Source organism: Streptomyces sp. NPDC054975, assembly GCF_053609105.1.
Genome location: NZ_JBSGWV010000056.1, coordinates 1 through 40,615 on the forward strand (window position 1 = coordinate 1; position 40,615 = coordinate 40,615).

Sequence of the window (40,615 nt, forward strand, 5' to 3'; positions counted from 1 at the left end):
GGAGCGTGAACGCCTTGAACGCGAGGCTGAACAGCGCCGCGAAGCCGAGCGTCTCAAGCGTGAAGCCGACGCCCGCCGAGAGCGGGAGGCGGCGGCGGAGCGGGCCGCTCGTGAACGGGCCGCGCTGCTCTCGGGCGGGCCGGTGGACGAGAAGCTGACCGAGGACCGCGCCCGCGACGTCGTGCAGGCAGCGTTCATTGAGGGCCTTCCGGTGCGGGCGGCTGTGGAGCTGTGCGGCTGGTCGGTCGGCTGGGTCTCCACCCGCTACCAGGAGCACCGCGAAGCCGCCGCCGGGCGGATGCTCGAAGGCGCCACGTCGTGAGCGCGCTGCCGGTCTACCGGTGGCGCCTCGCCCCGGATGGGCTCGCCACCCGACGGCAGCTCCGGGCGCTTGGCCTGCGGCCGGGCGGACAGGACGTCGTCGCCCAGGTCGAACGCCCCCGGCGCCGCCGAGGGCCGCTGGTCGCCTACCTGTACCGGATCGACCGCGCCCAGCCCGTGCGGCCCATGACCCCGCGTCGGACTGCCGCCCTGGCGAAGGCCAACGCCGCGCGCCGCTGGTGCCCGGCCTGCCGACGCGACGCCGGATACGTGATCCCGGCCGCACTCGGCACGTGCACCCCGTGCGCGTACCCCGAACCGATCAGCACGCCTGACGCACCCGAGCACTGGAAGGAGGAACTGCCATGTCCGGGATCGACTGGGACGAGGAGTTCACCCGCATGAATCCCAAGGCCCCTGAGGCCCCCGAGAAACTCAGCACGCCGTCCAAGGTCTCGGCCAAGATCGGCGGTGTCCGCCGCAACCCGGCCGCTCTCGCCGTGTGCGGCACAATCGCCGTCCTCGCGGTGTGCGGCACGGTGGTGGCCGTCACCAGCATGCAGGGCGAGCAGGCCGCCCAGGAGCGTGCGCGGGCCAAGGAACAGGCTGCGAACGCCCTGGTCGAGGCAGAGGCCGACGAGAAGCGGGCGCAGACCGAGGAAGCCGCCGCCAAGACCCTGTACGAGCGGGAGATGGCCGTCTACCTGGAGTGCATGAAGGTCCGGGCGAAAGCGGTGGCCAAGGCCGCCTCCTACGACGTCGCGGAGATCCCCGCGTGCGACGCCCCGACCCTCGGCGGCGCAGCCCCCAAGCAGCAGGAAGCCTCCGGGTCCGGCGGCGGGTTCACGTCCAGCCCGTGGCTGTGGGTGGCTCTTGTCGGCGGCGGGGGGCTCCTCGCCTACAAGAAGCTCTCCACGCCCTCCGGTTCGAGTGCGGTCGCCCCCGCGAACAACAAGGGATTCACCTTCGAGAAGGGTGCATGAGAATGACGCTCCAGTTTTTCGCCCTGGCCCTGTTCTGCTGGGCTCTGTTCTTCACCTTCAAGAAGACCAAGGGAAAGCAGATGGCGATCTGCCTGATGCTGATCGTCTCCGGGATCTTCCTGCCGTACACGCCGTTCAGCGACCCGGTCCGCAGCACGCTGGAGTCGGTCTTCAGCACGGCGAACGACACGGTCAGCAACATCGGAGCCTCACGCTAAGCGAGCGCCCGTACCGGTTACCGGTTACCGGTTACAGGACCCAGACGGCCCCCCGCTCCGGGCTGAGCGGCCCGAACCGCCGTTCGCAGGTGCTGTAACCGGTAACCGGTAACCCCCGACAACTACACAGTGTTACGGAAGGAGGCTCGTGGATCTCCTCATCCTGCTCGCCATCACGTACCTCATCGGCGTGGACAACACCCACGGCAAATACGAGCAGGCGGGCATCAAGAAACCCCCGCCGAAACCGAAAACGAAATGGCAGCCGACCAAGGCTCCGGACACCTTCCGAAACTCCTCCTACAACGCCGCAGCGAAAGCGCATTACGGGCTGCTCGCGGGTGCTCACTGGGCCGGAGGGCTGCGTGACGGGTGGCGTTCCGCCTACCTGAAGAAGCCGGGCCGTAAGCCTTCCGGTTCGCCCTCCGCCGCACCTCCTCCGGGGCCCTCCGCGCCCACCCCGGGACCCACCGTCCCGCCGAGGCCCACCACACCCCCGCAGCCCCCCACGCCGCCGACCGCTCCGCCGCCGTCGGCCGCCGCTCCTCCCACACCTGCGCCGGGGCCGACCGTCCCGCCGCCCGGCACTGTCCCCCCGCCCCCGGCCGTCACTCTCCCCGAGCAGTTCAGGAAGGACCCCGCGATGCAGCCCAACCCGCCCATCCCGCACTCCGCGACCGTCGACGACAAGGGCATCCATGTCACGACCGCTGCGGGCAAGTCCCGTACCTACAGCGGCGGTGAGGTCATGACCCTCACGCAGGTCATCGACCTCGCCGAGGGAGCGGCCACCCTGTGCCAGTCCAGCACCGAGGCCTGCCTGGAACTCGTGGACGAGTCCGCTCAGCTGGCTGCGGACTGCGACGTGCTGATCGCTGAGATCACGGAGAAGGGCGTCGGCGAGAACCTGATCGGCAAGTGCGAGCAGCTCAAGGAGCAGCTCGACCTCCAGGCCGCCGCCGCGAAGAAGCTCCACGAGCAGATCCAGGGCGGTGAGGAGGCGTGCCGGACCGCGTCCGCGAACGCGGAGGTCCGCCACGGCCAGATCTTCCGGGCCGTGGCGGACTCCCCGCTGACCAAGCCCGCCGAACGCGACTTCTACAACGCCCGATAGCAGAGGAGCAGCCCCCGTATGACTGCCACCGAATCGCTCAGGGACGCCGCGACGTATGCGGCCCTGCGGACCAAGCTCGCCTGGCTCACCCATGAGGTCCACACCCACGCCGAGACCGTCACCCAGCTCACCACCACCGTGGACGAGACGGCGGAACAGATGCAGGACGCCTCCGAAACGATGAAGGCGCTGGCCGTCGATGCCGCCACGACCGCCGAGTTCGCCGACGCCGCCCTCGTGATGAGCGGGGCCAGGGAAGCGGCGGGCGCCTACACCGCTGCGGCGGACAGCGCGGCGGCAGCCGCCGACGACGCCAAGAGCACCGTCGAGTCCGACCACGGCGGCATCGCCGACGCCGTGGACACCTCGCCCGTCGACATGGCCGAGGCCGCCTTCTACACCCAGCAGTAAGGAGAGCAGGATCATGGGGCCGACCCGAGCACAGTTCATCCAGTACGCGCCCGCCGCCCTCGCTCTGGCATCCACCACCGTCGGCCCCTGGTCCGCTCTCGCTGCCGCAGCGGCCGGAGCGGGGGCGTGGGCCATCAACGCCTCCGCTCCCGCGCTGCGCTCCCTGATCGCCTGCGGCATCACCACCAGCGGATGCGGCATCGCCGCCCACCAAGTGCTCGCGTCCGGTATGGACCCGCTGTTCGCCCTCGGGCTTGCCGTACCGGCCGGGGCAGCTGTCCTCGCCCACCACCGCAACACCGCCGACCAGCTCCCCGCGCTCCCCGTCATGACTGCGGCGGCGGGTCAGACCTCCCAGGCGCAGCTCATCACCGCCTGGTGGGCGGAGTTCATCTCCGGGCCGACCCAGACCGAGGGCCGCAAGCTCATCCAGCCCGGGGCCGACCTCGCGCACCTCGCCATCGATGCCGGGGACGACAACGTGTCGTTCACCGGGATCATCACCCTGCCCCAGGGCCAGCAGGTCCGGGTCAAGGCCGCCGACATCGCTGCCGTCTACCAGATCCCCGTCTCCCAGGTGGAGTTGGGCGACCCCAAGCACTACGCGCCGAACGCCCTGCCCGTCACCGTCCACCTCAAGAAGCCGTCGGCGGCACCCGAGATCGCGGCCGGTACCCCGACGACTCCCGAGGAGCTGTGGGCCGCACACGTCGCCATCCCGGAAGGAGCGATGCCCGGCACCACCCTGGCCCTCACCCGCTACGACGGGCCCCTGGACTGGGAAGGGATCGCCACCCGCGACCGCAAGGCCATCGGCACCGTCAACATCCAGGACCTCGCGGGCAATCTCGACCTGGAGACCATTCAGATCGCTCTCGCCCCGACCGACAAGCCCTCGCAGATGGGCGTGCGCGTGATGAAGGAACACGCGCTCATGCACGGCACGATGCTCTCGGCGGTCGTGGACGAACTGGCCATGGACGCGCGCGGATACATCCGCCTGGGCACCTACATCGACGCCCGCCCCGCCCTGGTCCCCCTGGCCCAGCCCGGCTCCGGCGCCCGCCACCTCTACCTCGTCGGCGGGTCACGGTCGGGCAAGTCCGGGATCCTGGAACAGATCCTGCTCTCCGCCCACCGCTCCCGCATCGGCGTGATCCTGGCCTCCCCGCAGGCCGGAACCATCGCCGGAGCCTCCCTGGCCGCCTACTGCGGCGACGGCCTGGACGAAGCAATGGGCGCCCTGCGCCTCGCCTACGCGCTGATGCTCGACCGCGAAGCCCGCTACCGGTCCCCGGCCTTCCCCTTCACCGACCCACTGATCCTGGCCGTCATCGACGAAGCGCACATGCTGCTGTCGGTCTCCTCGCCCTACCACGCGGAGGCCAAAGCGATCGTCGAGCAGCTCACCCGCCGGTCCCTGAAGCGGGGTATCGGGGTCGTCCTGGCAACGCAGACCCCGCTGGCCGAAGACCTCGGTAACTCAACCGTCATCCGCTCCCAGCTTCTGATCGGCGGAGGCGCGGTGTTCCTGCGCTGCGCCAAAGGACAGGGCTCCCTGGTCGGCGCGAACGCCGTCGAAGGGGCGGAGGGCATCGACCTGTCGAGGATCCCCTCCTCGTGGCCCGGCCAGTACGCCAAGGTCGCCGAACGGGACATGAGCGGCCTGAACACCGAAGCCGCAGCCGAGCCCGAGGACGGCACCTTCGGCCTCGGCTACCTCCTCACCCCCGGCTCCCAAGCCGTCCAGTTCCGCTCCCTGCACCTCGACGTCCCGCCCGCCACCCTCACCCGAGGCCTGCCCCCGGTCGCTGTCGAGGACTGCGACGCCTGGCGCCACCAGGAGGCGATCACACGCACACCGATGGTCGACCAGCGCGGCAAGAACCTCATCGGCAGCCTCGCCGACCTCCTCGCTGCGGCCCAGAAGAAACCGACCGCACTGCAACAGCAGCGGCCCGAGACCGGCCCCGCCAGCCCGGCCGGGCCTCCGGACGGACAGGAGCTGATCAAGCCACGAATCCTCGAACTCCTCCGCGACGAATCCATCCCCATGACCGCCGAAACCATCGCCCGAAAGCTCGGCACCACCGCCAGGAACGTCAAACCGCGCCTGTCCGAACTGAAGAAGCGCGACGAGATCACCAACGAAAACGGCCTGTGGAGGGCAGCATGACCACCCGCACCCAAAGCGACTTCACCCCCATCGACCACGACCTGTATGCGAGGGCGTTCCAGCTTCTCGACCCCGCCCCGGAACCCGTCGCCCCCGCGGCTCCGGCCGCGCCCTCACCGGGCCCCGTCATCCCCACCGCCCCGCCCGTGCACCGGCCCGGCCCGGTCGAGAAGACCCTCACCGACGCGCTCGCCTTCCTCGACACCCACGGCTGGGCCAGGTACAGCCTCATCCACGCCGACGGCGCCCGCTGCTCCATCGGCGCCCTACGAGCAGCCGCAGGAGCCCGCAACGCCGCCTACCGCGACGCCGGAAACCTCCTCCTGGACGAAGCCCGCCGCCAGCACGGAAAGCGGTGGGAGTCGATCCCATCCTGGAACGACACCCACACCGGCGCACAGGTACGCAGCGTCTGGGAGGCCGCCATCCGGCACGCACACCACCACAACCTCTGAGCCTGGAGCCAACCCCCTTGTCGTTCTCGTTCACCGACCCCCGGCCGAACAACGACCGCGCCTTCTCCTTCACCGAGCCGGACCCGGAAGACCTGGAAAAGCAGCTCCAGACGATCGCCGACATGGCCCACGAAATCCTCCGCCTCGTCGCCGAGGTCCGCAGACAGATCAGCAACTGAGCACCGCGCCCGGCAAACACAAAGAGGGCGGCCCCGTCTCGCCAAAGTCCGGGCCGCCCTCATCCACACCTAGTCAACAGACCTGTGGAGGACTCCAGCATGACCCAACCCACACCCTCCGCGCAGCTCCGCGCGGCCCTCGACCTCGCCCAGCGGGGCATTCCCGTGCTGCCGTTACGCGCAGGCAAGGGCCCCATGGGCAACTGCCGCGCCTGCCAGAAGAACGCCTGCGGCGGACGGCCGAACATGAAGACCCCCGGCAGCTGCCAGTGCGCGGCGCCCTGCCACGCCTGGGCCGCCGCCACCACCGACCCACACGTTCTCACCTCCGCCGCCTGGGCCCCGGCCTGGCGCCAGGCTGCCGCCGTCGCCTACCACCCCGGCGGTGCGGGGCTCACGGTCGTCGACCTAGACAACACCAACGCGATCGCCTGGGCCCGGCAGAACCTGCCCACAACGCGGATCGTGCCCAGCACTCGCGGGCAGCACTGGATCTACCAGGGCACGATGCAGTCCGCCAACGCCGTACGGCCCGGCGTGGACATCAAGTCGACCATGTCCTACGCCCGCTGGCTCGGCACCGGCGATGGCACCCTGGCACCGCTTCCGGCGTACGTTCGCAACCTGATCGTCCGGGCGCCCTCTGCCGTCCGTCCGGTGCCGTGCACGGTGTCCGCTCCTGCCGGAGGCGGGCAGTGCCCCCACCGCTCGCCCGCCTTCCTGGAGCGCGGCATCGCCATGGCCGAACAGCGCGTCACCGAGGCCACCAATGCGATCCACACCACCGTGTTCCGGACGTTCCTCGCGGTGCTGTCCGCCCACGGCAGGTGCGGCTGCCTCACCGAAACGCACGTCGCTCGGCTGTTCACCGCCGCCCAGGCCAAGGGCGAATCGCCCCGGCACTGCGCGGACGCGTGGGCCAACGCCCGTACGAGCTTGGGACTGTGACCATGGCCGACGACGAGAAGAACCCCGCCCGCGAGGTCATCACCGACTACGCACAAGCCAACTTCCGGTACTTCCGCACCGCCGACGGCACCGTCTACGCACAGAAGAACGGCCACCCCGTCGCCCGCCCCATTCGCTCCCAGGGCATCACCGGCAGCCACCGCCAGGAACTCATGGTCGGGCTGTTCCGTGACGGTCTAGGCGTCTTCAACGGCACCGCCTTGAAGGAGGCACTCGACTTGATCGAAGCGCTCGCGCTCTCCGAGGACGTACAGACCACGCACATCCGGGTCGCCCCGGGATTCGGCGGAGCGACCTGGCTGGACCTGGGCCGCGACGACGGCAAGTCCGTCCGTATCCACCCCACCGGCTGGAAAGTCCTCACCCCCGACCCCCGCGAGGTCTGCTGGCGACGCACCCAGCTCACCGGCGAACTACCCCTGCCCGCCGAGAAGACGGACGGCAAGGGCATCGACCTCCTGATGCGGCTGTGCAACTTCGCCAGCGCCCAGGGCGAGAGCCTGGCCCTGGCGTGGCTGATCGGCTGCCTGGGGCCGTCCGTGCCAGTCCCCGCCCCGTTCCTCACCGGCCCCCAAGGCGCGGGCAAGTCCACCGCCGGACGGATGCTTGTCCGCATCATCGAAGGAATGGGCGGGGACCTTCGCCGGGCGCCGAAGGACGAAGAGAACCTGATCACGGCCGTGGCCGCCGGATGGATCACAGCCCTGGACAACCTCTCCCACCTGGGACCGGACCTGTCCGACCTCATGTGCTGCATCGTCACCGGAGCCGAGACCGTCAAACGCGCCCTGTTCAGCGACGGTGACGTCTACCTCTCGCGCTACCGCCGCCCGATGCTGCTCACCGGCATCGACGTCGGCGTCATCCGCCCCGACCTCGCCGAACGACTTCTTCCGCTGCGCCTCGAACGGCCCAAGGTGCGGCGCACGGAAGCGGAACTGTGGGCGGAGTACGAGGAAGCCCTGCCAGTCATCCTCGGCTCCCTGCTCGACCTCACCGTCACAGTCCGCGCCACCCAGGCAGACATCCCCACCGACCTGCGCATGGCCGACTTCGCGCACCTGTGCGCGCAGCTCGACGCGGCCACCAGCCTCGGAGCCCTGGACGCATACCGGGCCAGCCTCGACGACCTCAACGACGACGTCATCGAAGGCGACCTACTCGCCCAGACCGTCCTCAAGCACGCCGCCGGACTCGCCCCGGGAGCCGAGATGCGGATGACGTCCTCGGAGTGGCTCCACGCCCTCACCGGCCTCTACAACGGCGAAGAATGCCGTCCCGTGCCCAAGGGATGGCCCACCACCGGCAAAGTGCTTTCCGACCGCCTCAAGCGCCTCCAGCCCACCCTCGCCGCCCGGGGCGTCCTCATCGACTGGGGCCGCACCGGAGCCGCCCGTTACATCGAAGTGACCCGACCCGCCACCCCGGCCCCGGAGCAGCCGGACCCGATGTTCTGACCCGCGACGCCCCCTTGGCGACCGAACAGGCAAGAGGAGCACCCCGGGCCAAGCAGAGGGGTGCTCCTCTTGTTGTTCGGCGGCTCGCCGCCGCCTGAAGGACGTGCCGCGTAGCGGCTCCTTCTTCACTTTCTGAGGCACGCACAACTACAGACCCCCCTCTTTTTTCCTAAGAAGGAAGAACTGCGTCACCTGCGTCACGACACCCCCGCACTCGCCCCGTGACCTGCGGATACGGCGATGACGCAGACGCCAATCTCTGCGTCATCTTGCGTCACCTGCGTCATCGCATGACGTAGGCCGTGACGCGCCGATGACGCACGCTGCTGCCCCTGCGTCACGCAAATCCGCAGGTCAGGCGCGCGAAAGACGCAGATGACGCAATGACGCAGAAATTCCAACCTCCGACAGGTGCGACCCGACAGGGGCCGTGCCCAATCCCGCTGCTGACCCAGTGACAGGAGAGCCACAGTGCCGACCGCACTCCAGCCCACGCCCCTCCTGCTGACCGTCCCGGAAACCATGGCCTTACTGAAGGTCAGTCGGCACTCCGTCTACAACCTGATCCGCTCCAAGCGACTCCCCAGCATCACCATTGGCCGCTCCCGCCGCATTCCCGCTGACGCGGTGCACCGTCTCATCGACACCGAACTGGAGGCCGCCGCCTGATGGCAGGCAGGAAGAACCCCAACGGCGCTGGCAGCATCTGGCAGCGCAAGGACGGCAGATGGGAGGCCCGGGTGTACGTACCGCAGCCGGACGGCACCCGCGCCCGAAAGACTGTCTACGGCAAGACCTGGGAAGAGTGCGACTCCAAGCGTCAGGAGCTTGTCCTGCGTGACAGACAGGGCGTCCCGACCCCCACACGATCGGCCCGCCTTTCGGAGTGGCTGCCGTACTGGCTTGAGCAGCACGTCGAACCCCGGCGCAAACTCAGCACCTACGACAAGTACGAGGCGCACGTACGTCTCCATCTGCTCCCGCTGCTGGGCACACGCAGCCTGGAGTCACTCAGCGCGGCCGATGTACGCCGCTTCCTCACCCGCGTACAGAAGGAGAAAACGGCGGCCACGGCCAAGGAGGCACACCGCGTCCTGCGAACCGCGCTTTCGGGAGCGGTGCGGGATGAGCTGATCACGCGGAACGTCGCGTCGCTGGTCGAGCCTCCGAGGGCCAAGCAGCGGGAAATCCGCCCGTGGACGCTGGAGGAGACGCTGAAGTTCCTGGAGGCCGCGAGGGGCGAGTCGCTCTACGCGGCCTTCGTTCTAGCCATCGCGATGGGGCTCCGTCGGGGAGAGTTGGTTGGGTTGAGGTGGTCGGATCTCGACCTAGAGAACCGGGTGCTACACGTTCGGCAGCAGACCCAGCGCCGTCGAGGAAAGCTCTACCAGGACGATCCCAAGAGCCGACGTCGGCGGGTTATCCCGTTGCCTGCACTGTGCATCGCTCCTCTCCGATGGCACCGGCTCAAGCAGCGCGAGATGTTCGCGGCGACCGGCGTCACCTGGTCGGAGGACGGTCCCGTCTTCGCGACCAGGAACGGCCGGACGGTGGAGCCGAGGAACGTCTACCGAGCGTTCACCCGCGTCGCGGCCGACGCAGGACTCCGTGTGGTCCGGCTGCATGATGCCCGGCACGGGTGCGCCACCTTGTTGACCGCCGCAGGGGTCGCCCCCCGGGTGATCATGGAGATCCTCGGTCACAGTCAGATCAGCATCACCATGGAGGTCTACACACACGTTGTGGACGACACGAAGCGGGAAGCGATCAGTCACATGGATCGGATGCTGAGGCGCCAACGTCCGGGTGCCTGACCCGGTTGCCGTCAGTTGGTGCAGTCAAACGGCCCGGAGCATGATCGCTCCGGGCCGTTTTGCCTGGTGCCCCCGGCAGGATTCGAACCTGCGACACCCGCTTTAGGAGAGCGGTGCTCTATCCCCTGAGCTACGAAGGCCGGTGGTGATCAGCCGGTGAGGCCGTTCGCCGCCGCCAGTGTAGCGGGTGGCGTGGGCGGCGTACTGGTGGAGGGGAGGGGTGGTGGGGGTGGTTGCTGTGATTGTTGGGGTGGCCGGCCACGCTCGTGGGCGGGTATCTGGCGGCAGCATCAGGACATGGACATTAATCAGTCACTCGATCGGCTGGATATGTACTAGGTGGGGGATTTCCCTGGCCTTGAGTTGCGACTTGCGTCGTTGATGGAATCCCGGTTTCCTCTTTCTTTACTCAGCGCTGCCTCGTCATGCGCTTTCTATTCACTGTCAGTGATCCGAGGGCTGGATACTGTCGCAAATCGGGCGGAAGTGGGGGGTGGAGGTCCCCGGAATGGGGGATTCCCTGTTCTTGATCTTTATCGAATTGGGTTCCGGGGGTGGTGGTACTCGCAGGTCATCGGCGTGTGTTCGGTATTCCGTTTCAAGCTCCGGATGTGCAAAATCGCGCCTCGGTGCCCTCTGTATTTCCAGAAGCGTTGACAGGGGGAGTTCCGGACTGTTGTATGACTGCCATCAAGGGGGCGCGATGGCAAATGGGCGCCGGTCGGAGGGCTCAACTCCGCAGATGCGTTGATTCAATCTTTTGCCATCTCCAGTTGGGGGAGATGTTTTGAGCAAAATCAAGCACACGCTTCCGATAGCTGCCGCAGCCATTGTGCTGACGGCTGGGGGCATCGCCGGCCCGGGCTTCATACAGGCCGAGTTGGCGGGCGCGAGCGCGACGACCACGACCACGACCACGACCACGACCGAGGATCCCTCGACCACCGAGGCTCCGGCGGAGACCGAAACCGGGGCGGCGGGCGTGGACAAGCGGACGGTCGCGAAGACGCCCGATCAGTTGCTGCAGCTACTCGGGGAGAGGATCAAGGCCAAGGACGTCGACGGGATCATCGCACTGCACGAGCCCGAGGCGGCGATCGTCAACTGGGACGGGTCGATCATCCGGGGGCACAAGGAGATCCGGGCGTTCTACATCGACTGGTTCAAGTCCGACCCGGTGCTCACCGTCAACCCACGTCAGACCGTCCTTGCGGGCGGAAAGCGCACCGGGGACGGAAAGGTGCGCAACCGCTCGGCGGCCATCATGGGCGACTACAGCCTGGAGCAGAACGCGGCCGACGGCACCCGCGAGCGCTTCACCGGCAACTTCTGCGACACCGTGCAGGAGCAGCCCAACGGAACGTGGCTGTACATCCAGGACAACCCGTACCCGCCGCACGGTGGGCCGGCGCCGACGGCCGCCCACCACTGACCCGACCGCCTCTGCGGGCGGTCTCGGCTTCTTTTGCTCAGTCGGCCGGCCGGTGAAAAACCCGTGCAGAACGGGACTGTGATCCGCCGTGCCGAAATTCAAGCATTCCGAGGAAAGTCCTGCCACCCATGCGATTTCACCGTCGTCATGGGTGGCCGGCCATCGGTCATTTCATGCGCGGACAGCCATGTGCCGACACGTCGGAGGTTTTGAGCAACTTGAACGTCACCTCGCTCGAAGTTTTACAGGCCCCGGTTGCGCAGCAGCAGCCTCAGTGGGGAGGCTCGGCGGAGATCCGGGAGGTTCAGGAGGTCCGGGACGCGCTGGCCGCCCTCCCTCCGCTCGTGGAGGCCGAGTCGCTGGGCAGGCTTCGCGGGCTGCTCGCCGAAGTCGCCGCCGGGCAGGCGCAGGTGATACAGGCGGGTGACTGCGCGGAGGATCCCGCGGAATGCACCGCCGGCGACGTGGAGCTCAAGGCGGGACTCATCAGCCTGCTCGCCGGCGTCATGAGCGAGATCACTCGTCAGCCGGTCGTGCGGGTGGGCCGGATCGCAGGTCAGTACGCCAAACCCCGGTCCATGAACACCGAGTTGGCCGACGGCGTCGAGATCCCGGTGTACCGAGGGCACATGGTGAACGGCCCGGAGCCGGAGCCGGGCGCACGACGGCCCGACCCTCTCCGGCTGCTGGCGGGGTACCGGGCGGCGAGCCAGGTCATGGCCCACCTCTGTCCGACGCCCCAGGCGCGCGTCGACCCTGCCGTGTGGACCAGCCACGAGGCGCTGCTGCTCGACTACGAGATCCCCATGCTGCGCCCCGACCGGAAGGGCCGGGTCGCGCTCACGTCCACGCACTGGCCGTGGATCGGCGAGCGGACCCGCCAGCTCGAGGGAGCCCACGTCGCGCTGTTGGCGGATGTGGTGAACCCGGTCGCGTGCAAGGTCGGGCCGCGTATGACGGTCGCCGAGCTGCTCGGGTTGTGCGAGCGGCTCGACCCGGAGAAGGAGCCGGGCCGGCTCACCTTGATCGCCCGGATGGGCGCCGACGCGACCATGGATCTGCTGCCGCCGTTGGTCCGGGCCGTGCGCGCCGCAGGACACCCGGTGATCTGGCTGGTCGACCCCATGCACGCCAACACCGTGACCACCGCCGAGGGCCGCAAGACGCGAGTCGTGGAGACGATCGTCCGTGAGGTCACGGCCTTCCAGGCCGCCCTCCGCACAGCCGGCGGAACACCGGGCGGGATGCATCTGGAGACCACCCCCGACGCGGTGACCGAATGCGCCGACGCCACGGACGGCACCGACCGGGTCGGGGAGAAGTACACGACGTTGTGCGACCCGCGGCTCAACCCACGCCAGGCGGTAGCGGTCGTGTCGGCCTGGCAACCGCCGGCGCCGGCGCCGGAGGCCCAGGCGCAACCGGGTACCCACGCGCAGGCGGAGGCCCAAGCCCAGGTGCAACCGGGTACGCAGGCGCAGACCATGACCGACCGAGCCGAGGGAGAACCGTGCCGGGCATAGCCCCGATCTCCGCCTATCCACTGCCCACGGCGGCTGAACTGCCCCTCAGCACGGCCCAGTGGAAACCCGACGCAGACCGTGCGGCCCTGCTCCTGCACGACATGCAGCGTTACTTCCTCGCGCCGTTTCCCCCGGCTGTACGCGAGCCGTTGGTGCGCCACTGCGCGCTGCTGCGGGAGCGCTGCGTCGCACTCGGGGTCCCGGTGTTCTACACCGCGCAGCCCGGCGGCATGACGGACGAGGAACGCGGCCTGCTGAAGGACTTCTGGGGTCCGGGCATGAGGGTGGACCCTGTCGACCGCCAGATCGTCACCGAACTCGCGCCCCGGCCGGCGGACCAGGTGCTCACCAAGTGGCGCTACAGCGCGTTCTTCCGCTCGGACCTGCTGGCGCGGCTGCGCGCCCAGGGCCGGGATCAGCTGATCGTCTGCGGGGTGTACGGGCACGTGGGTGTCCTGGCGACGGCCCTTGAGGCGTTCACCAACGACATCCAGACGTTCCTGGTCGCCGACGCCGTCGGTGACTTCTCCGCCGAGTACCACCGGCTGGCCCTCGACTACGCGGCCGCCCGCTGCGCGGTGGTCACCACCACCGAGGAGGTCTTCCGATGAACGCGACGCACTTGCTCGCGCACGTGCTGGGCCCCAACCCGGGGGCCTTCGCCCTGCTGCACCGCCCCGAGACCCTGGGCCCGGACCGCGTGGAGATCCTGCTGGGCCAGGTCACTACCCCCGCCCGGCTCGCCGACATCCCGCTCGCAGCCGACCAACCGCCCGCCGCCATCCCTCGGGCCGCCGGCCTACCGCCCGCCACCGACCTCCCACTGTCCGACCGGAGTCGGCGGCCCGGCGAGGCCCGGCACGAGACGCTGGTCCTGGTGCCTCACCAGCAGATCGCCGAGCGCGGTTTCGCCGCCGCCGCGGACGGCTCACCGCTGCTCGCGATGTCGGTGACCGACCAGGGGCGGATCACCACGTCCGAGGCGCTGAGATCCCTGCCGGACGAGCCGATCGCCCTGACCGGCGGGTGTTTCGACACCGACGACGAGGCCTACGCCGACACGGTCCGCGCGGTGCTCGACAACGAGATCGGCACCGGAGAAGGCTCGAACTTCGTCATCAAGCGCTCGTTCGTCACCACCATCACCGGCTACTCGACGCGCAGCGCACTGAGCCTGTTCCGTCGGCTGCTCACCCGGGAGAGCGGCGCCTACTGGACCTTCCTCGTGCACACCGGCACGCGCACCTTCGTCGGCGCCACACCGGAGCGCCACGTCAGCCTGCGCGACGGCGTCGCGGCGATGACCCCGATCAGCGGCACCTACCGCTACCCGCCCACCGGACCGGTCCTGTCGGAGGTCATGGAGTTCCTCACCGACGGCAAGGAGACCGACGAGCTGTACATGGTCCTGGACGAGGAACTGAAGATGATGGCCCGGGTCTGCCGGGGCGGCGGCCGCGTGCGGGGACCGTTCCTGCGGGAGATGGCCTGGCTCGCGCACACCGAGTACGTCATCGAGGGGCGCAGCGACCTCGACCCCCGGGACATCCTGCGGGAGACGATGTTCGCCCCCACGGTGACCGGGAGCCCGCTCGAGAACGCCTGCCGGGTACTGGCCCGCTACGAGCCGCGCGGCCGCGGGTACTACGGGGGCGTCGCGGCCCTCATCGGCCGCGACGCCGACGGCGCGCGCACCCTGGACTCGGCCATCCTCATCCGTACCGCCGACATCCGGCCCTCGGACGTCGACGGCAGCGGCCACGTGGAGGTCGGGGTGGGCGCGACCCTGGTCCGGCACTCCGACCCCGACGCCGAGGTCGCCGAGACCCGCACCAAGGCCGCGGGCGTGCTCTCGGCGCTCGGTGCCAAGGAGCGGCTCGCCGAGCACCCGCTGATCCAGGAGGCGCTGGGGAGACGTAACGAGACGATCGCCGGCTTCTGGCTCGGTGACGCCGAGTCGCCCGCACAACCCCACCCGGTGCTGGACGGCCGTAAGGCGCTGATCGTCGACGCCGAGGACACCTTCAGCTCGATGCTGGCCCACCAGCTGCGCGCCATCGGGCTGACCGTGGAGCTCGCCGGCTTCGACGCCGCCCACCAATTCGACGACCACGATCTCGTCGTCATGGGCCCCGGGCCCGGCGACCCGCGCGACACCGACCATCCCCGGATGGCCCATCTCACCTCGGCCATCGAGGAGTTGCTGGCGCGGCGCATCCCCTTCCTGGCCGTGTGCCTGAGCCATCAGCTGCTGTGCCGGCACCTCGGTCTCGAGCTGAGACGCCGGGAGGTGCCGAACCAGGGCACCCAGCGCGAGATCGACCTGTTCGGCTCACGGGAGCGCGTGGGCTTCTACAACTCCTTCGTGGCCCGCGCGCGGGCCCGGCAGCTGGAGTTCCCCGGCGTCGGCGAGGTGAAGGTCAGCCTCGACGCCGGCACGGGCGAGGTGCACGCCCTGCGCGGGCCGCACTTCGGCTCGGTCCAGTTCCACCTCGAATCCGTGCTCACCCAGGACAGCGAGCGCGTCCTGGCCGAGCTGCTCGTACCGCTGATGGAGAAAGCGGAGGTACTGAACGTATGAAGGCCACCTTCTCCTGGTGGGACCTCTCCGGGTCCGACCAGACCATCGACTCCCTCCGCGACTACCTGCGTGAGGAGGGCGTGGATCCGTGGACCGAGATCCACGGGCTGCGGTTGAAGTTCTGGATCTCCGACCGCGGGACCAACCGCTGGGGCGCGGTGATGCTGTGGGATTCCGCGGCCGACCTGACGGCACCGATGCCGCCCAACCGGGCCACCGAACTCATCGGCTACCCGCCGACCGAGCGGATGTCGACCGACATCGAGGCCATCGTCGAAGGCCTCCACTCGGGCCAACTGGCCGAGCGAGGCCTGGCCTTCGAGCCGATGAGGGAGGCGTCGTGAGCGCATCGCCCCCACCGCGGGCGGCCGAGGAGTTCTCCACCCCGCCCGCCGAGCCGATGAAGCTGCTCCAGGCCTGGTTCGACAGTGCGGTCGCGGACGCCGTCCGCGAGCCGGGCGCGCTCGCGCTCGCCTCCGCCGACGCCCGCGGCCAGGCCTCCAACCGGATCGTGCAGGTGCTCGCGGTGCGCGACACGGGTCTGGTGTTCGCCAGCCACGCCGACAGCCGGAAGGGCCGGGACCTGGCCGAGACGGGCTGGGCGTCGGGGGTCTTCTACTGGCGCGAGGCAGGCCGCCAGGTCATCGTGAGCGGCCCGACCGGCCCGTTGCCCGACGAGGAGTCCGACGCCCTGTGGGCCGCCCGGCCGGCCGGCGCGCACCCGATGTCGGTGCTGTCGCATCAGAGCGCGCCACTGCTGGACGAGGACGCGTTGCGGGAGCAGGCCAGGGAGCTGGCGCGGGCCGGCGCGGCGCTGCCGCGCCCGGACCGCTGGCTCGGCTATCTGCTGGAGCCGGCGTCGGTCGAGTTCTGGCAGGCCGACCAGGAGGACCGCTTGCACCGGAGGCTGTGCTACCAGCGCGACGGTTCCGGCTGGCGTACGGGCCGGCTCCAACCCTGACCCTGCTCCGGACCATGGACCCGAGAGAAAGAAAGGCACGTCGATGTGTGGAATTACGGGCTGGGTCTCCTTCGACCGGGATCTGACTCAGCAGCGCACGCAGCTGGACGCGATGACGGAGACCATGGCCTGCCGGGGACCGGACGCCTCAGGCGTCCGGCTCGACCGGCACGCGGCGCTCGGTCACCGAAGGCTCGCGGTCATCGACCTCGAAGGTGGCGTCCAGCCCATGGTGGTGCCCACCGACGACGGCCCGGTGGCGATCACGTACAGCGGTGAGGTGTACAACTACACCGAGCTGCGGAGTGAGTTACGGCGTCGGGGTCATCGTTTCGAGACCCGCAGCGACACCGAGGTGGTGCTCCACGGCTACCTGGAGTGGGGCGAGGCGGTCGCCGAACACCTCAACGGCATGTTCGCCTTCGCCGTCTGGGACTCCCGGGCCGAGAAGCTCGTGATGATCCGCGACCGGATGGGCGTCAAGCCGCTCTACTTCTCCAGCACCGACGACGGCGTGCTGTTCGGCTCCGAGCCGAAGGCGATCCTCGCCAACCCGCTGGCGGACCGGGCGGTCGACCTCGCCGGACTGCGGGAGCTGGTCAGCTTCACCCAGACCCCGGGGAGCGCGGTGTGGTGCGGGATGCGCGAGGTGGTCCCCGGTGGCGTCGTCACCGTCGACCGCTCCGGCCTGCGGGAGCGTCGCTACTGGACGCTGCCCACCCGTCCGCACACCGATGACCGGAAGACCACCGTCGCCACCGTGCGCGACCTGCTGGAGGACATCGTCAGCCGTCAGCTGGTCTCCGACGTGCCGCGCTGCACCCTGCTCTCCGGCGGTCTGGACTCCAGCGTGATCACCGCACTGGCCGCCGCCAAGCTCGGCCGGCCCGGGGAGCACGGCGAGGCCGGCGAGAAGGTGCGCAGCTTCGCGGTGGACTTCGTCGGGCGGGAGGACGACTTCGTCGCCGACGAGCTGCGGGGGACGACGGACGCCCCCTACGCGCGTGAGGTGGCCGCCCACGTCGGCTCGCAGCACGAGTCCATCGTGCTCGACCACGCCGCGATCGCCGACCCGGGGGTGCGCCGGGCCGTCATCACCGCGCGGGACAGTCCGCTCAGCCTCGGCGACATGGACGCCTCGCTCTACCTGCTGTTCCAGGCCATCCGTCAGCAGTCCACGGTCGCCCTGTCCGGGGAGTCCGCCGACGAGGTCTTCGGCGGGTACCGGTGGTTCCACCAGCCGGAGGTCCAGGCCGCGCAGACCTTCCCCTGGATGGCGGTCTTCGTCAGCGGCGCGCGGGCCCAGGTGTCCGACCGGTTCAACGCCGACATCACCGCCGCCCTCGACCTGCCCACGTACATTCGGGACCGCTATTCCGAGGCGGTCGGCGAGGTCGAGCGGGCCGAGGGGGAGAGCAACCACGAGATGCGGATGCGGGTGATGTGCCACCTGCACCTGACGCGCTTCGTCCGGATGCTCCTGGAGCGCAAGGACCGGATCAGCATGGCCGTCGGGCTCGAGGTCCGGGTCCCGTTCTGCGACCACCGGCTCGTGGAGTACGTCTACAACACCCCGTGGTCGATGAAGACTTTCGACGGCAGGGAGAAGAGCCTGCTCCGTGCCGCGACCGCCGACCTGCTCCCCGAGTCGGTGCTGAACCGGGTGAAGGCTCCCTACCCCGCCACCCTGGACCCGCACTACACGGCCTCGCTGCTGCAGCAGTCCAAGGAACTGCTCTCGACCGACGACCCGGTCTTCGACCTGGTCGACCGCAGCTGGCTGGAGGACATCACCCGGCAGGACTCGGGCACCATGCCGATCGACGTCCGCAACGGCATGGAGCGCGTGCTCGACCTGAGCACCTGGCTGGACCTCTACCGCCCCGAACTCCGGCTCTGACACGGAGTTTCCGCACCCCGTGCATTTCCCCGCCCACATCGCGAAACGAGGGATCGAGATGGGAACGGACAACACTCGGCCGGAGGGGCTCCAGGCCGACCTCGACCTGCGCGCCCGGCACCGTGCCGTCGTCGCGGACTACATGAGCCGCAAGGGCGAGAACCGGCTGACGCGCTACCTGCTCTTCACCGAGGACGGCAGCGCCGGTCTGTGGACCACCGACACCGGCACACCGGTCGCCTCCCAGGGGCACGAGAAGCTCAAGGCGCACGGCGAGTGGTCGCTGCGTATGTTCCCGGACTGGGAATGGAAGAACGTGGAGATCTTCGAGACACAGGACCCCAACAGGTTCTGGGTCGAGTGTGACGGAGAGGGGAAGATCCTCTACCCGGCCTATCCGCCCGGCCACTACAAGAACCACTTCATCCACTCGTTCCTGCTGGAGGACGGCAGGATCAAGCAGCAGCGCGAGTTCATGAACCCGTTCCAGCAGCTGCGCGCGCTGGGTATCGAGGTGCCGAAGATCGATCGCGGCGGAATCCCCACGTAGAAGACTTCGTTCCGCTCGTTCACGTCGTTCGCACGGACAGCAAGGAGCATCAGGTGGGATCTCAGCTCAACCCGTACATCGCCTTCGACGGAGACGCACGCCAGGCGATGGAGTTCTACCACGACGTCCTCGGCGGCAAGCTGGAGCTGGGCACGTTCGGCGACTTCGGCTCGACCGAGATGCCCGACGCCGACAAGATCATGCACGCCACCCTCAGCACCGCGGACGGCTTCACGGTGATGGCGTGGGACGTCCCCGAACGGGTGCCCTTCAACCCGGGCACCAACGTCGCGCTCTACCTCGGCGGCGACGACGCCCGTCTGCGCGAGTACTTCGAGAAGCTGTCCGCCGGCGGCACCGTGACGATGCCTCTCAAGAAGCAGATCTGGGGAGACGAGGCCGGCACGCTCGTGGACAGGTTCGGGATCACCTGGATGTTCAACATCCGTCGGCAGCAGGCCTGATCGCCTTGAGGGATGAGGTCTCCATGACAGCCGACGTGCAGGCCACGCGAGACGTGGTCGACATCATCACCGGTGGATGGCGGGCGCAGGCGCTCTACACCGCGGTCAAACTCGGCCTGCCCGACCACATAGAGGCCGGCCGGGACTCCGCCGCCGAACTCGCCAAGGCGACCGGGGCGAACGAACAGGGCATCCTCCGCCTGATGCGCCTCCTGGTGGCCATGGGCGTCTTCCAGGGCACCGAGTCCACCGGCTACCGCGGCACGCGGGTGAGTGCCGCACTGCTCGACGGCCCTCAGTCCCTGCGGGACATGTGCCTGCTGTACGGCGAGGAGTTCTACTCCGCGTGGGGCCACGCCCACCACGCCATCAGCACGGAGAGCTCGGGGTTCGAGGTGGCGTACGGCGAGTCGTTCTACGACTACCTCGGTCAGGACGCGGCCACCGCCCGGCGCTTCCAGGCCACCATGAACGCCGCGAGCATGTTCTTCCACCAGGTGCCCGAGGTCTTCGACTTCTCCGGCGGCAGGAGGGTCGTGGACGTCGGCGGAGGAGGCGGGCACCTGCTCGCCACGATACTGGGCGCCACACCCGATGCCCGAGGCACGCTCTTCGACCGCGAGCACATGGTGCCCAAGGCGCGGGAGCACCTGGCCGCCACCGTCGGCCTGGACCGCGTCGAGCTGGTGGGCGGCGACATGTTCAAGGACGTCCCGGCGGGCGGGGACGTCTACATCCTCTGCCGCGTCCTCGCCGGCTGGGACGACGAGGCGGTCGTCGGCGTCTTCGAGAACTGCCGCCGCGCCATGGCGGACTCCTCGGCCCGGCTGCTGGTCCTCGATCGTTTCGTCGAGGACGAGAACCCCACGGTGCTGCCCGCCCTGTGGGATCTGCACCTCCTGGTGACGACGGGCGGCGAACACCGCACCCTCGACAGGATCACTCGGCTGCTGAACCGGGCCGGCCTCGACGTCGCCGGGACCGCGGAGCTGCCCATGGAGACGACGGCCCTGATCGCGGCGCCCCGCACCCCGCCGCACGATTGAGGGGTACGCAGTGAATCCGACCGGGAGCGACAGCGCGAACAGGAGATCTTCGGTGCTCACGTTGGCAACGATCGGCGTCTACGGTTTCGACGGCGATTCCTTCCTGAAACGACTCCACCAGGCGGACGTGCGTCTGCTGATCGACGTACGTCAGCGCCGCGGTGTCCGCGGTCCGGACTACGCCTGGGCGAACTCACTGCGGCTGCAGGCGGCCCTCGCCGAGGCCCAGATCGCCTACGAGCACCATCGCGAGCTCGCCCCGACCACCGAGCTGCGTCACCTCCAGTACGCCGAGGACGACCGTCAGGGGGTCGGCAAACGCTCCCGCCGCGAGCTGGCCGCCGAGTACACCCGCCGCTACACCGCCGAGATCCTCGAACCCGCCGACCTCGATCCGATCGTGGCGGCGCTGCCGAGCAGCGGGATCGCGGCGCTGTTCTGCGTGGAGACCGACCCCGAGGCCTGCCACCGGTCGCTGGTCGCCCAGCGGCTCGCCGAGGAGCACCCGCTCACGGTCGAACACCTGCGGCCGCTGTGACGGGGGCGGCCAATCCTCCGGGCGGCGCGCCACGACCGCGGATAGCGGTGTTCGCCGGGCCGACGGCGACGGTTCTGAACACACCGGACCTGGTCACCTCGAACAAGGCGCGCGTACGGCACGGTCTGCCGCTGCGCCCCTCCCGCTTCGACGTCCTGCGTCCTCAGCGGCTCGCGGCGCCCGTGACGCTGTACGTCGAGGCGTTCAGCGCGCACCCGCTCGAACGGGACGCGGCCGGGCTGTACGCCCCGCCGGACGGCTGGCTCGACAAGGACGGCACCTTCCACCAGGAGCAGCCCTTCGACGACGCCACAGCGGTGTACGTCGTCGAACTCGATCCCGCCGACGGCCTCTATCCCCTTCCCTACATGGGCAGACAGGCGGACGGATCGGCCTGGGAGGAGACCTCGACGGCGCCCTTCGCGCCACCGGGAGCGGCTCGGCAGACGTTCTACCCCGACGCCCGCCGTCTGTACGAGGAGATCGAGCGGTTCGGCCTCGCCGACCACGGGACCCCCGTCGACCTGGGGTCGATCGCCGACTTCGACTTCTTCCGCGCCGCCCCGTCGGGCGGGTACACCACGGGCCCCGAGGCCGAGCGCCTCGGGCAGGACTTCTTCGTCTACTACCCCTACCACCTGCAGAGCGAGCCCGGCCTGGGGAACCTCGCCCAGGCGACCAACCAGGTCCAGGCCGTCCTCGCCACGGGCGAGTACACAGGCGTCCAGTGGCTGGAGGGGAGCCCGACCGTCGACGAGACCCTGTACTGGCTCGGGCTGATGGTCGACACGACGGTGCCGCTCGTCGGACACGCGGCTCAACGCCGCCACCAGTCCCTGAGCGCGGACGGCGACCGCAACGTGGTGGACGGGGTGAAGTTCATCGCCTCGCGTGTCGCCCTGGACGAACGGGGCGAGGACCGCGTCGGTGCCTGCGTGATCGTCGACGAACTCGTCTACGCGGCCCGGGACGTGACCAAGGTCGACGCCCGGCCGGGCGGTTACGAGGTCACCGGCGGGCACGGGGGAGTCGTCGCCGACCTCGGTGGCTACGGGCCCCCGCAGCTCACCTACCTCCCCGCCCGCCGGCACACCCACCGCTCGGAGCTACGGCTCACCGTGCTCCCCGACCGGGTGCCCGGCGTCGCCGGGGCCCTGGACACGGGCGTGTCCGTGGTCGACGTCGCGACGAAGGACGCCGACGGACTCGTACCCGCAGCCATGCCGCACGTGTCGATCACCAAGTACAGCCGGTACGCGGCGACGGGCGCCGGCGCCGACGGCCCGCCCCCCGCCGACGAGGAGGTCGAGATCCTCGCCCGGATCGACGCGAACCTCGCCCACGCGCCCCTGGCCGGATTCGTCTGTGAGGGCATGTCGCCGTTCGGGATGGCCGACCCGACGAGGAACGCGGCGCTGAGCGTCGCCCTCTTCGCCGGCATGCCGGTGGTCCGCACGGGCCGCGGCAACACCGGAGGCATGGCGTACCGGACCGACCCGGCGTTCATCTCGGGCAACAACCTCACGGCCACGAAGGCGCGCATGCTCCTCATGGCCGCGCTGCTCAAGCTCGGCGCCCTGCCCCCGGCCGCGGATCCCTTCCACCCGACGCCCGTCGAGCGCGCGGCCACGGAAGAGGCGGTCGCTCGCTACCAGGCCCTGTTCGACACCCACTGACGGGAGAACGGAACCCATGGGTACGTACGAGTACGTGGTGGCCGACGTCTTCACCGATGTCCCGCTGGAAGGAAACCCGACCGCGGTCTTTCTGGACTCCTCGGGCCTTTCCGCCGAGCGCATGCAGCGGATCGCGCAGGAGATGCACCTGTCGGAGACCGTCTTCGTCCTCCCCGCGGAGGACGACGGCGACGTGCGGGTCCGGATCTTCACCCCGGTGAACGAGCTGCCGTTCGCCGGACATCCGACGCTCGGTACGGCCATCGTGCTCGGTGAGTTGAACCCGGCGAAGGAGCTCCGGATGGAGACCGCCATGGGCACCGTGGCGTTCGAACTCGAGCGTGACGACGACGGCCGGGCCGGCGCGGCCGGCATGTGGCAGCCCGTCCCGACATGGGAGCCCTACGACCGCGCGGAGGAGCTGCTCGCCGGGCTCGACCTGGCGGCCACCGGCAGCACCCTGCCGGTCGAGGTCTACCGCAACGGGCCGCGGCACGTGTTCGTCGGCCTGGACGGCGTGGCCGCGCTCTCCGCCGTGGAGCCGGACCAGCGGATCCTCGCGCGGCTGCCCGACATGGCCGCCAACTGCTTCGCGGGATCGGGCACTCGATGGAGACTGCGGATGTTCTCGCCCGCCTACGGCGTGGTGGAGGACGCGGCAACCGGCTCCGCCGCGGGGGCGCTCGCCGTACACTTGGCCCGGCACGGCCTGATCGCCTTCGGAGAGTGGATCGAGATCCTCCAGGGCGTCGAGATCGGCCGTCCTTCGACGATGCGCGCGCGGGCCATGGGGACGCCGGAACGGATCGACGCGGTCCAGGTGGCGGGGTCGGCCGTGGTCATCGCCCGCGGAACCATGTACGCGTAGTCGCCGAGCACATATGCGTGACCCACGTGTGCTCCGTGCCCAGGGAAGGGTGGAGTGATGGCTGCCGAGGACGACGGGCTGTTCGCGTTACCGACCCCCGACGACACCCCGCCCGACGACACCCCGCCCGACGGCACCCCGCCCGCCGAGCCCGTGACGTGGGCCGACGCGCCGCTGGCGGTGCGGATGCGGCCGCGTACGCTCGCCGAGGTCGTCGGCCAGGCGCACCTGCTGCGCCCCGGCGCGCCGCTGCGGCGGCTGGCGGAAGGGGGCGAGGCGGCGTCGGTGCTGCTCCACGGCCCGCCCGGCACGGGGAAGACCACGCTCGCGCGCCTGCTCGCCACCGTCGCCACCCGGCACTTCGTCGCCCTCTCGGCGCTGTCCAGCGGGGTCAAGGAACTGCGCGACGTGATGAACGACGCGCGCCGGCGCCGAGACCGTCAGAACCGGCAGACCGTGCTCTTCATCGACGAGGTGCACCGCTTCTCCAAGACCCAGCAGGACGCCCTGCTCGGGGCGGTCGAGGACCGGCTCGTGCTGCTGGTCGCCGCCACCACGGAGAACCCGTCGTTCTCGGTGGTGTCGCCGCTGCTCTCCCGGCTGTTGGTGCTGCAGCTCCGGTCGCTGGACGAGGACGAGGTCCGCGAGCTGCTGCGGCGGGCGGTGAAGGACGCGCGCGGCCTCGACGGTGCGGTCTCGATGTCCCCCGAGGCCGAGGACGCCCTGGTGCGCCTCGCGGCCGGCGACGCCCGGAGCGCGCTGACCGCGCTGGAGGCGAGCGCCGACGGGGTGACCGACACCGGCGGCACGGTGATCGACGTACCGGCCGTGGAGCGGGCCGTCGCCGAGACGACCGTCCGCTACGACCGGCAGGGCGATCAGCACTACGACGTCATCAGCGCGTTCATCAAGTCGATCCGCGGTTCGGACCCCGACGCCGCGCTGCACTACCTGGCCCGGATGCTCGTGGCCGGGGAGGACCCGCGGTTCGTCGCGCGGCGCCTTGTGGTGCACGCCAGTGAGGACGTCGGGCTTGCCGACCCCACGGCGCTGCAGGCCGCCGTCGCGGCGGCGCAGACGGTCCAGCTGGTCGGAATGCCCGAGGCCCGTCTCGCCCTGGCGCAGGCCACCGTGCATCTGGCGATGGCGCCGAAGTCGAACACGGTGATCGTCGGGATCGACGAGGCGATGGCCGACGTCCGGGCGGGCGCCGTCGGCGAGATCCCCGCCCACCTGCGGTACGGCCGCTACGCGGGGGCCAGGGAGCTGGGCAACGCGATCGGTTACCGCTACCCCCACAAGGACTCCGACGGAGTCCTGGAGCAGCAGTACCCGCCGGACGAACTCGTGGGAAAGGACTACTACCGCCCCACCCAACACGGCGGGGAACGCGTCCTGCACGAGCGGCTCACGAAGCTCCGCCGTGCCGTCCGCGGCGAATAGCGGCCGGATTCCGGCGAGAAGTCGAGCGCGACCTGCCCGCTGCTCGTGCCGGTTCGGCGGGCACGAGCAGCGGAGGGGACGCGATCACATCACGCGACGGCGGTGCCCTCGAGCTCGACCATCTGGCCGGGGATCGCCAGGCGCGTCACCCCGAGCATCGTGGTGGTCGGCGCGACCTGGGCGGCGCCCAGGCGTCCCGCGAGCACGCCGTAGTGCTGGAAGAGCAGGTCGACGTCGGTCGTGTAGACGTTGAGGCGGACGAGGTTGGCGAGGGTCATGCCGGCCTCGGCGAGGACGGCCTCGATGTTGTCGATGCTCAGCGCCAGCTGCGCCGCCATGTCACCGTCGTGCTCGGGCTTGCCTTCGCTGCTCATCGCGGTCTGGCCCGAGATGTACAGGGTGCGCGAGTGCCCGGAGACGACCTCACCCTGGTTGAAGCCCATCTCCACCGACCACGACACCGGGTTGACCGCATTGCGTTCCATAGTGGCACTAGCTCCATTCGCTTCACCGACAGTCCGTGCGTCCAACGGCTCGGCAACCGCCAAGCTTTGACCGCGTGAAGGAGCCTTCCACCAATACATGACACCCTTGGTCATGTATTTTGCTAGCGTTTTCATATGCGCGCCGACCGGCTGGTTTCCTTGGTGCTTCTCCTGCGCCAGCGCGGACGGATGACCGCGGACACCTTGGCCCGTGAGCTCGAAGTTTCCACCCGTACGGTGCTGCGCGACATAGAGGCGCTCTCGGCGGCCGGTGTCCCGGTCTATGCCGAACGCGGCCGGCACGGCGGTTTCGCGTTGTTGCCCGATTTCCAGACGGCGCTCACCGGACTGAATCACGACGAGGCGCTCGCCCTGCTGGTCGCCGGATCGCGGCGCGGTGCACAGTTGTTCGGCCTCGGCTCGGCGCTCGCCTCGGCCATCCTCAAGGTGGTCGACGCGCTGCCCGAAGACCTTCGGGACACCGCGGCCGGCGCGGCGCGGCGCTTACTCATCGACCCGGAGACCGACCTCCTCGCACGCCGCGTGGCCGCGGACGAGGTGCCCGACTCCGTCGTGGCCGAGGTACGGCGCGCGGTGTTCGCCGGACACAAGCTGCGCATCCGGTACGCGGCGGTGGGCCAGACCCCGAAGTGGCGCACGGTGGACCCGATCGGCCTGGTCACCGTACGGGAGCAGGGCTACCTGCTTGCCACGAGGGCGGGCGCGGACCGGACGTACCGACTGTCCCGGGTGCTGGCCGCAGAGGCGCTCGACGAACCCGCGCAGCGACCGGACACGGTCGACCTGGACCGGGCCTGGCAGGAACGCCACGCGCGGTTCCGGACCGGAGGCGACCAGGTCGCCGTGCTGGTACGGGTGGACCCGGCGCGGCGGGAGCACCTGGTGGGCACCGTGCTGGCCGTATGCGCGGAGGAGTCCGACGCGGACGGCTGGCTGCGGCTGAGCGTGATCTTCCAGGACGCGTGGCACGCCGAGTGGGCCCTGTGGCAGCACGCCACGCACGCGGAGGTCCTGGCCCCGCAGGAACTGCGTACCACCCTGCACAACCGCGCCGCCAGGATCGTCAGCCGCTATGGAGCGTCATCCTGACGGCACCTCCTGGGCGCTGCCGGCGTCGAACTCCTGCCGCGCCCGCTCGACGCGCGGCAGGTTCTCGGCCGACCAGTCGGCGAGGTGGGCGAAGAGCGGGGCGAGGCTCAGGCCCAGCTCGCTGATCTCGTACTCGACCCTCGGGGGAACCTCCGGGTAGTACGTGCGCACGACAAGGCCGTCCCGCTCCATCTGGCGCAGCCGCTGCGTCAGCACCTTGGCGGTGATCGTGCCGATGTTGCGGTGCAGCACCACGAAACGCTGGCGCCCGAAGGCGTGGAGCGTCCACAGGATCGGCGTCGTCCAGCGGCTGAAGACGATGTCGAGCACCGGGGATATGGGGCAGGCCGTCGTGGCGGTGCTGCTGTCCATGGGAACCCTTCGGGTAGTCACTTTCCTCTAGGTACCTACTTTACCGAGGATGCTAACTTCCTGAACGTCGCCACGGGGAACGGAAGTTGACCGCTTCCGCCCCTCTTCGATGGCCCTGTCGTTCACCAACTCCCCTGCCGTAGGAGGCTGTTCATGATTGTTGTCACCGGAGCCACCGGAAACGTCGGCCGTCCGCTGGTCGCCACCCTGGCCGCCGCCGGCGCCGAGGTCACCGCCGTGTCGCGCCGTCCGCAAGCCGACCTGCCCGAGGGCGCCCGCTCCGTGCAGGCCGACCTGGGGCGCGCCGAGAGCCTGCGGGACGCGCTGCGCGGTGCCGAGGCCCTGTTCGTCCTCCCGGCCGGCGAGCTGCTCGGCCCCGGCGAGAGCGCCGAGACCCTGCTGACCGTCGCCCAGGAGGAAGGTGTCCGCAAAGTCGTCCTGCTCTCCTCGCAGATCACCGCGACCCGCCCCCACGCGGCCTCGCACGGCCGGCTGCGGGAGTTCGAGGCGGCCGTCCGCGCCTCCGGTCTCGCATGGACGATCCTGCGCCCCGGCGGCTTCGCCTCCAACGCCTTGGCCTGGGCCGAGACGGTCCGCTCCGACCGTACGGTCATGGCCCCGTTCGGTGACGTCGCGCTGCCGGTCGTCGACCCGGCCGACATCGCGGCCGTCGCCGCGGCGGCGCTGCGCGAGGAGGGCCACTCCGGCCTGATCCACGAGCTGACGGGCCCGGTCGCCCTCACCCCGCGCGAGCAGGCCGACGTCCTGGCCGACGCGCTCGGTGAGCCGATCACGTTCGTGGAGCTGACCCGCGAGGCGGCCTTCGCCCGCATGTCGCCGTTCATGGGCGAGGACGTGGCGCACGGGACGCTGGACATCCTGGGGAAGCCGCTGCCGTCCGAGCAGCGGGTCAGCTCCGACGTGGAGAAGGTCCTCGGCCGCCCCGCCGCTCCCTTCTCCGCCTGGGTGCGGCGCAGCCTGCCCGCGTTCGCACAGGCCCTGCTTGACGCCCCGCAAGGGCGGGCATAGCGTCGGCCGACGGACTGAGCAAGCGCTTGAAGAGGGTCGATCGTGGGCGTAGGAGAGACGGCGGAGGCAGTCGCCGCCCGGCTGGCCGCGCCCGGCGCGCCCTTCGCCGTCGAGGACGGGGTGTACGTCGAGGGCCCCCGCACGCTGCGCGAGTTCGTCGAGGCCACCTGGGCGTACGGCGACCGGCCGTTCCTCGTCTCCGAGGACGGGGTGCTCAGCTACCGGGAGTTCTTCGACGCCGCCTGCGGTCTGGCGCGGAGCCTCGTCGGCCAGTACGGGCTGCGCCCCGGTGACCGGGCCGTCGTCGCCATGCGGAACCACCCCGAGTGGCAGATCGCCTTCTGGGCCGCCCAGCTCGCCGGCCTCGTCGCCGTGCCCCTCAACGCCTGGTGGACCGAGGAGGAGTGCGCGTACGCCCTCGACGACTGCACGCCCCGCGTCCTCCTCGTCGACGGGGAGCGCAAGGAGCGTATGCGCGACTGGGCGCGGCGGAACCATGTGCCCGGGATCGTCTTCCACGGGGAGGCCGGGGACGGCTTCCAGGCGTACGTACGTGACACCGACGGTCTCCTCGGCCCGCCGCCCGTCGACGTCCTGCCCGAGCACGACGCCACCCTCATCTACACCTCCGGCACCACCGGCCGCCCCAAGGGCGCCGTCGCCACCCACCTCGCGCAGGCCGGGGCCGCGATGAACCCGCGGTACTACGCCGCCGCCTCCTCCCTCGGGCGCGGCACCGTCCCCGGCCAGGGGCCCGCGCCCGTCTCGCTCACCACGTTCCCGTTCTTCCACGTGGCCGCCTTCACCTCGTTCTACACGGTCATGGCGGCCGGCGGGACTCTCGTCCTCATGCGGAGGTGGGACGCGGGCAGGGCCCTGGAGCTGATCCGGCTCCACCGCGTCACCCACTACTCCGGGGTCCCCACCACCGCCCTCCAGCTGCTCGACCTCGCCGAGCGGACCGGCGATCCGCTGGAGAGCCTCGTCATGCTCAACACCGGCGGAGCCGCCGCGCCGCCCGGGCTCGTCGCCCGGCTCACCGCCGCCTTCGGCGAGCGCGTCGAGCCCCGCAACGGCTACGGCCTCACCGAGACCTGCGGCGGTGTCTTCGCCAACTTCGGCGCCGAGTACCGCGCCCATCCGCGCAGCGTCGGCCGGCCCACCCCGGTCACCGAGGTCCGCGTCGACCGGCCCGACGCCGACGGCGTGGGGGAGCTGCTGTTGCGCGGGCAGTCCCTCGTGCGCGGGTACTGGGGCGACGAAGCCGCCACCCGCGCCGCCTTCACCGACGACGGATGGTTCCGCACCGGTGACCTCGCCCGCGTCAGCGACGGGCGCGTCACGATCGTCGACCGGCTCAAGGACATGGTGATCCGCGGCGGCGAGAACGTGTACTGCGTGGAGGTCGAGGCCGTCCTGCACGACCACCCCGACGTCCTCGACGTCGCCGTCCTCGGCGTGCCGCACCCCGTCCTCGGGGAGGAGGTCGCCGCCGTCGTGCGCGTCCGCGAGGGCGCGGGCGCCACCGTCGAGGAGCTCAAGCGCCACGTCGGCGGCCGGCTCGCCGCGTTCAAGGTGCCCGAGCATGTCCTCGTGCGGGACACCGCGCTGCCCCGGAACGCCACGGGGAAGATCCTCAAGCGGGAGCTGCGGGACGAGCTGAGCCTGCGGGGCGGGATCGGTCTGCCGGACGAGCCGAGCGAGCTCAGCCGCGGGTGATCCGTACGCGGTAGGAGCCGGCCGCGGCGGCCTCGGAGAGGACCGTGATCCGGATGCCGTTCGCCCGGTCGGTGAAGGTCTCGCCCGGCCGGTACGGCGCGTCCGACAGCTCCGCGTGGACGTTCGGGCGGCGCGTGCAGCCGCCGCTGTCCTTGTCGCTGTCCGAGACCGTCACCGGGCCGTGGCCCGTGTCGACGTCCGACTCGACCCGGTAGATCAGGACGCCCGGCTCGCACACCGCCTCGTCGTTGCCGTCGCGGGTGCGGACCTCGACCGCGTATCCCGACGTCTCGGAGAGCGGTGCGAACGCGAGCTTGGGGCCGCCCGCCTTCGCCAGCGGAGTCAGCGTGTAGTCGTGCGCCCCGGGCGTGGAGGCGCAGCGGACCTGGCTGTTGTCGAGCCAGCCCAGCTTCCACTTGTGCCATCCGAGCAGGTCGTTGTTGGCCCCCCAGTCCTCGGACATGATGTCCCAGTGCCCGACCGTGCCCCCGCCGTCCACGGTGTAGAGGTCGGGCAGGCCGAAGACATGGCCGTTCTCGTGCGGCAGCACGCGGTAGCCGGTCTCGGCGTACGTCCCCGAGCCGTCGTCCTGGCGGCTGTAGACGAAGGACGTGTTGGAGAGCGGGACGCCGTCCGCGTACGGCGCCTCGTCGTTCCCGGAGAAGGTGACCGACAGGACGGTGTCCAGCGCCGAGGGCCCGGCGTTCGGGGTGATCAGGATGTTGACCAGGTCGTACGCGCTGAAGTCCACCTTCTGGTCGGCGGTCTTCACGATGTCCTCGACGAGACCGCGGTACCCCGGTTCGTACGGTGAGCCGCGCTCTATCCCGTACGAGGAGAACGGCCGCGGCATGCGCAGCCAGTCGGGTATCGGGGCCTCCGGGTGGTAGTGCAGGCGCCCGTAGGAGCTGGTGGTGAACCACTTGGTGGTCTTCGGGAAGAACTCGCCGTACCGGTCGAGCGCCGTGCCGTCCCCCGGGGCGTCGGGGAAGTCGACCATCAGGTTGAGGGCCCTGACGCGGCCGGTGGAGCGGGCGTACCCGGGGGCCGTGGGCATCCCCTCCGACATCTGCACACCCATCGTCGTCGCGATCCTGCACGGGCCGAGCGCCGTGGCCTCGCCGGAAGCGGTGGCCACCGGGCCTGCCGAGGCCGGTGCCGGGCCGGGGAGGGTGGTGCTGGCCGAGGCGAGGGCGGCGAGCGCGAGGGCGCCCGCCGCGGCGAGGACGACGGGTCTGCGTATGCGTCGGCGGGTCTGCTGCATGCGGTCGCCTCTCTGGTCAGCCTTTGATCGGCGGTCAGCCTGTGATCAGCGCTGCTGTTCGATCAGCCTGTGTCGAGAGCTCCTCGGGCGCGCGTCGGGTGGCCCGATCGTGGGTATTTCGCGCGCACCCGCATAGGTGACGCAGGTCACATTCACGCCGGGAAATAACCGGGGACTTCTTCCCCGTTTACGCCTGTGTTCGACGAAGTGGGGACTCGGTCCCCGGATCGCCATCCGATGACCATCCGAAGGAGGCCGTGGTGACCGCCGAAGCCGACATCGCGCCCGTTCGCCGCGTAGCCCGCCCCCGGGCGGACGCCCTGCGCAACCGCGAGCGGATCGTCACCGCGGCCCGTGAGATGTTCGTCGAGTTCGGCCCGCAGGTGCCGCTCGACGAGATCGCGCGCCGCGCGGGCGTCGGCAACGCCACGCTCTACCGGAACTTCCCCGAGCGCGGTGACCTCGTCCACGAGGTCGTCCTCTCCGTCACCTCCCGCACCACGGACCTGGCGCTGGAGGCGGCCGCGGCCGTCGACGCCGGTGAGGCCGACACCTTCGAGGCGCTGCGCCGCTTCACCCACGCCGCCGCCGACGAACGCATCGGCGCCCTGTGCCCGATCCTCGACGGCGCCTTCGACAAGAACCACCCCGAACTGCACGCCGAGCGCGAGCGGTTGGAGGCGGCCGTCCAAGGTCTCGTCGACCGCGCGCACGGCTCGGGCAGGCTCCGCGCCGACGTCGGCGTCGGGGACCTGATCGTGGCCGTCTCCCAGCTGACCCGCCCGCTCCCGGGCACCGCCTGCCTGAACATGGACCGTTTCGTCCACCGTCATCTGCAGCTGTTCCTGGACGGTCTCGAAGCGCCCGCGCGCTCCGTGCTGCCCGGCTCGGCCGCCACTCTGGAGGATCTGCGGGGTGACTCCGACGAGTCGTGACTCCCGAGCTGACCGTCCCGTGACCACACGCACGCGTCCGTAACTCCCCTTACGGACCCACCCACTTACATCCCTTTTTCCTTCTTAGCACCACGAGGTGGCTACCCCCATGTCCGAAACAGATCCCCGGCGCTGGAAAGCGCTGGTCTTCATCGCCCTCGCCCAGCTGATGGTCGTGCTCGACGCGACGATCGTGAACATCGCGCTGCCCTCCGCCCAGCAGGACCTGGGGATCTCGGACGGCAACCGGCAGTGGGTCATCACCGCCTACGCCCTCGCCTTCGGTGGTCTGCTGCTCTTCGGCGGCCGCATAGCCGACCTGTGGGGCCGTAAGCGCACCTTCGTCGTCGGCCTGATCGGCTTCGCCGCCGCCTCCGCGCTCGGCGGTGCCGCGACCGGCGAGGCCATGATGCTGGGCGCCCGCGCGCTCCAGGGCGCCTTCGGCGCGCTGCTCGCGCCCGCCGCGCTCTCGCTGCTCGCGGTGATGTTCACCGACGCCAAGGAGCGCGCCAAGGCCTTCGGCATCTACGGTGCGATCGCCGGTGGCGGTGGCGCCGTCGGTCTGATCCTCGGCGGATTCCTCACCGAGTACCTGGACTGGCGCTGGACCTTCTACGTCAACATCCCCTTCGCGATCGTCGCCGCCGTGGGCGCGTACCTGGTCATCCGTGAGCCGGCCGAGGGACGCAACCGTTCGCCGCTCGACATCCCGGGCGTGGTCCTCTCCACCCTCGGCCTGGTCGCCCTGGTCTACGGCTTCACCCGCGCCGAGTCCGAGGGCTGGTCGGACGCCACGACGATCGGCATGTTCGTCGCCTCCGCGGTGCTCCTCGCCGCCTTCGTCCTGACCGAGGCGAAGGTCAAGTCGCCGCTGCTGCCCCTGCGCGTCCTGACCGAGCGCAACCGCGGCGGTGTGTACCTCTCGCTGGGTCTGGCCATCATCGCGATGTTCGGCCTGTTCCTCTTCCTGACGTACTACCTCCAGGTCGTGAAGGGGTACTCGCCGGTCAAGACGGGCTTCGCCTTCCTCCCGATGATCGCGGGCATGATCGTCGGCTCGACCCAGATCGGTACGCGGCTGATGATGCGCGTGCCCCCGCGCTGGCTCATGGGCCCGGGCTTCCTCACCGCCGGCGTCGGCATGCTGCTGCTCACGCAGCTGGAGATCGGCACCTCGTACGCGGGTCTGATCCTGCCCGCGCAGCTGCTCCTCGGCCTCGGCATGGGTACGGCGTTCATGCCGGCCATGTCGCTCGCCACGCACGGCGTCGACCCGCGGGACGCCGGTGTGGCCTCCGCGATGGTCAACACCTCGCAGCAGGTCGGCGGCGCCATCGGCACGGCCCTGCTGAACACGATCGCCGCCTCGGCGACCACCGCGTACATCGCCGACCACGCGGCCGGCGCCACCACCCAGGGCGCCCAGAAGCTGCTCCAGCTCCAGGGCATGGTCGAGGGTTACGCGGCGGCCATCTGGTGGGCCGTCGGCATCCTGGTCGTCGCGGCCGCGATCGCCGTCACCTTCATCAACACCGGGAAGCCGGAGACCGGCCCGGTCGCCGGTTCGGGCTCGGGCGAGGGCGTCGAGGACGAGGTGAAGATCCCCGTCATCGCGCACTGATCCGACACGCGCACCGCCCTCCTGCCCTGGTTCCGCTCAGCGGAGCCAGGGCAGGTCCGCGTCCGGGCCGCTCGGCTGGAGGCCCTCCGCCATCACCTTCATGATCTCGCCGAGCTGGGCCACCTGCTCGGGGCTGAGCCGGTCGAACATGGCCTGCCGTACGGCGGCGACATGGCCGGGAGCGGTCCGCCGCAGCACCTCGAAGCCCTCGTCCGTGAGGTGCGCGAACTGGCCGCGCTTGTCGGAGGGGCAGTCCTCGCGGGTCACCCAGCCGTTCTTCTCCAGGCGCGCGACGGCGTGCGAGAGCCGGGAGCGGGTGATCTTGGCGTCCTTGGCCAGCTCGGTCATCCGCAGCCGCCGCCGGGGCGCCTGGGAGAGCTGGACGAGCAGGCCGTAGTAGATGTGCGGCATCCCGGCGTCGCGCTGCAACTGGCGGTCGAGATGGTCCTCGAGGAGGGTGGTGGCGTGGCGGTACGCGCGCCAGACGCACTGTTCCTCGTCGCTGAGCCAGCGAGGCGCTTCCTCAGGTGCGGTGGTCATGTGGTCCATCGTACGACTCGTCCTTGAAAGTTGAACTATATGGGCTTACGATCGGACTGTCGGTCAATCTTGAAACTTCAAGGAACTTCGGGAGGCGGTCGTCACCATGGACGCCACGCTGGAACGGATGCCCGCCCTCTATCTCTCGCACGGCGCCCCTCCGCTCGCCGACGACCCGGTCTGGCCCGGCGAGCTCGCCGCCTGGTCCGCCGAGTTGCCCAGGCCCCGGGCGATCCTGATGGTCTCCGCCCACTGGGAGGAGGCCCCGTTCGCGCTCGGCGCGACCGAGACCGTGCCGCTGGTGTACGACTTCTGGGGCTTCCCCGAGCACTACTACCGGGTGCGGTACGCGGCCCCGGGCGCGCCCGGGCTCGCCGCCTCGGTCCGTAAGCTGCTGCACGGGCCGGGCACGCCGGTGCAGGACATCCCTGACCGGGGGCTCGACCACGGCGCGTACGTCCCGCTGGTGGAGATGTTCCCGGACGCCGACATTCCCGTGCTCCAGGTCTCCCTGCCCACGCTCGACCCCCGCAAGCTGATGGAGATCGGCCGCCGGCTCGCGCCGCTGCGCGACGAGGGCGTCCTGATCGTCGGCAGCGGCTTCTTCACCCACAACCTGGCCGCGCTGCGGCACACCGGGGGCGGGGTACCCGGCTGGTCGGCGGAGTTCGACGACTGGGGGCGCCACGCGCTGGAGGCGAGGGACGTCGACGCGCTCCTGGACTTCACGCACAAGTCCCCGGCCGGGCGCCTCGCCCATCCGCGTACGGAGCACTTCGCACCGCTCTTCGTCACGCTGGGCGCGGCGGACGCGGCCGGTGACCTGGACGGCGGACGGAGCGTGATCGACGGCTTCTGGATGGGTCTCGCGAAGCGCTCGGTCCAGTTCGGCTGAGCGGGGCCGGGGCCCGGAAGACGGTTCAGAAGACAGGGGTGTTGAGGTCGATCGCCCGGACGGCGGCGGCCAGCGCCCTCGCGTCGCCGACGTCGAGCGCGGTGTCGGCGAACTTGATCGTGTGGTCGTCGCCGTGGGCCGCGGCCCGCTCGAAGACCTCCTCGGCGGTGAGGCTCGTGGCCCGGTGGCGCTCCGCCTCGCGCGGCGTGTAGGCGGCGGTCACGGCGGCGGAGGCGGCCCAGGCGGCCGCGAGGCTCGCCGGCCACAGCTCGCGCGGGAGTGCGGGGAGGGTGCGCAGGACGGCGTTGGGCGCGGTCGCCGCGTGGACCAGCATGACCGGCTCGCCGTGTCCGTGCGTGGCGTAGCGGTGGGTCGCGGCCGTGACCAGCTCGGTGAGCAGGGCGTGCGCGGTGTCGGGGTCGGCGGTGGCGCCCCACTGCGGGAACGCGGTCAGCTGCGCGAGCCGGGGGCGGATCCCGCCGTCCTGCTCGGGCACGGGCGGTACGGCGTCGAGCGCGGCGGCCGCGCTGGGCGCCGGAGCGAGCGCGGCGAGCGCGGGCAGCGGCTGGGCGCGGGCGGCCCAGTAGCCGAGCGCGTGGGCCAGCTCCGCACGGCGCGGCTCCGTCTCCTCGGTCGTCAGCAGGGTGCGGACGGCGTGGCCGGTGCGGATCACGGGGTGGGTCGCCCCGCCGGCGATTCCGGGGAGCAGACGCGGCCACCACTCGGCGAGCACCTCGTGCCAGGGCCGCTCGGCCGTCTCCCGCTCGAAGAACCGGGCCCAGTCGGCGATCCGGGCCGGGTCGCCGAGCGCCTCGCGCCAGGTGGTGGCGGTGACCGGGGAGTGGGGCGCCGGCATGTCCTCCAGCTTGGCCCGGTAGTGATCGAGCCAGCGGTGCACGGTGGGTGCCTGGCCGTGGCGCACGAGCGCCTCGACGGCCATGGGGGCATGGTTGCTGAGCCAGCCCTTCCGCTCGGGGCCGCTGGCGTGGAGGCGCTGGAGCGCTTCGTCGAGCGTGCCGGAGGTGTCCGGGGAGCCGGGGGTGTCGAGGGAGTCGGGGTGGGTCGGGGCGGTGCCGGAGGTCTCGGTCATGGACGTGACGGTAGGCCGGTCGTGCCCCGTCCGTAACGGTCGGCGGACCTAGGCCCCGTCCTAGTTCCGGGGGCCGAGCCGCTTCTCGTACCAGGCCACGTCCCAGTACCGGCCGAACTTCCGCCCGACCTCCCCGTACGTACCGACGTGCCGGAAGCCGAAGCGGGTGTGGAGGCGGATCGAGGGCTCGTTCGGCAGGGCGATCCCGGCGTAGGCGCGGTGGACGTCCTCGTCGGCGAGAGCCTCGAAGAGCCGCTCGTAGAGGAGGGTGCCGATGCCGCGCCCGGCGGCGTCGGGGGAGAGGTACACGCTGACCTCGACGGAGGTGGCGTACGCGGCCTTCACGCGGAACGCGCTGCTTGTCGCATACCCGAGAATTCGTCCGTTCGTCTCATTACGGACATCGCTGGCAACCATCAGGCGATGTGGGCCGTCTTCAGGGTAGGAGCGGAGCCAGGGACGTCGCTGCTCCGGAGTGAAAGGCTCGGTGTCGAAGGTGACGCTCGTCTCGCGGACGTAGTGGTTGTACAGCTCTGTGAGCGGCGCCAGGTCACCCTCCGTGCCTGGCCTGACCTGCACCTCTGTGCGTGTGGATGCCATGGGACCCCCTCGATGGCGGCACAGGGTACTGCATGATCGCGAAAATCGATGTGCCCGGTGGGAATTCTGTCCTGATTCCAGTCGTTGTTTCCGTCGGATGCAGGGCACCCGAAAGGTGTCGCGACCTACTCAGCAAGGGAGCACGCATGGCAACCCGTGCCGTCGCCCGTCGTCAGTCCTCCGCCACCAGCGGTAGCGGTAGTGGCAGCCGGGCAAGCAGCGTTCGCGCCGTGGGTGGGGAGATCGCCGACCGCGACCTGGTCGGCATGTACCTCGACGAGATCGCGCGCACGCCCCTGCTCGACGCCGCCAAGGAGGTCGAGCTCTCCCAGACGATCGAGGCCGGCGTGTACGCCCGGCAGATCCTGGACGGCGAGGTCGAGAGCGAGGCGGGAGGCGCCTCCCGCGAGGAGCTCGAAGCGCTGTACGAAGCGGGCGAGCGTGCCAAGGACCTCTTCATCAAGTCGAACCTGCGCCTCGTCGTCGCCGTCGCGCGACGCTATCCGCGCAGCGGCCTGCCGCTGCTCGACCTGATCCAGGAAGGGAACGCGGGCCTGGTGCGCGCGGTCGAGAAGTTCGACTACGCCAAGGGCTTCAAGTTCTCCACGTACGCCACGTGGTGGATCCGCCAGGCCATCACGCGGTCCATAGCCGACCAGTCGCGCACGATCCGGCTGCCCGTCCACCTGGTGGAGGAGCTCGGGCGGATCCGGCGTGTGCAGCGCGAGTTCAACCGGGAGAACGGCCGGGAGCCGGAGCCGGCCGAGATCGCGACGGAGCTGGGCTCGACGCCCGAGCGGGTCGTGGACGTCCTCGACTGGGCCCGTGACCCGGTCTCGCTGAACATGTCGGTGGACGACGAGGGCGAGACGCAGTTCGGCGACCTCCTGGAGGACACCTCGGCGGTGTCGCCTGAGCAGTCGGTGCTGACGCTGCTGCGCAGCGAGGAGCTCGACGACCTGATCGACAAGCTCGACCACCGCACGGCCTCGATCATCCGCATGCGGTACGGCATCGAGGACGGCCGCGAGCGCACGCTCACGGAGGTCGGCAAGGAACACGGCCTCACGCGCGAGCGCATCCGCCAGATCGAGAAGCACGCGCTCCTGGAACTGAAGAAGATGGCCCGCGACACGGGCTTCGACGCGGTGGCCTAGAGCGGCCGACGAACCGGACCCCGCCCCGTTGTGGGCGGGGCCCCGCGCCCACCCCGGGAGCGCTACGGCGTCGCCGCTGTCAGGCGGGTCGCCAGGTCCTGCACGTACGTGAGCAGTGAGTTCGGGCCGTGGATCGTGAACGGCGCGTCCACCAGGGCCAGTCGGATCGCCAGCCACTCCGTCGAGTCCGCCGTCCGCGTGCGGAGCCGGCAGGTCGCCGCGCCCGTCGGCGTCGGGGTCAGGTGGGACGGGAGGCGGGCCGCCACGAAGTCGGCGGGTGCCTCGAAGGTGACGTCCAGGTCCAGTTCCGGCTGGGCACGGGCCATCGAACGGTTCATGAACTCGGCCGCCCCGCCCGCCGGCAGTTCCCTCGGCGCGAACCGCGACCCCGTCGCGAACGGGTCCGACACCCGGTCCACCCGGAACGTGCGCCAGTCATCGCGCTCCAGGTCGTACGCCACGAGGTACCACCGCCGCCCCGTCGACACGAGCCGGTACGGCTCCACGAGCCGCCGCGACTCCGTCCCGTCCCCCGCCCGGTACCCGAACCGCAGCCGCTCCTGTCCCGTCACCGCGCCCGCGAGCGCCGTCAGCGTCGAGGGAGCGACCGTCGCCCCGTCCCCGCGCGTGAGCGGGATCGTCGCGTTCTGCAGCGTGGAGACCCGGTGCCGCAGCCGCGACGGCAGCACCTGCTCCAGCTTGGCCAGCGCCCGCACCGACGCCTCCTCCACGCCCTCGATCGCGTGCCCGGCGCCCGCCCGCAGCCCCACCGCGATCGCGACCGCCTCCTCGTCGTCGAGGAGCAGCGGCGGCATGGCCGTACCCGCGACCAGGCGGTACCCGCCCACCGCGCCCTTCGTCGCCTCCACCGGGTAGCCGAGCTCGCGCAGCCGGTCGATGTCCCGGCGGATCGTCCGCGCGGAGACCGAGAGCCGCTCGGCGAGCTCGCTGCCCGGCCACTCGCGCGGCGTCTGGAGCAGCGAGAGCAGATTCAGGAGTCGTGCCGGAGTGTCCGTCATGTGTTCCAGCATGCGTCGCATCTAGGACATGCACTGACCTATATGGGTTCTACGTTTCTTCACATGAGTTCACACGACGCCGTCACGGAGGCGGCCGCCACCGACCGCAGGCGCTGGATAGCCCTCGCCATCGTCATGACCGCCGCCTTCATGGACCTGGTCGACGCCACGATCGTCAACATCGCGATCCCCAGCATCGAGCGGGACCTCGGCGCCACCTTCGGTGCCATCCAGTGGATCACCGCCGGTTACGCCCTCGCCTTCGCCGCCGGCCTCATCACCGGTGGCCGCCTCGGCGACATCTACGGCCGCAAGCGGCTGTTCCTCCTCGGGACCGCCGGCTTCACCGTCGCCTCCGCGCTCTGCGGATTCGCCGCCAACCCGGAGATGCTGGTCGCCTCCCGCCTCCTCCAGGGCGCGGCCGCGGCCATGATGGTGCCGCAGGTCCTGTCGATCATCCACGTCACCTTCCCCGCCCACGAGCGCGGCAAGGTCTTCGGCATGTTCGGCGCGATCATCGGCCTCGGCGCGGTCTCCGGACCGCTCCTCGGCGCCCTGCTCACGCAGTGGAACATCGCGGGTCTGGAGTGGCGGCCGATCTTCCTCATCAACCTGCCGGTCGGCATCGCCGGCCTGCTCCTCGGCCGCAAGTTCATCACCGAGTCGAAGGCGCCCAAGGCGCTCCGCCTCGACATCGTCGGCGTCCTGCTCGTGACCCTGGCGCTGCTGATGCTGATCTACCCGCTGACGCGCGGCCGTGAGCTGGACTGGCCGCTCTGGGGCCACCTGTGCATGGCCGGCAGCCTCCTCGTCTTCGCCGCGCTCGTCGCGTACGAGAAGTACAAGACGAAGAAGGACGGCTCCCCGCTGGTCGAGCTCGCGCTGTTCAAGGTGAAGAGCTTCGCGGCCGGTATCGCGGTCCAGCTGACCTTCGGCGTCGTGATGGGCATCTTCTTCCTGGTCTGGACGCTGTACATGCAGGTCGGTCTCGGCTGGAGCCCGCTGAAGGCGGGTCTGACGGGCGTGCCGTTCTCGATCGCCGTCTCGACGGCGGCCGGTCTGTCGGTGCAGAAGCTCGTCCCGCGCTTCGGTCGCAAGGTGCTGCAGACGGGCGCGCTGACGATGGCCGCGGGCATGCTGCTCTACCTGTGGGAGGCCGGCCGGTACGGAACCGCCATCACCACGTGGCAGATGCTTCTCCCCCTCGTCGTCATGGGTGTGGGCATGGGCCTCATCGTGGCCCCGCTGACGGACGCGGTCCTCTCGGACGTGCCGCGCGAGCACGCCGGTTCGGCCTCGGGCCTCATCAACACGACCGGCCAGATGGGCAACGCGCTCGGACTCGGACTCGTCTCGGTCGTCTTCTTCGGCGTGATCGACGAGGAGCGGCTCGCGAAGGCACCGGCCGAGGTCGGCGCGGCGTTCACGGACGCCTTCCAGAACGCGCTCGGGTGGGCCGTGGCCGTGCTCGCCGTGATCTTCCTGGTGATGTTCGCGCTGCCGGCGAAGCCGAAGCAGCACCTTGAGGGCGAGGCCGCGGAGGCGGAGGTCTTTCCGGTCGTCGACAAGGAGCCCGCGCTGACTCCCTGAGTCAAGGAGCGGGCCGAAGGGCCCCGGCGCCCCCCGCGGGGTGAACCGCGGGCCCCGGGGCCCTGCTCCTACCGCGCCCCCCCACCACCGGCCGGTGCGTTTGGGTGCAC

At 70.4% G+C, this 40,615-nt stretch carries 41 protein-coding genes, 1 tRNA gene and 1 pseudogene; 35 read left to right on the plus strand and 8 right to left on the minus strand.

Annotated features, from left to right (window positions below):
- The 13 genes and pseudogenes from ACWF79_RS30185 to ACWF79_RS30245 form a co-directional block, all read left to right on the plus strand.
- Positions 1 to 322 (plus strand): annotated as a pseudogene (locus ACWF79_RS30185) (DUF2637 domain-containing protein); the annotation flags it as partial.
- A complete protein-coding gene (locus tag ACWF79_RS30190; RefSeq protein WP_453731345.1) occupies positions 319 to 726 on the plus strand; it encodes an RRQRL motif-containing zinc-binding protein in 408 nt (135 codons plus the stop codon). The pseudogene ACWF79_RS30185 and the gene ACWF79_RS30190, both read left to right, overlap by 4 nt.
- Entirely contained in the window at positions 687 to 1,304 is a 618-nt protein-coding gene (locus ACWF79_RS30195) for a hypothetical protein (RefSeq protein ID WP_453731346.1), read from the plus strand. Before ACWF79_RS30190 ends, ACWF79_RS30195 begins: the two co-directional genes overlap by 40 nt.
- A gap of 2 nt (positions 1,305 to 1,306) precedes the next feature.
- Positions 1,307 to 1,522 carry a hypothetical protein gene (locus ACWF79_RS30200; protein ID WP_453731347.1) on the plus strand — a complete coding sequence of 72 codons (216 nt, stop codon included), beginning with the start codon at positions 1,307 to 1,309 and terminating at the stop codon, positions 1,520 to 1,522.
- Positions 1,523 to 1,670: 148 nt separating this feature from the next.
- Entirely contained in the window at positions 1,671 to 2,636 is a 966-nt protein-coding gene (locus tag ACWF79_RS30205) for a hypothetical protein (RefSeq protein WP_453731348.1), read from the plus strand.
- Between the two features lie 18 nt (positions 2,637 to 2,654).
- The gene (locus ACWF79_RS30210) at positions 2,655 to 3,047 is read left to right on the plus strand and encodes a hypothetical protein (RefSeq protein WP_453731349.1); all 393 of its coding nucleotides are present in this window, start codon (positions 2,655 to 2,657) and stop codon (positions 3,045 to 3,047) included.
- Between the two features lie 13 nt (positions 3,048 to 3,060).
- Positions 3,061 to 5,223 (plus strand): type IV secretory system conjugative DNA transfer family protein, encoded by a 2,163-nt coding sequence (locus ACWF79_RS30215; RefSeq protein ID WP_453731350.1) that lies wholly within the window; start codon positions 3,061 to 3,063, stop codon positions 5,221 to 5,223.
- Entirely contained in the window at positions 5,220 to 5,678 is a 459-nt protein-coding gene (locus ACWF79_RS30220; protein WP_453731351.1) for a DUF6197 family protein, read from the plus strand. Before ACWF79_RS30215 ends, ACWF79_RS30220 begins: the two co-directional genes overlap by 4 nt.
- A 17-nt stretch (positions 5,679 to 5,695) precedes the next feature.
- Positions 5,696 to 5,857, plus strand: a complete 162-nt coding sequence (locus ACWF79_RS30225) for a hypothetical protein (protein WP_453731352.1) — start codon at positions 5,696 to 5,698, stop codon at positions 5,855 to 5,857.
- Positions 5,858 to 5,956: 99 nt separating this feature from the next.
- Positions 5,957 to 6,805 carry a bifunctional DNA primase/polymerase gene (locus ACWF79_RS30230; protein WP_453731353.1) on the plus strand — a complete coding sequence of 283 codons (849 nt, stop codon included), beginning with the start codon at positions 5,957 to 5,959 and terminating at the stop codon, positions 6,803 to 6,805.
- A gap of 2 nt (positions 6,806 to 6,807) precedes the next feature.
- Positions 6,808 to 8,283 carry an ATP-binding protein gene (locus ACWF79_RS30235; protein ID WP_453731354.1) on the plus strand — a complete coding sequence of 492 codons (1,476 nt, stop codon included), beginning with the start codon at positions 6,808 to 6,810 and terminating at the stop codon, positions 8,281 to 8,283.
- A 471-nt stretch (positions 8,284 to 8,754) separates the two neighbouring features.
- Positions 8,755 to 8,952 carry a helix-turn-helix domain-containing protein gene (locus ACWF79_RS30240; protein ID WP_453731355.1) on the plus strand — a complete coding sequence of 66 codons (198 nt, stop codon included), beginning with the start codon at positions 8,755 to 8,757 and terminating at the stop codon, positions 8,950 to 8,952.
- Entirely contained in the window at positions 8,952 to 10,097 is a 1,146-nt protein-coding gene (locus ACWF79_RS30245) for a tyrosine-type recombinase/integrase (RefSeq protein WP_453731356.1), read from the plus strand. Before ACWF79_RS30240 ends, ACWF79_RS30245 begins: the two co-directional genes overlap by 1 nt.
- 64 nt (positions 10,098 to 10,161) lie before the next feature.
- Here the strand turns inward: ACWF79_RS30245 and ACWF79_RS30250 are convergent.
- Positions 10,162 to 10,237, minus strand: a tRNA-Arg gene (locus ACWF79_RS30250).
- Between the two features lie 647 nt (positions 10,238 to 10,884).
- Here ACWF79_RS30250 and ACWF79_RS30255 point away from each other — a divergent pair.
- The 14 genes from ACWF79_RS30255 (at position 10,885) to ACWF79_RS30320 (ending at position 25,079) form a co-directional block, all read left to right on the plus strand.
- Positions 10,885 to 11,529 carry a YybH family protein gene (locus tag ACWF79_RS30255; protein ID WP_453731357.1) on the plus strand — a complete coding sequence of 215 codons (645 nt, stop codon included), beginning with the start codon at positions 10,885 to 10,887 and terminating at the stop codon, positions 11,527 to 11,529.
- Positions 11,530 to 11,747: 218 nt separating this feature from the next.
- Positions 11,748 to 13,052, plus strand: coding sequence for a 3-deoxy-7-phosphoheptulonate synthase (locus ACWF79_RS30260; RefSeq protein WP_453731385.1), 1,305 nt, complete (start codon positions 11,748 to 11,750; stop codon positions 13,050 to 13,052).
- Complete coding sequence (locus ACWF79_RS30265) at positions 13,040 to 13,663, plus strand: isochorismatase family protein (RefSeq protein WP_453731358.1); 624 nt, start codon at positions 13,040 to 13,042, stop codon at positions 13,661 to 13,663. Before ACWF79_RS30260 ends, ACWF79_RS30265 begins: the two co-directional genes overlap by 13 nt.
- Positions 13,660 to 15,633 (plus strand): anthranilate synthase family protein, encoded by a 1,974-nt coding sequence (locus ACWF79_RS30270; protein WP_453731359.1) that lies wholly within the window; start codon positions 13,660 to 13,662, stop codon positions 15,631 to 15,633. The genes ACWF79_RS30265 and ACWF79_RS30270 overlap by 4 nt, the downstream gene beginning before the upstream one ends.
- On the plus strand, positions 15,630 to 15,977 hold the full coding sequence (locus ACWF79_RS30275) for a hypothetical protein (protein WP_453731360.1): 348 nt from the start codon (positions 15,630 to 15,632) through the stop codon (positions 15,975 to 15,977). The genes ACWF79_RS30270 and ACWF79_RS30275 overlap by 4 nt, the downstream gene beginning before the upstream one ends.
- Positions 15,974 to 16,594 carry a phenazine biosynthesis FMN-dependent oxidase PhzG gene (gene phzG, locus ACWF79_RS30280; RefSeq protein WP_453731361.1) on the plus strand — a complete coding sequence of 207 codons (621 nt, stop codon included), beginning with the start codon at positions 15,974 to 15,976 and terminating at the stop codon, positions 16,592 to 16,594. Before ACWF79_RS30275 ends, phzG begins: the two co-directional genes overlap by 4 nt.
- 43 nt (positions 16,595 to 16,637) lie before the next feature.
- A complete protein-coding gene (asnB, locus tag ACWF79_RS30285) occupies positions 16,638 to 18,494 on the plus strand; it encodes an asparagine synthase (glutamine-hydrolyzing) (RefSeq protein WP_453731362.1) in 1,857 nt (618 codons plus the stop codon).
- A gap of 58 nt (positions 18,495 to 18,552) precedes the next feature.
- Positions 18,553 to 19,044, plus strand: coding sequence for a PhzA/PhzB family protein (locus ACWF79_RS30290; RefSeq protein WP_453731363.1), 492 nt, complete (start codon positions 18,553 to 18,555; stop codon positions 19,042 to 19,044).
- A 53-nt stretch (positions 19,045 to 19,097) separates the two neighbouring features.
- Positions 19,098 to 19,508, plus strand: coding sequence for a VOC family protein (locus tag ACWF79_RS30295; RefSeq protein ID WP_453731364.1), 411 nt, complete (start codon positions 19,098 to 19,100; stop codon positions 19,506 to 19,508).
- Between the two features lie 23 nt (positions 19,509 to 19,531).
- On the plus strand, positions 19,532 to 20,554 hold the full coding sequence (locus ACWF79_RS30300; protein ID WP_453731365.1) for a methyltransferase: 1,023 nt from the start codon (positions 19,532 to 19,534) through the stop codon (positions 20,552 to 20,554).
- Between the two features lie 52 nt (positions 20,555 to 20,606).
- A complete protein-coding gene (locus ACWF79_RS30305; protein ID WP_453731366.1) occupies positions 20,607 to 21,092 on the plus strand; it encodes a DUF488 family protein, N3 subclade in 486 nt (161 codons plus the stop codon).
- A 47-nt stretch (positions 21,093 to 21,139) separates the two neighbouring features.
- The gene (locus tag ACWF79_RS30310; protein WP_453731367.1) at positions 21,140 to 22,768 is read left to right on the plus strand and encodes an asparaginase domain-containing protein; all 1,629 of its coding nucleotides are present in this window, start codon (positions 21,140 to 21,142) and stop codon (positions 22,766 to 22,768) included.
- A gap of 16 nt (positions 22,769 to 22,784) precedes the next feature.
- The gene (locus tag ACWF79_RS30315) at positions 22,785 to 23,636 is read left to right on the plus strand and encodes a PhzF family phenazine biosynthesis protein (protein WP_453731368.1); all 852 of its coding nucleotides are present in this window, start codon (positions 22,785 to 22,787) and stop codon (positions 23,634 to 23,636) included.
- A gap of 57 nt (positions 23,637 to 23,693) precedes the next feature.
- Positions 23,694 to 25,079, plus strand: a complete 1,386-nt coding sequence (locus ACWF79_RS30320) for a replication-associated recombination protein A (protein ID WP_453731369.1) — start codon at positions 23,694 to 23,696, stop codon at positions 25,077 to 25,079.
- Between the two features lie 89 nt (positions 25,080 to 25,168).
- Here the strand turns inward: ACWF79_RS30320 and ACWF79_RS30325 are convergent, their stop codons facing one another.
- Positions 25,169 to 25,564, minus strand: coding sequence for a RidA family protein (locus ACWF79_RS30325; protein ID WP_453731370.1), 396 nt, complete (start codon positions 25,562 to 25,564; stop codon positions 25,169 to 25,171).
- A gap of 135 nt (positions 25,565 to 25,699) precedes the next feature.
- Here ACWF79_RS30325 and ACWF79_RS30330 point away from each other — a divergent pair, with 135 nt between their 5' ends.
- Positions 25,700 to 26,674, plus strand: coding sequence for a helix-turn-helix transcriptional regulator (locus ACWF79_RS30330; RefSeq protein ID WP_453731371.1), 975 nt, complete (start codon positions 25,700 to 25,702; stop codon positions 26,672 to 26,674).
- Here ACWF79_RS30330 and ACWF79_RS30335 read toward each other — a convergent pair.
- On the minus strand, positions 26,666 to 27,046 hold the full coding sequence (locus ACWF79_RS30335) for a winged helix-turn-helix transcriptional regulator (protein ID WP_453731372.1): 381 nt from the start codon (positions 27,044 to 27,046) through the stop codon (positions 26,666 to 26,668). The genes ACWF79_RS30330 and ACWF79_RS30335 overlap by 9 nt on opposite strands.
- A gap of 153 nt (positions 27,047 to 27,199) precedes the next feature.
- Between ACWF79_RS30335 and ACWF79_RS30340 the strand changes: the two genes are divergently transcribed.
- Positions 27,200 to 28,075, plus strand: a complete 876-nt coding sequence (locus tag ACWF79_RS30340; protein WP_453731373.1) for an NAD(P)H-binding protein — start codon at positions 27,200 to 27,202, stop codon at positions 28,073 to 28,075.
- A gap of 42 nt (positions 28,076 to 28,117) precedes the next feature.
- A complete protein-coding gene (locus ACWF79_RS30345) occupies positions 28,118 to 29,794 on the plus strand; it encodes a class I adenylate-forming enzyme family protein (protein ID WP_453731374.1) in 1,677 nt (558 codons plus the stop codon).
- On the opposite strand, the gene ACWF79_RS30350 is transcribed toward ACWF79_RS30345, so the two are convergent.
- Entirely contained in the window at positions 29,781 to 31,058 is a 1,278-nt protein-coding gene (locus ACWF79_RS30350; RefSeq protein WP_453731375.1) for a M6 family metalloprotease domain-containing protein, read from the minus strand. The two genes, ACWF79_RS30345 and ACWF79_RS30350, sit on opposite strands and share 14 nt — an antisense overlap.
- A gap of 260 nt (positions 31,059 to 31,318) precedes the next feature.
- On the opposite strand from ACWF79_RS30350, the gene ACWF79_RS30355 reads away from it, so the two are divergent.
- Both ACWF79_RS30355 and ACWF79_RS30360 read left to right on the plus strand, forming a co-directional pair.
- A complete protein-coding gene (locus tag ACWF79_RS30355; protein WP_453731376.1) occupies positions 31,319 to 31,993 on the plus strand; it encodes a TetR/AcrR family transcriptional regulator in 675 nt (224 codons plus the stop codon).
- 109 nt (positions 31,994 to 32,102) lie between these two features.
- Positions 32,103 to 33,614 carry an MFS transporter gene (locus tag ACWF79_RS30360; RefSeq protein WP_453731377.1) on the plus strand — a complete coding sequence of 504 codons (1,512 nt, stop codon included), beginning with the start codon at positions 32,103 to 32,105 and terminating at the stop codon, positions 33,612 to 33,614.
- Between the two features lie 36 nt (positions 33,615 to 33,650).
- On the opposite strand, the gene ACWF79_RS30365 is transcribed toward ACWF79_RS30360, so the two are convergent.
- On the minus strand, positions 33,651 to 34,163 hold the full coding sequence (locus ACWF79_RS30365) for a MarR family winged helix-turn-helix transcriptional regulator (RefSeq protein WP_453731378.1): 513 nt from the start codon (positions 34,161 to 34,163) through the stop codon (positions 33,651 to 33,653).
- Positions 34,164 to 34,260: 97 nt separating this feature from the next.
- Here ACWF79_RS30365 and ACWF79_RS30370 point away from each other — a divergent pair, with 97 nt between their 5' ends.
- Entirely contained in the window at positions 34,261 to 35,049 is a 789-nt protein-coding gene (locus ACWF79_RS30370) for a dioxygenase family protein (protein ID WP_453731379.1), read from the plus strand.
- 25 nt (positions 35,050 to 35,074) lie between these two features.
- On the opposite strand, the gene ACWF79_RS30375 is transcribed toward ACWF79_RS30370, so the two are convergent.
- Together ACWF79_RS30375 and ACWF79_RS30380 are read right to left on the minus strand one after the other, a co-directional pair.
- Positions 35,075 to 36,139, minus strand: a complete 1,065-nt coding sequence (locus tag ACWF79_RS30375; RefSeq protein WP_453731380.1) for a questin oxidase family protein — start codon at positions 36,137 to 36,139, stop codon at positions 35,075 to 35,077.
- 60 nt (positions 36,140 to 36,199) lie between these two features.
- Entirely contained in the window at positions 36,200 to 36,739 is a 540-nt protein-coding gene (locus ACWF79_RS30380) for an N-acetyltransferase family protein (protein ID WP_453731381.1), read from the minus strand.
- A gap of 146 nt (positions 36,740 to 36,885) precedes the next feature.
- Between ACWF79_RS30380 and ACWF79_RS30385 the strand changes: the two genes are divergently transcribed.
- Positions 36,886 to 37,896 carry a sigma-70 family RNA polymerase sigma factor gene (locus tag ACWF79_RS30385; RefSeq protein WP_453731382.1) on the plus strand — a complete coding sequence of 337 codons (1,011 nt, stop codon included), beginning with the start codon at positions 36,886 to 36,888 and terminating at the stop codon, positions 37,894 to 37,896.
- Positions 37,897 to 37,958: 62 nt separating this feature from the next.
- Here the strand turns inward: ACWF79_RS30385 and ACWF79_RS30390 are convergent, their stop codons facing one another.
- Positions 37,959 to 38,915, minus strand: coding sequence for a helix-turn-helix transcriptional regulator (locus ACWF79_RS30390; protein WP_453731383.1), 957 nt, complete (start codon positions 38,913 to 38,915; stop codon positions 37,959 to 37,961).
- Between the two features lie 63 nt (positions 38,916 to 38,978).
- Between ACWF79_RS30390 and ACWF79_RS30395 the strand changes: the two genes are divergently transcribed.
- Positions 38,979 to 40,505 carry an MFS transporter gene (locus ACWF79_RS30395; protein WP_453731384.1) on the plus strand — a complete coding sequence of 509 codons (1,527 nt, stop codon included), beginning with the start codon at positions 38,979 to 38,981 and terminating at the stop codon, positions 40,503 to 40,505.
- The last annotated feature ends 110 nt before the right edge of the window (positions 40,506 to 40,615 follow it).

Coding starts and splice junctions, on each gene's coding strand:
- ACWF79_RS30195 (WP_453731346.1), top strand. CDS start 687: ATGTCCGGGATCGACTGGGACGAGGAGTTCACCCGCATGAATCCCAAG.
- ACWF79_RS30200 (WP_453731347.1), top strand. CDS start 1,307: ATGACGCTCCAGTTTTTCGCCCTGGCCCTGTTCTGCTGGGCTCTGTTC.
- ACWF79_RS30210 (WP_453731349.1), top strand. CDS start 2,655: ATGACTGCCACCGAATCGCTCAGGGACGCCGCGACGTATGCGGCCCTG.
- ACWF79_RS30215 (WP_453731350.1), top strand. CDS start 3,061: ATGGGGCCGACCCGAGCACAGTTCATCCAGTACGCGCCCGCCGCCCTC.
- ACWF79_RS30220 (WP_453731351.1), top strand. CDS start 5,220: ATGACCACCCGCACCCAAAGCGACTTCACCCCCATCGACCACGACCTG.
- ACWF79_RS30230 (WP_453731353.1), top strand. CDS start 5,957: ATGACCCAACCCACACCCTCCGCGCAGCTCCGCGCGGCCCTCGACCTC.
- ACWF79_RS30235 (WP_453731354.1), top strand. CDS start 6,808: ATGGCCGACGACGAGAAGAACCCCGCCCGCGAGGTCATCACCGACTAC.
- ACWF79_RS30245 (WP_453731356.1), top strand. CDS start 8,952: ATGGCAGGCAGGAAGAACCCCAACGGCGCTGGCAGCATCTGGCAGCGC.
- ACWF79_RS30270 (WP_453731359.1), top strand. CDS start 13,660: ATGAACGCGACGCACTTGCTCGCGCACGTGCTGGGCCCCAACCCGGGG.
- ACWF79_RS30275 (WP_453731360.1), top strand. CDS start 15,630: ATGAAGGCCACCTTCTCCTGGTGGGACCTCTCCGGGTCCGACCAGACC.
- asnB (WP_453731362.1), top strand. CDS start 16,638: ATGTGTGGAATTACGGGCTGGGTCTCCTTCGACCGGGATCTGACTCAG.
- ACWF79_RS30290 (WP_453731363.1), top strand. CDS start 18,553: ATGGGAACGGACAACACTCGGCCGGAGGGGCTCCAGGCCGACCTCGAC.
- ACWF79_RS30300 (WP_453731365.1), top strand. CDS start 19,532: ATGACAGCCGACGTGCAGGCCACGCGAGACGTGGTCGACATCATCACC.
- ACWF79_RS30315 (WP_453731368.1), top strand. CDS start 22,785: ATGGGTACGTACGAGTACGTGGTGGCCGACGTCTTCACCGATGTCCCG.
- ACWF79_RS30320 (WP_453731369.1), top strand. CDS start 23,694: ATGGCTGCCGAGGACGACGGGCTGTTCGCGTTACCGACCCCCGACGAC.
- ACWF79_RS30325 (WP_453731370.1), bottom strand. CDS start 25,564: ATGGAACGCAATGCGGTCAACCCGGTGTCGTGGTCGGTGGAGATGGGC.
- ACWF79_RS30330 (WP_453731371.1), top strand. CDS start 25,700: ATGCGCGCCGACCGGCTGGTTTCCTTGGTGCTTCTCCTGCGCCAGCGC.
- ACWF79_RS30335 (WP_453731372.1), bottom strand. CDS start 27,046: ATGGACAGCAGCACCGCCACGACGGCCTGCCCCATATCCCCGGTGCTC.
- ACWF79_RS30340 (WP_453731373.1), top strand. CDS start 27,200: ATGATTGTTGTCACCGGAGCCACCGGAAACGTCGGCCGTCCGCTGGTC.
- ACWF79_RS30350 (WP_453731375.1), bottom strand. CDS start 31,058: ATGCAGCAGACCCGCCGACGCATACGCAGACCCGTCGTCCTCGCCGCG.
- ACWF79_RS30360 (WP_453731377.1), top strand. CDS start 32,103: ATGTCCGAAACAGATCCCCGGCGCTGGAAAGCGCTGGTCTTCATCGCC.
- ACWF79_RS30365 (WP_453731378.1), bottom strand. CDS start 34,163: ATGGACCACATGACCACCGCACCTGAGGAAGCGCCTCGCTGGCTCAGC.
- ACWF79_RS30370 (WP_453731379.1), top strand. CDS start 34,261: ATGGACGCCACGCTGGAACGGATGCCCGCCCTCTATCTCTCGCACGGC.
- ACWF79_RS30375 (WP_453731380.1), bottom strand. CDS start 36,139: ATGACCGAGACCTCCGGCACCGCCCCGACCCACCCCGACTCCCTCGAC.
- ACWF79_RS30380 (WP_453731381.1), bottom strand. CDS start 36,739: ATGGCATCCACACGCACAGAGGTGCAGGTCAGGCCAGGCACGGAGGGT.
- ACWF79_RS30385 (WP_453731382.1), top strand. CDS start 36,886: ATGGCAACCCGTGCCGTCGCCCGTCGTCAGTCCTCCGCCACCAGCGGT.
- ACWF79_RS30390 (WP_453731383.1), bottom strand. CDS start 38,915: ATGACGGACACTCCGGCACGACTCCTGAATCTGCTCTCGCTGCTCCAG.
- ACWF79_RS30395 (WP_453731384.1), top strand. CDS start 38,979: ATGAGTTCACACGACGCCGTCACGGAGGCGGCCGCCACCGACCGCAGG.